Here is a 57,671-nt window from a genome sequence, read left to right as displayed (position 1 = left end):
GCAAAACTCCGATAGGCAGAGCAAGGTCGCCAAGGAGTTGTACGTTGAAAAGAGAGAAATTGGCACCGTCGAAAGCGACAACCAATTCCTGACTTGGAGACATGAAATGACTGACTTCACCCCAACCCCAAACGAAGTGGCAGGCAAAGTAGTGCTGGTGACCGGCGCGGCCAGCGGCATCGGTAAGGCGATCGCCGAGCTCCTTCACGCTCGCGGTGCGAAAGTCATCGCCGAGGACATCGACCCTGCGGTCAACGTGCTTGAGCGTCCTGGCCTGGTTCCCTTCGTCGCTGACATCACTGTGGACGGCTCTGCCGAGCAGGCAGTGGCCCTGGCGGTCGAGAAGTTCGGCAAGCTGGACGTCCTGGTCAATAACGCCGGTCGCATCCTGTACAAGCCCCTGGTCGAGATGACCCGCGAAGATTGGGAATGGCAGATGCAAACCAACGTGACGGGTGCGTTCCTCCACTCCCGAGAAGCAATGAAGGAGATGATGAAGAACAAGAGCGGCGCGATCGTGAACATTGCTTCCTACGCGTCCTACTTCGCCTTCCCCGGTATCGCGGCCTATACCGCGTCCAAGGGCGCGTTGGCGCAGTTGACGCGCACCCAGGCGCTGGAAGCGATCGAACATGGTATTCGGGTGAACGCTATTGGCGTGGGGGATGTGGTCACCAACCTTTTGAATCACTTCATGGAAGACGGTCGCGGCTTTTTGCAGGAGCACGGCAAATCCGCGCCTATCGGTCGGGCGGCAGCACCGCAAGAGATCGCTGAGATCGTGTCTTTCCTGGCCTCCGAGCGCGCCAGTTTCATTGTCGGTTCGGTCGTCATGGCCGATGGCGGTATGAGCGTCCCGGTAGGTTGATGCTCCGCCGTCAAACGCGTTGTGCTGCATTGCCGCACAACGCGCGCTCCTGCTATCAACCCATTCAACTATTTACGGTATTGAGTGGGCGTAACACCAACCTCACGTTTGAACACCTGAGAAAAATGGCTTGGGCTGCTATACCCTACCTCCAACCCTACATCAATCACACTCCGCTCCGTTTCGACAAGGAGCTGCCGGGCTCTTGCCATCCTCAACCTGATAAAGAACTGTGATGGCGAGTAACCAGCGGCCTTTTTGAACAGCCGGCTGAAGTGATACTCACTCATCCCAGCTATTTCGGCCAATTGCCCGAGGTGGAATTCCTCAGCCAGATTGGCCTCCATTGCCGACAGTACGCGGCGTAATTGGTAAGCGGGCAACGCGTTGCGGCGCACGATATCGTCCGCCGTGCTGTCCAGGTAAATGGCGATGCACTGGGCCAGCCCTTGAAGATAAAGAGGGCTAGCCCTTTGCCCCGTCAGCTCCAGCCGAACTTGTTCAAGTAGAACAGACAATCCATCGTCACGTCCGCCCGAAACTTCCCGTAGGCGAACCGCTTCTACAATGAGCCATTTCAGGGGATTGGTGTGACAGGGTGGGCTTCGAATTTCAAGCCTAAAGGCTTGGGCCCGTGAAGGTCCTCAACGTACCCGTACGGGGCACGTGAGGGAACCCGCTCTGGCGTCGGTCATGAAGGTAATGGTCGAAAAAAGCCGGAATGTCTGCATTCCGGCCTGCTATTCAACACTCGGGTTATAGAATCATCCCAGCGTGATACAAAACATTGTTGCGAGACTCTCCTCGCTGTCGTCAGAACACTCAGAATGGACTTGCGGTTGGACGCACGATCAATTCGCTGACGTCGACATCCGCAGGCTGCTCTACCGCATAGGCAATCGCTCGGGCAATGGCCGAAGCTGGAATCGCGATCTTGCGGAACTCGCGCATCTCTGCACGCCCGCCGTCATCGGAAATGCTTTCGGCCAGTTCGGATTCGGTAACGCCAGGTGCAATGACGGTGACCCGGATGTCACCCCCCACCTCTTGGCGCAGGCCCTCTGAAATTGCCCGTACGGCATATTTGGTGGCGCAGTACACCGCAGCGGTCGGGCTCACAGCATAGGCTCCAATGGAGGCAATATTGATAATCTGGCCGGCGTGCTGTTGTTGCATGAGCGGCAGCGTGGTGGCAATGCCGTGCAGCACGCCGCGAATGTTGACGTCAATCATTCGGTTCCACTCATCGACCTTGAGCGCTTCGAGCTTCGAGAGCGGCATGACTCCAGCGTTGTTGACGAGAACGTCGACGCGGCCATGCAATTCGACAGTGAAGTCAATGAAGGACTGCATGTCATCCAGGTTGGTGACATCCAGCCCCTTTACATCAGCGGTACCGCCTGCTGAGCGAATCTCCTTGGCCAGAGCTTCCAGGCGATCGGTGCGGCGGGCACCCAAAACCACGCGAGCGCCTTTGCTGGCGAGCAGGCGGGCTGTCGCTTCGCCGATACCACTGCTGGCGCCGGTAATTACGATGACTTTTTGTTGGATGCCGTGCATGTTCTCACTCCTGTTTCTGGCTTAAGAGGCCCCCGCCGATCGGCAGGTGGTGCAGCAAGAGTAAGCAGCCTGGGCTGGGCTGGGTTATGCAATTCCTGCGTTCAACATGCACGATCCTGCATGAGCGGCCTGCGGTGAACGGATAACCTTCATGGCCTCAACTGGAATGATGCACAGGAGCGCTTGGACGCGAAGCGATCTGCCAAACACCTAACGATGGCAGCGGTGAGCATTGGGTAGTTGGCCTATTAGCCTCTACCCAAACGGCTGCCGACCCACATATCCTCTTCAACAGGTTGAGCCTAACGGGAGGTAAAGGCGATGAGTGATCGAAACGAAGAGCTGACACGCCTTAGGGCCGAGCTAGCGTCAACCATGCAACGTATCGCTCCGACATACGGCGTATATCAGACGGCGATTGATAAGCTGCATTTCATACGCAGCGATACTCCAACCGATGTGATCCACACTGTGCATAAACCGGGGCTATGCATCATTGTTCAGGGCCGCAAACAGGTGCAGTTGTGGGAAGAGAGCTATACCTACGACCCCCTGAACTACCTGGTCGTCTCTGTAACTCTGCCTCTGGCGGGTCAAGTGACCGAGGCATCTTCAGAACGACCCTATTTCTGCATCCGCTTGGATATCGACCCGGCAGAAATCGCTCAGCTGATAGCAGACGTAAGTCCTGTCGGCGTTCCAAGCCAACAGCCCCACCGCGGGCTCTACCTGGACAAGATCGATACCCCGTTGCTAGATGCGATGTTGCGACTGGTACGTCTGCTGGATGTGCCATCAGACATCCCTGCGCTGGCACCGCTAGCCCTGAGAGAAATTTTTTACCGGCTGCTAAAAGGCCAGCAGGGCCAGCGCTTACATGAGATAGCGATAACCGATAGCCAGACCCACCGCGTCACTCGAGCCATTGAATGGCTGAACAGTAACTATGCGCAGCCGTTACACATCGATGAGCTCGCGAGCTACGTCAACTTGAGCAACTCCACGCTTCACCATCGATTCAAGGCGGTCACTGCAATGAGCCCTTTGCAGTATCAGAAACAACTTCGCCTGCAACACGCGCGCAGGTTGATGATCTCAGAGGGGCTTGATGTTTCCACGGCCGGGTTCAAGGTGGGTTATGAAAGCCCATCACAGTTCAGCAGAGAATACAGCCGTATGTTTGGGGCTCCACCAAGCCGGGACATCGCAAAACTCCGATCTCTGGGATGAGGTGCGGTTTAAAGCCTTCCCTGGGAACAATCTTGATGAAAAACCTTGGGGCTTGAATGACATTTTCACACAGCCTGAATCCGTGGCAGCACTGACTATGGCCTTGCCTGCGATTGTCCAAGCTTCTGATCATAGAGTTCGTGGCGGGGACGATCATGAAGCGATTCATCCTCTCAACATTGGACCGTCCACAGCTGATCGATCCGTGTCGTTGTCGCCCAGCACCGCTGGCGTTTTACCGTTGACGGTGTGGGTGCCAGCCAGTTGGCATGACAGCACGCTGCCCCCGCTGCTGGTGGCGTCGCCCAGGCAGATGGGACGGTTCATGCCTTGGGTCGCCCGACACTTGGGAGGCCATACTTGAAGGGGTCAGCACCACGGTTGCGCCGGTTCTTCGCTTTGCGTGCCTCATCTGGCGGGCTGATCATTTGCACGGTGAGGCTGCCGTCGCTGCCGGCGTACACCACGGCACTGGCACCGCCGTCGTGGTAGCTGGCGATGGTGGCCAGGTTGATTTCCACCAGCGCGCTGCTGACGCCGGTATTGCCCAGGCGTCGACCGATGTCATAGCCCTCGTCGACATTGCCCACATCCAGGCCTTGGCCATCGGTATTGAGGCTGTGCAACGCGTTGGTCAGGGCGATTTCTGCTTCAGCGTTGTTAGTGGTGTCGTAGAACACGCGCACCGGTTTTTGCCCTGCGGGCAGCGTGTCTAGGGCCTTGAGCCAACCTGCCTGCAAGGCCTTGGCCTGCAACGCGGGTTTGAGGCGCTTGCCGTGCTCGTCCTGCATGGAAACCTTGATCGGACGGTGCAGGTAGCCCAGCACTGGCGCTGCGTCGAACTCCTTCAACTGGTGCTCGGCCCAACGCACGGGCAGCCAGGGGGACGGTTCGAAATGGCCTGGGCCACGGTTGTCGATGGTTTTCCACAAGGTGGGCAGTTGCGATTGCCAGTAGGCGCTGGACATGGTGGTCGGGCCTAGCAAGATTTTAACGCCTTTGGCATGCTCGGCGGCTTCATACCAGTCCATGAATGCCTTGCTCCGGTCCCAATAAAACGCCCACAATTTCGCGAAGTCAGTTTTTTTGTCCTGATTGTCCTCGGCGTCATGGCTGACGAAGGGGCGAATGTAGCGGTCAACTCGCTCTGAACGCGTGACCAGCAGGCCAGTCGCGTTTTCGTAGATCGTCGGAACCACGTGGCCATTCTGCAATCCCGGTGTGCCGGGTTTGCGATAACCGTTTCGTGTCACGTCACCGTCTCGGCTCGCGATCAAAGCCTGTGGCACCTTCGGGTTATCGTCAAAAAACGTGAACAATCGCTCGATCATGCCTTGAGCATGGGTAGTGCTTTCATCGTCTTGCCACAGAAACTGGGTAACGCCCAAGGTTGCAGCATTACGGCCTGAATTGATTAGGCCCGATGCAGTGAAGTTGGCATCGTAGGGAGCAGGCGGGCCTAGCGCAAACACCGGGATTGGCCAGTACGCCACCGCTTCACCTGCCGAATTCTTGAATGCGATACGGAGTTTGATGTCTGCGGAGCTTTCTCTAACGTCTAAAGACGGGTCGTAGTTTTTCGCGTCCTGCGGGTAGATCGAAGCGAAGTTGTCGTTCTTCTTTTTTATGAACTGCCAGATTTTGGACTGGCCGTCTGTGTAAATTCCAAGTCCCACTCCCCGAATTTCCAGGGCGTAGGTCCGCGCTTGCGTGGCCTGCTGTTCAGCGTTTTTGGTCTCTATCTGGTTTCGATAATTGGCAAGCTCTGCCCTCTCACTTGCCAGGGCATTGCCCCACCAGTGAGTGCCAAAGATCACCAGCAGCGGGCCGACAATAGCGGCAATGCCCCAGGCCATGACGGGTTTCATGTCGCGAAGTACCATGTCGGTTTCCTGTGCTTTGACCGCTGGCGTTTTACCGTTGACGGTGTGGGTGCCAGCCAGTTGGCATGACAGCAAGCTGCCCCCGCTGCTGGTGGGGTCGCCCAGGCAGATGGGCGGTTCATGCCTTGGGTCGCCCGACACTTGGGAGGCCATACTTGAAGGGGTCAGCACCACGGTTGCGCTGGTTCTTCGCTTTGCGTGCCTCATCTGGCGGGCTGATCATCTGTACGGTGAGGCTACCGTCGCTGCCGGCGTACACCACGGCACTGGCACCGCCGTCGTGGTAGCTGGCGATGGTGGCCAGGTTGATTTCCACCAGCGCGCTGCTGACGCCGGTATTGCCCAGGCGTCGACCGATGTCATAGCCCTCGTCGACATTGCCAACATCCAGGCCTTGGCCATCGGTATTGAGGCTGTGCAAGGCGTTGGTCAGGGCGATTTCTGCTTCAGCGTTGTTAGTGGTGTCGTAGAACACGCGCACCGGTTTTTGCCCATCGGGCAGCGTGTCGAGGGCCTTGAGCCAACCTGCCTGCAAGGCCTTGGCCTGCAACGCGGGTTTGAGGCGCTTGCCGTGCTCGTCCTGCATGGAAACCTTGATCGGACGGTGCAGGTAGCCCAGCACTGGCGCTGCGTCGAACTCTTTCAGTTGGTGTTCGGCCCAACGCACGGGCAGCCAAGGGGACGGTTCGAAATGGCCTGGGCCACGGTTGTCGATGGTTTTCCACAAGGTGGGCAGTTGCGATTGCCAGTAGGCGCTGGACATGGTTCCCGGGGCTAGCGAGGATTTAACGCCTTTAGCGTGCTCGGCAGCTTCATACCAGTCTATAAACGCCCTGTCCCGGTCCCAGTAAAACGCCCACAGCTTGCCTAGGTCAGAGTTCTTGTTCTGGTTGTCCTCTGCGTCATGGGTGACAAATGGGCGAATGTAGCGATCCACTCGGTCCGAGCGCGTGACCAGCAGGCCAGTCATGCTTTCGTAGATCGTCGGAACCACGTGGCCATTTTGCAATCCCGGTGTGCCGGGTTTGCGATAGAGATTTCGCGTCACGTCACCGTCTTCGCTTGCGATCAAGGCTTGTGGCACCTTGGGGTTATCGTCAAAAAACGTGAACAGTCGCTCGATCATGCCTTGAGCATGCGTCGTGCTTTCGTTGTCTTGCCACAGGAACTGGGTAACGCCCAAGGTCGCAGCATTTCGGCCTGAATTGATCAGGCTCGCTGCGCTAGATGCGCTGTCGTAGGGGGCGGGCGGCCCCAGCGCAAACACCGGGATTGGCCAGTATGCAACTGCCTCACCTGCCGAATTTTTGAATGCGATTCGGACTTTGATATCCGCGGAGTTTTCCCTGGATGTTAATGACGGGTTGTAGTCCTTCGCGTCCTGCGAGTAGATCGAAGCGAAGTTGTCGTTCTTCTTTTTTATGAACTGCCAGATTCTGGACTGGCCGTCTGTGTAAATTCCTAGACCCACTCCCCGAATTTCCAGGGCGTAGGTCCGCGCTTGCGTGGCCTGCTGTTCAGCGTTTTTGGTCTCTATCTGTTTTCGATAATTGGCAAGCTCTGCCTTCTCACTTGCCAGGGCATTGCCCCACCAGTGAGTGCCAAAGATCATCATAAGCGGGCCGACAATCGCAGCAACGCCCCACGCTAGGACGGGTTTCATATCGCGAAGTACCATGTCGGATTCCTGTGCTTTGAGTTGGATAATCCAGATGAAGCAGAGCCAGAGCACAAGCTGCACTCCGGCGATCCGCTGATGAGGTTTGGGGTTGGGCGGTCTGAAACCCGTGACTACTCGACGTTCACAGTCAGCGCATGGCTGACCACGCCGTGACACCCGCATGCCAGCCGATGGCCTTGCAGCACCACCGGCTTACCGTTCATGCGTCGGCTTGGATGCCCCTCGACAAAGGCAAAAACCCCTTTGTGAAGCGGGCAACTGGCCTTGTCGCCTAGCACCGCTGGCGTTTTACCGTTGACGGTGTGGGTGCCAGCCAGTTGACATGACAGCACGCTGCCCCCGCTGCTGGTGGGGTCGCCCAGGCAGATGGGACGGTTCATGCCTTGGGTCGCCCGACACTTGGGAGGCCATACTTGAAGGGGTCAGCACCACGGTTGCGCTGGTTCTTCGCTTTGCGTGCCTCATCTGGCGGGCTGATCATCTGTACGGTGAGGCTACCGTCGCTGCCGGCGTACACCACGGCACTGGCACCGCCGTCGTGGTAGCTGGCGATGGTGGCCAGGTTGATTTCCACCAGCGCGCTGCTGACGCCGGTATTGCCCAGGCGTCGACCGATGTCATAGCCCTCGTCGACATTGCCCACATCCAGGCCTTGGCCATCGGTATTGAGGCTGTGCAACGCGTTGGTCAGGGCGATTTCTGCTTCAGCGTTGTTAGTGGTGTCGTAGAACACGCGCACCGGTTTTTGCCCAGCGGGTAGCGTGTCGAGGGCCTTGAGCCAACCTGCCTGCAAGGCCTTGGCCTGCAATGCGGGTTTGAGGCGCTTGCCGTGCTCATCCTGCATGGAAACCTTGATCGGACGGTGCAGGTAGCCCAGCACTGGCGCTGCGTCGAACTCTTTTAGTTGGTGTTCGGCCCAACGCACGGGCAGCCAGGAGGACGGTTCAAAATGGCCCGGGCCGCGGTTGTCGATGGTTTTCCACAAGTTAGGTAGTTGCGATTGCCAGTAGGCGCTGGACATGGTGCTCGGGTCTTCCGAGACTTCGGTGCCTTTGGCGAGCTCGTCGGCTTCATACCAGTCTGTGAATGCCCTGTCCCGATCCCAGTAAAACGCCCACAACTTGCCAAAGTCAGTTTTTTTGTCCTGATTGTCCTCGGCGTCACGGGTGACGAAGGGGCGAATGTAGCGATCCACTCGGTCCGAGCGTGTGACTAGCAGGCCAGTCGCATTTTCGTAGATCGTCGGTACCACGTGGCCATTTTGCAATCCCGGTGTGCCCGGTTTGCGATAAGGGTCACGCGCCACGTCACCGTCCTGGCTCGCGATCAAGGCCTGTGGCACCTTGGGATTATCGTCAAAAAACGTGAACAGTCGCTCGATCATGCCTTGAGCATGGGTAGTGTTTTCATCGTCTTGCCACAGAAACTGGGTAACGCCCAAGGTCGCCGCATTACGCCCTTCATTGATCAGGCCTGCTGCTTTGTACCCTTTTGCGTAGGGATCTGGCGGCCCAAGCGCAAACACCGGGATTGGCCAGTACGCAACTGCTTCACCTGCCGAATTTTTGAATGCGATACGGGCTTTGATGTCTGCGGAGTTTCTCCTGGAAGTTAATGATGGGTTGTAGTCTTTCGCGTCCTGCGGGTAGATCGAAGCGAAGTTGTCGTTCTTCTTTTTTATGAACTGCCAGATTCTGGACTGGCCGTCTGTGTAAATTCCTAGACCCACTCCCCGAATTTCCAGGGCGTAGGTCCGCGCTTGCGTGGCCTGCTGCTCGGCTTTTTTGGCCTCTACCTGTTTTCGATAATTGGCAAGCTCTGCCTTCTCACTTGCCAGGGCATTGCCCCACCAGTGAGTGCCAAAGATCATCAGCAGCGGGCAGACAATAGCGGCAATGCCCCAAGCCATGACGGGTTTCATGTCGCGAAGTACCATGCCGGTTTCCTGTGCTTTGAGTTGTATAATCCAGATAAAGCTGAGCCAGAGCACAATTAGCACTCCGGCGATCAGCTGATAAGGTTTCAGGTTGGGGCGTGACTTAGAGTAGGGGGAGTAGCCCTTCATCGGCCAACTCCTTTTACAGGTGCATCGACTACCAGGGACGGCGGTATTAGCGAGACCAACTCAGAAGACGGAAACACGCCCCGTTGATAATACTTACTACTGGCAGTTACCAATGCTTGAGCTTCCCTACTCAGTCGCGACCAAGCAGGTAATTCTTTGATTATCTCAAAGTCCCTTTTATCCAACTTCCAATCCGCAATCGCAACCAACACTTCTCGCATAGCTGGATCATCAAGGCTGTGCGCCTGGCCAATAGCAATGTCCATCGCCGTTACCCAGCGTTGGTTCTCCGGGCTGCGCAGAACGGCCGAGTGGTAGCTGTTAGGGTCCATTTCGTCCGGATCTGCGGGCATCCGGACCTGAATTTCATTAGGCGTCTCTTCGCGGAAAATGACGTAATGATCCTGGGTCTTCAGCATTGCATTACCCGATACGGGTTTTTGACGTATGGCTGCAGTTTGATCGCCGGGCTCTTTGCCGATGTTCCACTGGGCACGTTCTTCTTCCAGGTCGATTCGGGTAGGGTTGGTACGCACCTTGAACCATTTGAACTTGGCCTTCGGATTGCCCAGCGCGGAGCGGATGCTCACGTCATCAGGGCTGTCCAGGCCTGCCTGGGTGGGTGTGCCGGTTACTGCCTCGGCGCCAAACATCTGTGGCGCATGGGGCGGGTTCAGGGGTTCGGCATTGATCAGGCGTTCCTCACCTTTCGCGATTGGTGCTTGTGAGGCCACGGCGGCGGTTGACCAGCCGCCAGGGTAGCGGGGTTCTCCCTCGGCACGCAGCACCGTTTGTTGTATGGCTTCGCCGACCAGTACCGGCTCGCCGTTGCGATGACGCTTGGTCCACATGCGCTGGTAAAAGCGCAAGGACTGCAACGCCGCCATCGCCAGTTTACCGTCAGCCAAGGCATTGGGTACCCCATAGGTACCGATGCCCTGAACGTCGTCCAGGGCGACCGTGGTGTCGTCCGGGCAAAAGTACAGGTACACCTTGCCGCGGTTGTCACGTTCGGGGAAAACGGTCAGGTTACCCACCTTGTCCTTGCGCGAGCCCTGCGTGGGTGACCACTTGGGGCCCGTGCGCCCCCCATAGGTCTTGCTGTCCCTGAGCGCGGACAGCGGCGGCTGGGCATGGGGTGCCTGGGTGACTGCGGTGGCGATGTTGATCAATGTCGCGAGTGTATCGTGGCCTTTGGGTGTGGCCTTTGGCAGCACACTGTAAGGCGTGTCCACCATGATGACGGTGTCGGCACAGCGTTGGCCCTTGTCGATCAGCATCGCTTGAGCAAGCAGGGTAATCAAGGTGCCTTGACTGTGGCCCATGATGGTGATGGTTTCATCAGGCGATACACGGCGGATCTCACTGACCAACATGGCCAAACGCGTTGCTGCGAACACAAAGTAACGCCGGTGTGGCCCTTTTCCCATGTATTGGGTGTTGGATAGCGTGACTTGTGCAAGATGCCGGATAGCCTTGGCAAAGCCTTGGCCGTACATCTCCAGCAGGTTGTTGGTGGCATTGGCGAAGAACCCGCCGCCCTTGGCGAAGTGCCGGTCCAGGCGGTTTTCGAATACGTCCTGATATTGGTCGCGCAGTTTGGTCGGGTCGTTATTTTTATCGCGCTTTATCTCGCCAGGCTCGGCGCGATAGCCCCAATAAAACGGGATCATCAGGCTGCGGGTTTTGGGGTCGTCCGCGTCTCGCTGATAAAGGAACGTGTCTGGATCGTCGAGTGTGGCTTTGTGATCCTCACCGAGTTCCTGAATGGGGATTTTTTTTGCAGCATTGTAGTCAGCCCCATACCGCCCCGCCGTCAGATCAGGCCGATCCAAACGCTCATTCACCCCTTGGCACAACCCCGTCTCCACCGACTCGTACGAAGCCCCCGGGTCATTAACGCCGTGCAAGAAGATCACCACCCCTGGCAGGTCGGCAGGCACCTCCATTTTGCGTTCGGTACTGAAATTGGGTACCAGCCGGGTGACGCTTTCAGCCACAGCATATTGATCGCCACTCATTGGCTGCCTCCTTTGCTGCCGGTGCTGCGCAGGGCAGCCACTTGTGCCTGGTGCATCGCTTCGCGCTCGACGTGTTCGGTGAGCCCGCTGGCGTCGGTCACGCCTTGCACGGTGCTACCGTCTTCGAGTGTGATCTGGTAGGCGTGGTCAACGGCCATTCGCACGCTGTCGTCGGCGTGCCCCGGGTAGTGGAAAGCCAGGCGTTGCGCCGCCGGGTCGCGGGTGAATGCTGGCAACGGGGCGCTGTCGGTCTTGGGGCCGACCCAGTCATGCTCGCTGGCATGGACGATAACCTTGCCTTGGCTGCCGATTTCGACACCGCCGCCGATCTTGATATAGCTGCCATCATCGGCCACCAGGCGGATGGTTGGCGCGGTGATGACCGCCTCGCCTACGGCGACCGACAGGTGCAGGTTTTTTTGTGCGTTGACGGTGATGTCGTCTTCCTGGGCCTGGACCAGCACTTTGCCGCGGTTGGCAATGGCACTGATGCCCTCATCCTGGGCGAAGGCACTGATGCCCTTGCCGGCTTGCAGGCGCATGGCGGCGCCGCTGGTCAACTGCAGATGGTCCTGGGCCGTGGTGTCGTGGTTAGCACCGGCATAGTGGGTTTGCGAGCGCGGTGTGGCACTGCTGATACCCGCCTCAGCCGCAACGGCCATGACAGGCTTGCCCGGGCTGTCGCTGTCGGGCGCTGGCCACTGTTTCAGCGCCTGGCTCAAGGCGTCGATGCCCTCGCTGTTTACCGCTGCCCCGCCTCGCGCGGCGGCGGTTTGCCCGAGGCTTTTGAACAGCTCGCCGCACTCGGCCAGCAGCGTGAGCAGTTCTTCGCGGTCCAGCTGTGCCCCTGTGGCGTCCCGGCGGGCATAGGTGGTCAGCAACATGCCTTGGGCGGCGCGCAGCGCAATCGCGGCGTCGGTGCGCAATTCGGCACCGTTGCCACGGGCCTTGGCCTGGCCGTCAGTACGTGGCTCGGTGAGTTTGCCCAGATTGAGCGCTGTGGCCTGGTGCGTGGTACCGACGCGGGCACGCAAGGCACCCGGTGTGTCGTCGAACAACAGCTCGTTGAAACCGCGGCCCTTGTGCTCTTGGGTCTGGATGCCGGAAAGCGCGCGGTTGCCTGGCAGGCCCGAGGCTTTGCTGAAGCGCGGCGGTGTCTGCTCGGCGTTGTACAGCACCGAGGTGACCACGGGGCGGTCGATATCGCCGGCCAGGAAGGTGACCAGCACTTCCTGGCCGATACGTGGCAAGAACTGATGGCCAAAACCTCTGCCAGCGCTGGGCATCGCCACACGCACCCAGGTGGTACCCTGCGGCAGGCTGTCGCCGCGCTGCCAGTGGAACCGGACCTGGATCCGCGCCAGCTCGTCAGTGAAGACCTCTTCGCCCTCCGGCCCTACTACGATCGCGCTGAGCGGCCCGTTGATGGCGGGGCGCGGCACGGTGATCGGGTGGCGGTAAGGGATGCTCTGGCGAATACAGACAAACTGGTTGTCGTAACCTGCGGGCTCATCCGAGAAATAGTTGTTGCGCCCCTGGTGCGCGACCGACACCAGCAGGAACTGGCGAGCTTCTGCCGCTCCACCTTCGTGGTCGAAGTGCTGGGTCAGTTCGAAGCTGTAGCCCGGCCGCATGGCCCGGCAGTTGCTGCTGCCGGTAAAGGTCTTGGCCTGGGCTTCGATGATCTCCAGGTGGCGGCGGACCAGCGCCTCGCCCTCATCGCGCAAGCCGTGGCTGTAGGCACCTAAAAAGTCGTAGACCTCGTAGGGCGGGACGTCGCCCTGTTCATTGAGGCTGTCCATGTCGATGGACAACGAATTTCTTGGGTGCTTGTAATCGAAGGTCTGGATGGCCATTTTGCCCGGTTGCAAGGCCCGGTGGCTGCGCCACTGGGTGATCGAGTCACTGGTCTCGGTGACAAAGGCGCTGTGGTACCGGATCTGCGGTTGCTCAGGCAGCGCTTCCAGGCCCTGGGATCGATCCGTGATGATCAGGCTGTGCCCGTCCTTGCTGTGATCGAAGTAGAAGAACAGGCCGTCCTGCTCCAGCAAGCGCAACACGAAATTCAGGTCGGTTTCGCGGTACTGGGTGATGTAGCTGTGGGACTTGAGAGGCCTGAGCAGGCGAAACTCGAAGTGGCGCAACCCGCCGTAGTGCTCGAACACCGTGCGAATGACCGTTTCAATGGTCTGCTCTTGAAAGATCCGCGAATCAATGCGTCGCGACAGCATCCACAGCCAGGGGCTCAGTGTCGCGCTGTAACGCGCCAGGCCACCGTCGCTGCCCAGCAGGTTGAACCGGGTGATGTGGCCATGGATATGGCGTAGGCCGCCGTCGGCCAGCTCGATGTCCAAACAGGCAGGTTGGCCGATCAATGATTTGAGTTCGAGCCTGGCATCCTGGCTGATCAACGACAGCTCGAAGCTGAACAGCGTGGATAACCCTTCATTGCCGCTGAAATGCTCCAGCAGCAACGCCTGGTCACCTCGGATGGGGGTGGTGAGTTTGATCAGTCGGCGGTTTTGTGGTGCAAAGATCCTCGTCAATTCCATCAACGATATTACTCCCTGTAAAAACTAGCGGTGGAAAGTATCACAGGTGCCGGGAGGGCCAAACCCGTCGGGGCGGGTCAGTATTTGACAAACTGTGACGGTCGTTCCAAATGACAGGACTTTTCACTTTCCACCGACAGCTTCAGCGAAGTGGCTGGTGGGCGTTGAATGCGGCTCCCCGGCAAGACGGAATGTGACGACACAGGCCAGGCCATACGGGCGTTTCGGCCGTTCTGCCCAGACGATTGGCGCTGGGTCAGCGATGACGGTGCACAAGAGGGCATCTGCGTCCATACCCCATGTATTGGATGCCTTGGGCAGGGAGATCAGGATAAACAAAGAGGTGATCGAAATGGCAAGAGAACGGGCAGTTGCCAGGTTCGGTGACGCGCAACTCCCTAGTGACAAGGTGCGCAAGCATGTCCGGGGACGATCATGAAGCGATTCATCCTCTCAACATTTGACCGTCCACAGCTGATCGATCCGCGTCGTATAGGATTGGCTCATCATCTCCCTCCTCATTCCCCAGTCCGGTGTCGCCGGCACGCTGGCGGCCCGCATCGTTCCCCTGCCCCAGCGTTCGTTGATGTCATCCATCACTTGCATCAGCCGATCACACGTCACCGACTGTTTGAGTGCAAACAAGTCCTCAGAGAATTCTCCTGGTTGCCGCAGGTCCATCAGCAATACCTCGGCCTTGCTGTATCGAAACCCCGGCCTGAAGATCAGTCCGACCGCGTCGGTGGCCAGTCGGGTCATGAGCAGCGTGTCGCAGGTCGGGTACGGCAGTTCCACCAGTGCCCCTTGGGCATGACGAGGCTCGTCCGGGTTGAACATCCCCGTTCGGATGCTCACCCGCATGCGTTTGCACACCGAGCCCTGAGCCCGGAGCTTCTGCGCAGCTCGGCCAACATAGGTGGCCACGGCCTGCTTGATCGGCGCCAGTTCGTTCAGCCGCTTGCCGAACATACGGCTGCAGCAGATTTCCTGCTTCGCAGGTTCAGCCTCGTCCAGTTCCAGGCATGGCATGCCCGCCAGCTCACGAGCGGTCTTCTCCACCACCACGCTGAATTTCTGCCGCAGCGTCCAGGGGTCAGCCGTGGCCAGATCCATCGCAGTGTGAATGCCCATGGCCTCAAGGTGAGCAGTCATTCGCCGGCCAACGCCCCACACCTCTTTCACTTCGGTATTGCGCAGGACCCAATCGCGCTTGAACGGATCGGTAATGTCGACAACCCCACCAGTCTGCGTCTGTAAACGTTTGGCGGTGTGGTTGGCCAGCTTCGCAAGTGTCTTGGTGCTGGCGATCCCGACACCCACGGGGATACCGGTGCACTGGAAGATCCTGGATCGCAACTTGTGACCGAATTGGGTCAGGTTTTCCTGAATACCGGACAGGTCGGCGAAGCATTCGTCGATGCTGTAGATTTCGGTGGCAGGCACCATCGACTCGATCAGGGTCATGACGCGCTCGCTCATGTCGCCATATAAGGCATAGTTGCTGCTGAAGGCCATGATGCCGTGCCGCCGCAACTTGTCTTTCGCCTGGAAATACGGCTCGCCCATCTTCACGAATGGCTTTGCGTCGTAGGACCTGGCGATCACGCAGCCGTCGTTGTTGCTCAACACCACGATCGGGGTTTTGGCCAGGTCAGGCCGAAATACCCGCTCGCAGCTCGCATAGAACGAGTTGCAGTCGATCAGCGCAAATACCTGGTTACTGCGCATGGTCGCGCACGCTGTACCGCACGACACCCCAAATAACGAGCTCGTCGCCTTCCATGATGTATCGCGGTGGATACGCCGGGTTCTCGGACTTGAGAATCACCACTGCGTCACGGCGGTGCAAACGCTTGCAAACGGGCTCGCAGTTGACCGCAGCGATGACAATGTCCCCATGCTCCGCCTCACGCCCGCGGTCTACGATGACGATGTCACCCGAGTAGATCCCTGCCCCCTGCATGCTGTCGCCCTCAACTTTTACCAGATACACATGGGGCGCACGGAGGTCGAATATCTCATCAAGGGAGATATGGCCTTCCAGATGGTCCGCTGCAGGCGATGGGAATCCGGCCGGAACGTGAAACGAATAGAGCGGTAACGGTTCGGTTCCGCCGGTTGGCATACCCAGAAATGTGATGGTCATGGTGGAAGGCCCGATAAAACTGTATATATATACAGTAGATCCCGCATCGTGTGCCCGGTCAATCCTGGGCGCTGAAATTTCTGACGGGCGAGAGGTGAGCTATGTGTGGACGGTACTCGATCTACGAGTCGATGGACCACTACCTGCGGCAGCTATCGCTGGACCTGGTAGTGATCAATGGCTATGACCATGAGGCCATCAATCGCTACAACGTAGCGCCGTCGACGCGCGTTGAGATCATTCGCCAGGTCGGGGATGGATTGACGGTGGATCGCGTCAAGTGGGGCTGGTCGCCGTTCTGGGCGAAGGGGAAGCGCCCCGATCCGATCAATGCTCGAGCCGAAACAGTGGTGACGGGCACGTTTTTCAAAGGACTTTGGCCCGGGGGTAGAGCCTTGGCGCCGGCCAACGGCTGGTTCGAATGGATACCCGATCCAGCGGAGCCGAAGCGCAAGCAGCCGTACTACATTACCAGCGCTGATGGAGGGCCGCTCTACTTCGCAGCGCTCGCTGAAGTGCATCAGAGCATTTACCCGGATGAGCGCGATGGGTTCGTTATCATCACCGCAGCTGCGGACGAGGGCCTGATCGACATCCACGACCGAAAGCCCTTGGTGCTGACCCCTGAGCTTGCCCGGGAATGGATCGCCCCAAGCACATCACCAGAGCGGGCTTCGGCGATCGTGGAACAGGGCTGCAGGCCGGCAGCGGACTTTCGTTGGTTTCCAGTAGACAGGGCGGTGGGCAATGTCAGGAATGAGGGTGCATCGTTGGTTGCACCGATAAACAGCGAAGACCGGCAGGGTCAGCTAGAGTTTTGATATGTTCAAGCACCGTGAGATAACGATCATGCTAAAACAAGAAGCAGACGACGTGATTGAGCGTATCAGGGACGATCTGAAAAGGCATGGTGTGCTGATCGGCTACGATCCAGAGTTTACCGCTGCCGATTTCGGTTGCGACCTGGACCACCACGTCGCTCAGGTCAGAGAGGATCCGGAAAACCGCGTCGCGTGTATCGTGATACATGACGAAGGCTTATGGGCACAGCTCAGGCAGGGGTCCGTTTATCGCTGCGTCGTCAGTGAATGTAAAGGTAAGCTGTTCGGCATGCCGATTACCATTGACCCTCAAACGGATGCGTCGTACACCATTCAGTACAAGCCCTGAAATGTCTGCAGGGTAGTCTGCCAGCCAGGGTCACCATCTGCCTGCCAGGTAGGGCATCCCTCCGGCGAGCGTCGTCAAGACGATGCCGTCGAATACATCGCCAAAAGCGGCTTTATCTGAGAGCCATGCGTCGGCCTGCGCGGCCAGAAAGAAGACCGCGATGAATAAAACGGCGCCCGCGATGCGCCAATGCCGCACCTATGCGACAATACGCTCAATGTCTGGTCTCAAACCCCACATTTATCGCCCAACAGCTCGGGCATGGCGTGCAGATGCTCTTATCGACTTATGCGCGCTGGATTAACTCGTCCAACGACTGGCAGGAGCTGGACACGCTCCAGATTGGTCCGAAATTGGTCCGCAGCTGCGAAGAAGCCACGTAAGTTATTGATAGGTAAGCTCCTTGATCTCCACCGCTAACATCACCATGCAGTTCGGCTCCAAGCCCCTGTTCGAAAACGTCTCGGTCAAATTCAACAACGGCAACCGCTATGGCCTGATCGGCGCCAACGGTTGTGGCAAGTCGACCTTCATGAAGATCCTCGGCGGCGACCTGGAGCCTTCCGGTGGTCAGGTCATGCTCGAGCCGAACACCCGTCTGGGCAAGCTGCGTCAGGACCAGTTCGCCTACGAGGAATTCACCGTGATCGACACGGTGATCATGGGCCACGCCCAGCTGTGGAAGGTCAAGGCCGAGCGTGACCGTATCTACTCGCTGCCTGAAATGACCGAGGAAGACGGCATGGCCGTCGCCGAGCTGGAAACCGAGTTCGCCGAAATGGACGGCTACACCGCCGAATCGCGCGCCGGTGAACTGCTGCTGGGCCTGGGTATTCCGCTGGAGCAGCACTTTGGCCCGATGAGTGAAGTGGCCCCGGGCTGGAAACTGCGCGTGCTGCTGGCCCAGGCGCTGTTCTCGGACCCGGACGTGCTGCTGCTCGACGAACCGACCAACCACCTGGACATCAACACCATCCGCTGGCTGGAAACGATTCTGACGGCGCGTAACAGCACCATGATCATCATTTCCCACGACCGGCACTTCCTGAACAGCGTGTGCACTCACATGGCCGACCTGGACTACGGTGAGCTGCGCCTGTTCCCTGGCAACTACGACGAGTACATGACCGCGGCCACCCAGTCGCGCGAGCAGTTGCTGTCGGACAACGCCAAGAAAAAAGCCCAGATCGCTGAACTGCAGACTTTTGTCAGCCGCTTCTCGGCCAACGCCTCCAAGGCCAAGCAGGCGACTTCGCGTGCCAAGCAGATCGACAAGATCCAGCTGGCCGAGGTCAAGCCTTCGAGCCGGGTCAGCCCCTTCATCCGCTTCGAGCAGACCAAGAAGCTGCACCGCCAGGCTGTCGTCGTGGAAAAAATGGCCAAAGCCTTCGACGACAAGGTGCTGTTCAAGAATTTCGACATCACTGTCGAAGCCGGCGAGCGCGTAGCGATCATCGGCCCCAACGGTATCGGCAAGACCACCCTGCTGCGCACCCTGGTCGGGGAGATGACGCCGGATGCAGGCTCAGTGAAGTGGACCGATAGTGCCGAAGTAGGCTACTACGCCCAGGACCATGCGCACGATTTCGAAGACGACATGACCCTGTTCGACTGGATGGGCCAGTGGACCTCTGGTGAGCAGGTCATCCGTGGCACCTTGGGGCGCATGCTGTTCTCCAACGACGAGATCCTCAAGTCGGTCAAGGTGATTTCCGGTGGTGAACAGGGCCGCATGCTGTTCGGCAAGCTGATCCTGCAAAAGCCGAACGTGCTGGTGATGGACGAACCCACCAACCACCTGGACATGGAGTCGATCGAGGCGCTGAACCTGGCGCTGGAAAACTACCCGGGCACTTTGCTGTTCGTCAGCCATGACCGCGAATTCGTGTCGTCGTTGGCAACCCGCATCATCGAACTGTCGCCGGACGGTGTGGTGGACTTCAGCGGCACCTATGACGACTACCTGCGCAGCCAGGGTGTGCTGGTCTGAAGTCGCTAGCCGGTCTGGCCCTTCGAGGTGACCAGGCCGGCCTCTTTATATGGCGACCACGCTCCACAGGTACTACGCAGTAACTGTGGAGCGGTTTCCCTTTGAATAACTCGTTAGCCTGCTTTCATTTCCTTCGCGCAACGGCCATGATGGGGCCACGCCCACCGCCCGCCCGCGAACGAGCCCATGACCGCGCAACAGCCCGCCCCCGCCAGCAGCAATGCCTCCATCACCCTGCAGATCCTCTCGATCGTTTTCTACACCTTCATCGCGTTCCTTTGCATCGGCCTGCCGATTGCGGTGCTGCCCAGCTATGTACACGACCAACTGGGCTTCGGTGCGGTGGTTGCCGGGGTAACCATCGGCCTGCAGTACCTGGCTACCCTGCTCAGCCGGCCTTTCGCAGGCCGTGTGGCCGATACGCTGGGCGGCAAGCAAGCGATCCGCTACGGTTTGCTGGGCATCGCGGCCTGTGGGGTATTGACGCTGGCCTCGGCCTGGACCTTGAATGCGCCCTTGCTGAGCCTCGCGCTGCTGCTTGGCGGGCGCGTGTTGCTCGGGCTTGCACAGGGCCTGATTGGCGTTGCCACCCTGAGCTGGGGTATCAGCCAGGTGGGGCCTGAACACACGGCCAGGGTCATATCCTGGAACGGCATCGCGTCATATGGTGCCATCGCCATCGGTGCCCCCGTTGGCGTGCTCGCAGTCGATAGCCTGAATTTCAGCGTGCTGGGCCCAGCCTTGATGCTGCTCGCCGTGCTGGCACTGCTGGTGCTGCGCAAACGCCCGGACGTGGTGGTGGTGCGCGGTGAGCGTCTGCCGTTCTGGTCTGCGTTCAGCCGTGTGGCGCCCTGCGGCCTTGGGCTGACCCTGGCTTCGATCGGCTATGGCACCCTGACCACGTTCGTCACGCTTTATTATCTGGAACGTGGATGGGTTGGCGCCGCTTTGTGCCTGAGTGCCTTCGGTGTGTGTTTCATCATTTCGCGGCTGTTGTTCGTCAACGCCGTCAACCGCTTTGGCGGTTACAACGTGGCGGTTGCCTGCATGGCCACAGAAGTGCTCGGCCTGAGCCTGTTGTGGCTCGCGCCCTCCCCCCTCTGGGCACTGGTGGGGGCCGGCCTCACCGGTTTCGGCCTGTCGCTGGTGTACCCGGCCCTGGGCGTTGAGGCCATCAAGCAGGTGCCCAGCAGCAGCCGGGGTGCCGGGCTGGGGGCCTATGCGGTGTTCTTCGACATGGCATTGGCCATCGCCGGCCCGGTCATGGGCGCAGTGGCGGCACACCTTGGCTATGCGTCGATATTCTGCGTCGCGGCCCTGCTGGCCCTCACTGGGGTTGGCCTGACGTTGTTGCTGGCACGGCGCAGCCGTCGCGGCTGAGCCTTGCCTATGAAAAACGGCCGTCGCGCAAGCGACAGCCGTTTTTTATTACAGGTTGTTCATGCCGTGGCGAACAGCTCACTGGCAATCTGCGCCTGAGCAGCATCGATGGCCTTGCTGCGGTGCTCCGGGCCATAGGCCAGGCCATGGGCGCGAACGATCTCCAGGTCGGTGATGCCGATAAAGCCCAGGAACACCTTGAGGAAGTCTTCGTGGCCCGCGCCGGTCGGCTGGCCAGCATGCAGGCCGCCAGCGGTGGAAACCAGTACTACTTTCTTGTCACCGCACAGGCCTTCAGGGCCTGCCTCGGTATAGCGGAAGGTCTTGCCAGCCACTGCAACGCGGTCGATCCAGGCCTTGAGCTGGGTCGGCACGGTGAAGTTGTACATCGGCGCACCAATCACCACGGCGTCGGCGGCAAGAAACTCGTCCAGGGTTTCGGCGCTGAGCTTGGCTTCGAAGGCAAGGGCTGCATCACGAACGTCTTCCGGCGTGCCGGCTGCAACCAGGGTGGCAGCAGAGAAGTGGGCAATGGCGTCGGCGGCAAGGTCACGATAGACCACTTCGATGCTCGGGTCAGCGGCTTTCCAGGCCTGGACCACTTCCCGGCTCAGTTGGCGCGAGGCGGAATTCTCGCCCAGGATGCTCGAATCGATGTGCAACAGTTTCATGGGACTCTCCTGTGAATGAAGACCGCAGCATTGGGCGATCACGATGGAAAGAATCCTACCGGGCGGTCGAATAGCTGATAAGTCAGCAAAAATGCGTTAGTTTGTCCCACAGATAGAACAGTGGGACAGCCATCATGCAAGACCTCAACGATCTCTTCTACTTTGCTCGCGTGGTCGAAGCCGGTGGCTTCGCCGCCGCCGGACGCCAGCTGGGCATCCCCAAGTCGCGTCTGTCGCGGCGCATCGCCGAACTGGAAGAGCGGTTGGGTACGCGGTTGCTGCAGCGCACCACGCGCCAGCTGAAGCTCACCGCAGTGGGTGAACGCTATCTGCACCACTGCCAAGCCATGCTGCTGGAAGCCGAGGCCGCTGACGAGGCGGTGGCGAGCATGAGTAGTGAGCCGCGGGGGCGCTTGCGGGTGTCCTGCCCGGTAGCGTTGGCCCATGCGTTCCTGCCGGACGTGATCAGCCGATTTCTGGAGCTGTACCCTCAGGTGCAACTGGACATGGTGTTGCTCAATCGCCGTGTCGACCTGATTTCCGAAGGCATCGATGTTGCCCTGCGCGTGCGAGAGCTGGGCGATGAAGATCCGGCGCTGGTCACCCGACGGCTGCGCCAGGCGCAGATGCAACTGGTGGCCGCTCCCGGCTTTGCCGACCATGTCCGTGAACCGTCCGAGCTTGCCTCCTTACCGGTACTGGGCGCTGCTGAAGCAGACAGGCTGGTGCATTTCCGCCTGCTGGGGCCCAATGGTCGCCAGCAGGAAATCGCCCTGGAGCCACGGTTGGCCATCGATGATTTTGTCGTACGCAATGCCGCCGTACGTGCCGGGCTAGGATTTACTGCGTTGCCGAGCATGTTCTGCGAGCATGAGCTTGAGCGCGGGGAACTGGTGCGGCTACTGCCGGACTGGTCGCTGCCGGGCGGCTATCTGCAAGCGGTTTACCCGCATCGGCGTGGTTTGCTGCCTGCTGTACGGGTGTGGATCGATCATCTGGCAGCATCGTTCGAAGCGTGTGGAGACCGTTATGTCTAGACAAACCATGACCGAGGAACAGGTGGCGGCGTTCTGCCTGGCGCTGCCTGGCGCGCGGGAAGACTATAAGTGGGGCGGTATCCGGGTATTTTCGGTGGCCGGTAACAAGATGTTCGCAGTACTCGGCCTGGCGGGGGCTGGCTTGTCGTTCAAGGTGGCCGATGAGCTGTTTCTGGGCTACTGCGACAGGCCAGGTGTGCGCCCGGCACCGTATCTGGCACGGGCACGGTGGATCAGCATGGCGCCGCCCTACCCCCTGGGCCGGGAAGAATTGTGTGACCTGCTGCAGCGCTCGCACCAGTTGGTGGTGCGGCGGCTGGCGAAGCGGTTGCAGGTGGGCTTGCTGATGTGAGCGGCACGCGAAGGGCAATACAACGCCCTCAACCCAGAGACAGAACACGCCCACCCAGAAACAGGTGATCAGCCCAGAACACCTGGTGCAGCAATACAATCGCCCAGAACACCATCTGGTATGAGGCCTTGCGAGTCTTGTGCCTGTAAAGCTGCTGGGCGATCAGCGCCCCTGGCCAGCCACCCAGCAGCTCACTGGCATGCAGTACCTTCTCTGGCGTGCGCCAGGCCTGGGTACGGGCCTGCTGCTTATCCTGCCAATACAGCAGTACTGTCACCAGGCTTACAGCAGGATAAATCGCCAACGCCAACCATGACTGCCCGCTCCAGGCCATCTGCGCCGCGCCCGCCATCGGCAGCAGGCACAATACCCCCAGCATCAGCAGCTTGAGGCGTACATTGCGTACGCCCTCCTCCTGGCGCGCAGCACGCCGCTGTGACGTTTGCCCCCGCGCCCTGTCAGCCATGCGCCGTCGACCAGTCAACCCAGCCGAACTGCCAAGTGGCAAGGATCAGCAAGCCAAAGGCGATGCGGTACCAGGCGAAAGCGGCGTAACTGTGGTTGGCGATGAACTTGAGCAGGCCGCGCACTGCGATCATGGCGAAGATGAAGGAAGTCACGAAGCCAATCGCGAACACTGGCAGATCGCTCGGCTGGAACAGGTCACGGTATTTGTAACCCGAGTACACTGCCGCACCGACCATGGTCGGCATTGCCAGGAAAAACGAAAACTCGGTGGCTGCCTTGCGCGACAGGCCGAACAGCAGGCCGCCGATGATGGTCGAGCCGGAGCGCGAGGTGCCGGGGATCATGGCCAGACACTGCACGAACCCGATCTTCAAGGCATGCGACCAGCGCATGTCATCGACGTGGTCGACCGCCACGCTGTGGGTGCGGCGCTCGGCCCAGAGCATGATCACACCGCCGATCACCAGCGCCGTCGCCACGGTGATCGGGTTGAACAGATACTCGTGGATCAGGTCGGCGAAGAGCACGCCCAGCACCACCGCCGGCATGAACGCCAGCAGCAGGTTGGCGGTGAACCGGCGCGCCGCCGGCTGGCTTTTCAGGCCGAACACCACATCGAGGATCTTGCGCCGAAACTCCCATACTACCGCCAGGATGGCCGCCAACTGAATGATGATGTTGAAGGCCATGGCCCGTTCGCCACCAAAACCGATCAGGTCAGCAACGATGATCTGGTGACCCGTGCTGGAGATCGGCAAAAATTCTGTCAGTCCTTCGACCACGCCCAAGATGATTGCCTGAAAGGCAGTCCAAAAATCCATCATTCCCCCGGTTGGAGCGCTGCTGCTTGCAGGCCCCTTGTTCTTGATTTGCTTGTGATTGCCGCATGCGGCGCGGTCTTTTTACAGCGTCAGTTGGGACCAGTGCCAGTAGAAAAGTTCACGTGGCCTAAAGGTTTCATCTCGCGCGGCCGAAATCCTAGCAGAGCGGCTTTGCAAAGGCTTGCCCGGCATGCGGCAGCACAGCCATTAACTAGCACTTAGCCATTAGTCGGGTTTGGCCAAGCGCCAAAGCATGCTTGGATGCACCTTCATAAAAAGAACAATGCGGGAGTGCCGTTCATGAAGACCTTGAGGTCGATGTCGATCAGCCGCCGTTTGTGGCTGATACTGCTGGTTGCGGTGGCAATGCTGGTGATCCTCGGCCTGCTGATGCTGCGTCAGATCCATGGCGACCTGTACCAGGCCAAGGCGGAGAAAACCCGCCATGTGGTGCAGACCGCTGCGGGCGTGCTGGCGTATTACCAGGGCCTGGAGGCCGCCGGCACGCTCAGCCGCGATGCTGCCCAGCAACAGGCCCTGCAGGTGGTGCGCGCGCTGCGCTACGACCAGAACGACTACTTCTGGATCAACGATCTGGGGCCGAAAATGATCATGCACCCGGCCAACCCCAAGCTCGACGGCCAGGACCTCTCCGCCATTCGCGACCCTGACGGTTTCGCCGTATTCAACGAAATGGCTGCCCTCGCCCGCAGCCAAGGTGCAGGCCCGGTCAATTACCGCTGGCCCAAGCCCGGTGCCAACGAACCGGTGGCCAAGACTTCTTATATTCAGCTGTTCAAGCCATGGGGCTGGATCATCGGCTCTGGCGTGTACATCGATGATGTGCAGGCTGAATTCGCCCGTCAGTTGCGCCATGCCTCGCTGGTGGGCCTGGGCATCGCCCTGCTGATGGCTCTGTTGGTCATGCTCATCGCCCGTAGCATCGCCCGCCCGTTGCAGGAAGCGGTACAGGCGATGGGCAACATCGCCAGCGGCGAAAGCGATCTCACCCGACGCCTGGATACCCATGGCCGTGACGAAATCACCCACCTGGGCGAGCACTTCAACCGTTTCAACGGCAAGTTGCAGCGTGTGGTAGGCCAACTGCAGGGCGCGGCGCACTCATTGGCGCAGTCCGCCGGGCATGTCGGTGACAATGCCGGTGCCGCGCAACAACGCAGCGCACAGCAATCGATGCAGATGGACCAGGTAGCAACAGCGGTCAATGAGGTGACTTACGCGGTGCAGGACGTGGCCAAGACTGCGGAGCAGGCTGCAGGCGAAATGCGCGCAGCGCAGCAGCAGGTGGAGCACGGGCAGCAAGCGATCCATGGCAGCCTGCAGCAGATCGACCGGCTTTCGGCGACTATCGACCAAGCGGTACACGTGATACGTGACCTGGCCGGGCACAGCACGAAAATCGGCGGGGTGCTGGAGGTGATACGCTCCATCGCCGAACAGACCAACCTGCTAGCCCTCAATGCGGCCATCGAAGCGGCCCGCGCCGGCGAGCAGGGCCGTGGCTTCGCGGTGGTGGCCGATGAAGTTCGGCTGCTGGCTCAACGCAGCGCCCAGTCGACGGCAGAGATTCACACCATGATCGAGCACCTGCAAGGGCAATCGGACGCCGCGGTCAAGGCCATCGACACCAGCAGCGAAGCTTCGCGCCAGACAGTGGAGCAAGCCCGGGAGGCCGGCTCCAGCCTGGACGCCATCAGCCAGGCGCTGCACAACCTTACGGTGCTCAACGCCACCATTGCCAGCGCCACCTTGCAGCAGTCGCATGTAGTAGAGGAGATCAATCGGAACGTGCTGGATACGGCCGGGTTGTCGCAGCAGACCGCCGTTGCGGCCCAGCAGTCCAGTGATGCAGGCGTGGCATTGGGCCAATTGAGTGAGGAGCTGGAGCAGTTGTTGCGCCAGTTCCGCGTTTAGCGGCGTCACGATCACGCCAGGACCCTCAAGGTAGAGCTTCTCAAGCGCCAACCTGACATTTTTGCCAGTAGACCTGGTACGGCCAGCTGAACACTGTGAAACCTCCATTGACCTGGAGGTTTCACTATGGATACCCGTTACCTTTGCGGTGCGCTGCTCGTGGCCCTATCCCCTGCCTGGGCCGATCCGCAGCCAATAACCCACCTTGACCCGATACAAACGCTGCAGCGTATCAACCGCAACTACAACACGGTGACCGATGCCTGCCGGGAGCCAGATACACTGGCACCGCGGGGCCACTACTACTGCAGTGGCGTAACATTGCGCATGGTCGACGATGGCAATTTCAATCCATGGGACTACAGCCCCTTTGCTGTCAAGACGGGCGCCACATCATTCAGCTGGATCCGCCGCGACTTGAGCACCAGCCGCCTCATACGCCCCGCCGGATACATCCTGCGTACGCCCATGGACGCGCGGGAGTTGGGCCTGCCAGTCATGGAGAAGGGGTTCGTGTGTATCTATAGCTTCGACGGCTTCACAGGCCCCGAACGCAAATGGTACGGATGCGGCCGTTATGGCTACCCCCTGCCAGCAAACCATCTGAAAAATTCGGCAACCTCCCCGCCTAACCGCAACGCAGCACTTGCCTATGGCAACTGCGATACGCGAGGTGTCGATACCGCGCAGCAATGGCGCAAAAACTACCGCTACGCACGTAACGACATGAATAGAATCCAGGTGACTCAATGCTCCTGGAATGCCGAGCAGCCGTCGGACTGGAACGCGATGATCGGTGTTCACGAAAACCCCAGGACCATCGGCAAGGACACGTTTGCCCGCAAGGAATTGTTCAACGAGTTCTTGCTGAGCAACGTGGAACCGGCACAACAGCAATCACCAGACGATGGCAGTGCACGCCTGCCCTACATCGACGCGGTGGTCTGGGATGTCAACAGCACCTACGTCGCCAACACTCGCGGCGATGTCAAGAAGCCCAAACCTACCAAAGGGCTGGAACCTGCGCGCAGCTTCCAGCGCAAGCTCTACGCCCAGGGCTACGCTGTTCCGATCCTTCGTCTGAACTTCAACAAACCCGCTGCTCAACGGTTTGGTTTCGTCGAACAAGACCAGGTCGTGCCATTGGGCGCCAAACAGGCCAGCGCGGATGGTTACATTGAGTCGGCGCAATGGCTACTGCGCCTGGACCCTGGCAGCGGTCGCCAGGAGTGGACGCTCAAGGTGGTGCCCACTTCAGCCGGCACGCAGGCTCAAAGCACGCTTCAGCAGGCCATTTACGACGAACTGCAAGCCCTGCGAGGCCAAGATCCACAATGGCGGGAAAATGAACGCAGCCCCGGCAGCATGCGCCAGCAACTCGAGTGTCTGGTGAGCAATTACCCCGAGAAGAAGCAATGGAACCTGGAACCCTTCCGCCCCACCGTAAGTGCCGACGACGCGGCAAAGGCGCACTGTAATCCGGTGCTGCCTGTGACCTCGGAACTGATTGAACGCTCATCGTGGAACACGTTTACCGACAGGAGCAGCGGCAAGGTGCAGTGGGGGCTGCAGGTCATTCCCACTCGGGCCGGACGCTCGGCCCCCAACGAGGCTCTCTACCAGGAACTGGTGCGTCTGCGTGGCGACGATATCGAGTGGAAGGAACGCGCGGCAGGCAGTATGCGCGCGCAATTGGCTTGTCTGCAGAACAATTTCCGCAGCAAGGCACAGTGGCATCTTGAGCCCCACCGTCCTGCAGTGAGTGCTGAAAAAACCAAGGCCCATGGGTGCAACCCAACATGATCTGCAACGATGCATAGTCTTGCGCTGGGCTGCACGTGGTGGGTGTCACAGGTAGGGAACTGCCGGATACGGGTTGCAGCCCTGCGCTAATGACTGATCGTGGCTAACGTCAGGTCTTGACGGTTCCAGGTTGTAGACCGGTTTGTAGCGCACTTCTTGGCCTTTGGAGACATGGGTCAGGTGACATACCAACTGGCGCCGCATGCCGCCTCCATATTTGGCACCACTCCAACGCGGGTCGGCACCATACTTGCGCACCAGCTCGGCATACATGGCGTCCGTCTGATCGCTCTTGATCCTGCGCCCACAATCAGTAGGCGTAACCGAAAGCGTCCACACGCCTTTACCCAGTTTCGGGTCATCACGCTGGATCCACTTGGCTGTCTGAATAAAGCCGTCGCACGATTTCGCCGAGACCTTCACCGGCCTTGGCAGGTCCTTGTGCTGAGCTGTCGCCTCGCAGGCAAACCGGGCTTTGCTGTCGGCGTTCTTGGGGAAATCCATTTTCACGGTGGGCACCCACCTGCCGGTTTTCTGGTAATAGTCGAACTGATTCTTCATGGCATCCTTCCTGCCGCGCGCCTCGCTGTAAAAGAATGCCGCCACCGGGGCCTTATCGGCACCCCAGGTAACCACCCTCAACTCCGTCTGCACCTGTCGGCCTTCGGTTCTGCCGGCGATCGATTTGCGCGCTTTGATAAATTGCTCAAACGCATCCCGGCGTTCGGTGCGGGACATGCTGCCGCGCATGCTGAAGGCACACTGGCGTTTGTGGCGCACTTGGCGGTCTGAACTACCGCCCAAAGCCTCGTAGTGCTGTTTCCAGCCATTGAGGTCGTTGATACCGAGTGCCTGGCAACTTTTTTCAACGTTTGATGTTTGCCTGTTATCGCCACAGCCGCGTTCAGCCCGATAATCCGTCCACGCATCAATGGGGTAAGCACAATAAACATCAAGTTTGGATAGTGGTCGTTCAACAAACTGGCGCGGCGTAAAAATAATGCCGTTGTTAGCGTTCAGCCCGGGGTCCTCGTAACCGATTCGATCACTGCGCATCCAGGACACCGAAACACCCCCGGAAGTCTGCGAGGCCGGGCTAGGGTTCCACACGTCATAACGCTGTGGCTGCCTTGCGCCGGCTTCATCCCATCGATGCGTCGCTCGCATCATCACACCGGAGCAGTCAACCGCAGGGTCGTTACCGCAAGCGGACGGCGTATTGTTGTACCACCGGGTAATTTCCGACACTACAGACTCACAACTAGCAGCCTGTACGGACACTGTAAAAGTGATGAGCGGAATAAATAACACGGGCGCGACTTTACCTGCCAATATATTCATGACATTGCCTCTGTTAAGTTGTGCAATTAATACAACTGCGTGAAAGAGGCTAAAGTTATGAGCTCATGGCGGCAACTGACAAAATTACTAGTTTTTGATTTGGCCGGATTTAATGCCAACATTTGCGCTGGCACTCGACGGCGTTCGCGGTACAATCGCGCCCCCGATTGTTCCAAGGATCGCCGATGTCCGGCCTCGAACTCATCGCCGCCATCCTCGGCACCGCCGCCGTGTGGCTCACCGTCAAACAGAATGCCTGGTGCTGGCCGGTGGGCCTGGTCATGGTGCTCATTTATGGCTGGTTGTTCTTCGATGTGAAGCTGTACTCGGGCATGCTGCTGCAAGGAGCCTACGCGGTGTTGCAACTGTACGGCTGGTGGCAATGGAAACGCCCGGGCCGCGCCGAGGATGCTCGTGTGGTGTCGCACCTGCCCGGCCATGCGGTGCTCATCGGGCTGGCGCTCGGCCTGTTGCTCAGCGTTGCACTCGGCGCAGCCATGGCCTACTGGACCGATGCTGTCCTGCCCTGGCTGGATGCCACGCTGACCGGCTTCAGCCTGGTCGCGCAAGTGTGGATGGCGCAGAAACGCGTGCAATGCTGGCCGCTTTGGGTGGTGGTCGACGTGGTCTATGTCGGCCAGTACCTGCACCAGCAGCTGTATTTCACGGCCGGCTTCTTCGCCTTGCTGACCCTCATCGCCGTGCGTGGCTGGCTGGAGTGGCGCCATGACCCTGCGCTGCGGGCAAACGAGGTGCAGCCATGAAGGTCCTGGTACTGTGCGGCCCTGAGTCCACCGGCAAAAGCTGGCTAAGCGGCGAAATCCAGGCGCACTTTGGCGGTGTGGTGGTCAGCGAGTACGTGCGGTATTTCATCGACCAGCAATGCCGCGACACCTGCTATGCCGATATCACCCCCATCGCCCGCGGCCAGTTGGCCTGGGAGGACCAGGCCCGGGAGATGGCGCCGCCGTTGCTGATCCTCGATACCCACCTGCTCAGCAATATGCTTTGGAGCCAAGCGCTGTTCCAGGATTGCCCACCCTGGCTTGAACAGGCCTTGCTTGCACGCCACTACGACCTGCATCTGCTGCTCAGTCCGCAAGGGGTTGGCTGGGTTGCCGATGGCCAGCGCAGCCAGCCCGACCTGGCTGACCGCCAGGCATTCTTCGATGACAGCCTGCAATGGCTGCAGCGCCATCAGCAAAGGCTGGAAATCATTGACGGCCACTGGTCCCAGCGTAGCGCCTCAGCATTACGTGCCGTGCAACACCTGCTGCTGGGCACAACTGCGCACTGCCCCACCGAGTGTTAAACCGGTGATACACCTCGCTGGGCCTTGCCCCCCGTATTTGCGCACTTCCCCACCAATTGCGGGGGGAGTGTCAAACGGATGAGACATTGTTAAAAAAAGCGCTGCAGGCAACGTGCATAGAGGGCAAAACGGCAAGCGCCGGCGAATGTGTCTCAGCGCTGATACAACAACTTCCGGTCGCTCCCAGCTAATTTCTGCAACCCACTGAATTTATAGCCTTTTCCAAAAGCGGCACGCCTCCTGCTCTCCTCCTCGCAACGCTGAACTAGGCCAGCGCACGAAGAAGGAATCGCCGTCGTGAGCACACTGGATAAAGGCATTACCCGCCTCCTGTTTGTCGGTTGCGTATTGGGAGCAGGCATGGCGCTGCCGGTCCAGGCAGACAACGGGATCATCGTGATCACCCGCGATGTACAGCCTCGAATGGCGATACGTGCGCCACTGGCGCCCGACCCCAACCCCACTACCGCCAACGCCAACCCGTCCGCGTACGTGCTCAAACAGAGCACAGAATTGAGCGATGGCGACTTCGCCAACATCACCAGTGGCACGGGAATTTCTTCGCTGATTACCCAGCAGACCGACAATCTGGGCGGCAACATCAGCAACCAGAACCAGCTACCAAACATGGCAGCTGGTCGTGGCACAGGCTCCGGCAACGGAATTTCAAACATGGTCAACTCAAGCGTTCAGCGTGGCCTTGCCCCCCTGCAGATCCTTACCGGAGGCAAATGAGATGAGGCAGACGTTGTCTATCATGGCCACGTTGTTCAGTGTGTCGGCCCTCGCCCAATCCCCAGTCCCCGTACTCAACAATGCCACCATCGACAGCTCCGGCGCGCAATACCAAGGCAACTTCAGCGTAAACCAGGCCGCAGGCGACCGGCAGCAACAGGCCAATGCCCGGGCTTTTGCGATTGGCCACGGGGCTGATGCAACCACGCAGATTCGCCAACGCCAGCAGTCGATCGTCGATCCCAATATGGGAGCCACCGCCAGCATTCAGGGCGACGCCTTCAGCCATGGCAGCGGCGCTCTGGGGGTCAACCAGAGCGCAGGCGCCAGCACCCAACAGGCCAATGCCCTGCGCATCAGCATCAGTACACAACCGCAAAGCATCGATGACAGCGTCCTGTTGCAGCAGAACGTGGCGCTGATCAACAGCTCCGATCCAACTGATACCTCACCCGGCTATCGCCAGGTCACTACCGGTGACCAGGCATTCACCGGTAGTCGCGGGGTCATCCAGCTGAATCAGAGCGCCGGGGTGGGCAACCAGACGGCAAACACCCTGAGCGTACGGGTCGCAAACTGACCCAAACAGGTGAGAACAACACTTAACCTAAAAAGACGGAGAAACACCATGAAACCCTCGATGGCAATCAAGCCTCTGGTTTTCGCAATTGCTGCGGTCATGGCTGTTGCTGCACAAGCGGATCAGAACGACAGGCGTGGCAACGGCCACAACCACAACTACACACCACCGGCAAAAGCCGTGTACACCAGTGCCACTGCTGAAGCGACCGACATGCAGAGAAGCACTAACAACAGCATCCGCAACGAAGGCACCATCAACGAAGCCGAGATGAGCAGCTCCGGTACTGGCGCAAGTGGCAACGTGGGCGTCAACGTGGCAGCCGGTAACGGCAACCAGCAGGACAACGCCGCAGCAATCGCCAACACGTCATCTGACAATGCCGACATCGACAACAGCTTCGTCTTCGGCACTGCCACCGCAACCGCCGATGTTGTCCAGCGCAGCAACAATAACACCGTCAACAACTGGTCGACCCAAAGCTCCGCGGTCATGAGCGGCTCGGCTGATGGCAGCAGCGGCAACATTGGTATCAACGTGGCTGGCGGCGACCTGAACCAGCAGAAAAATACCATGGCTATTGCCAACAACAGCGCCGCTATCGGTAACTCGACCGCCAAAGCTTCAGCCGATCAGAGTGGCCCTGGCCTGGTAGTCAACAACCGCGCCGACCGCACCTATACCGTGGACACATTGACCTTCACCACCAGCAAGAGCGGTTCGTCCTCGCGTAGTGGCTCGTTCGATGCAAGCGTCGACAAGAGCTCCAGCTCGAGCTTCAGTGTGGCTGGCTCCAACAGCAGCAGCGCCAGCGGTTCGAAGAGCAGCAGCTCCAGCGGCTCGAGCAGCATGAGCGCCAGCGGCTCCAACAGCAGCAGCGCCAGTGGCACCAACAGTATGGCCGCCAGCGGCTCCAGCGGTTGGGATGCCAGCGGTTCGGCCAGCAGGGACCACAGCTCTTCGTCTAGTGCTTCGCTCAATGCATCGCTCGATGCAAGCGCTAACGGCAGCTCCTCCTCGTCCGAAACGTTTGGTCGCTTCGAGCGCTCTCGCAGCGCGGAGTTCGACGCCTCACTCAATGCCTCGCTTGATGCATCGGTCGATACCTCGCATGAGTCGGCCAGCAACTCGTCGTTCGACAAGTCCTACAACTCGTCCTTCGACAAGGCGTATGACTCTTCGTATGACCGTACCCGTGACTCGTCCTATGACAAGTCTCGCGATACCGCCTACGAGAAGGCACACGACTCGGCATGGGAAAAAGCAAGCGCTTCAGCCTACGAGAAAGCTGGCGAAAAAGCGTCGGAATCTTCGGACAGCATCTCGAAGAGCTTCAGCGAGTCTAGCGAGTTTGCACTGAGCAACACCGTGTCGTTCCAAGTGCTGACCCCGACCGGCTGGGCCAACCCTGTGACCAACACCGCGACCCTGAGTGGTTCGGTCAATGGTGGCAGCGGCAACCTGGGCGTCAACGTGGCAGCAGGTGTGGGCAACCAGCAAAGCAACTCGCTGGCCATCTCCAACACCTCGATGTAACAACTGCGGCCTGGAGGCCCCCTTCGGGGGGCCTCTTTCTAACAAGAGAAAACAGGGGGCGTCGAACATGCGCATGATCGCCTTGGCAGTGTTGCTGGGCATGGCCGGTGTCAGCGAAGCAGCCCAGATGCCATTGTCCGTGCTACCGGGTGGCGCGGTGATCTACAAACCCATCCAGAGCATCCGCGAACGCAAGTTCGCTGACCTGGTACAGCAGAAAACCGACTTCAGTTGCGGTGCGGCCTCACTGGCAACCATCCTGCGTCAGGCCTATTGGCTGGACGTCGACGAACAGCACGTAATAGAAGGCATGCTGGCACACGCTGACCAGGACCTGGTCCGCACCCAAGGCTTCTCGATGCTCGACATGAAGCGCTACGTGGAAAGCCTGGGCATGCGCGCTCGCGGCTATCGGGTAGCCCCGGACACCTTGCACAGTATCCGCATACCGGTGGTCGTGCTAATGGACATCCGCGGCTACAAGCACTTCGTAGTAATGCAGAAAGTCGACAAGGGCTGGGTATACATCGGCGACCCGGTATTAGGACACAAGCGCTTCAAGATCGATGACTTCGTCAAAGGCTGGAACGGCATCATATTCGCCGTCATCGGCCAAGGGTACGACAAGAGCAATATCCTGCTTGATCCGCCGCTGCCGCTGAGCGCCAAGAACCGTGTCAGCAACTTCACCCCGGTGCAGGACGCCGAGCTGATGGACTTCGGATTCATCCAAAGCGACTTCTTCTAACGACAATGGGCAAGAAGCTCCGGGAGCATCCCATGAAGACTTCAATCTGGCTGGCCGCCATTTGCCTGGCCGCCAGCCTTCCGACCCAGGCAGAAACGTTCAAACCGATCGAGTTGAAAGATCAGGAACTGGCCAACCTGCGCGGGCGCTACGTAATGCCTGGGCGCATCGTCAGCTTTGGCATCGTCATGACCAGCACCTGGCAGAACGCCAACGGTGAAGTGATCGGTGCAACCTCCAGCATGCAGATCCAGCAGTCGACCATCAAACCGCAGTTCTATGTATCGATGATCAATGAGAAAGGTACAGGCAGGCCGCAATCGAGCAGCGCCGGCACCGGTACCGTCACCGGCGGCGGTGGCCTGAACAGCACTGAAGGCGTAACCCAGGTCGTGCGTGCTGCCGGCGATTACAACACCGCCCATAACAATGTCGACATCAATGTCACCAAGGCCAACGAAGCGTCAGCGACACAACCCCATGGCCAGGCCCTGGCCGCAGGTACCACGCTGGTCGGCGCCAATGGCGCAGGCTCGCTGAGCGTTACCTCCAGTGGCCGCGGCGTGCAGCTGAGCATCATCGCCAGCAACAACCAGGGCAACACCGTGCAGCGCTTGGGCCAGGGCGGCCTCATGCAGAACACTACCCTGCTCGGCGCCAGCAACCGCGTCAGCAACCTGACGTCGCTCAATGTGGTGCTGCGTGACGCGCCCACAGCCGGATCGATGGCCCCAAACCTTGATCAGCTCAAAGGCCTTCGCAATCTTGGATACTGATCTACGCTCAGTCTCATCGTATGTAGTCAGAAGGGACGGCTAACCCATGCACCGTTTGTTGACGTTCAGAGTTATCGTTTGTTTGACAACCTTGGCCCCGGCCACTCTGCTACAGGCGGCAACCGACCCACAGGTCGAAACTCTCAAACAGGAACTGATGGCGCTCAAAGAGCGTTATGAAGCCCAACAGAACGCACTGATGGTACTGGAACAACGCCTGCGCCAGGTGGAGGAAGCGCCGAGAGCTCCAGCGCCCAAGCGCCTGACAAAGTCGCCCGCCGAGGGCGTCAAGGGTGGACAGACCGTGGCATCGGGCGCACCTGGGACCACCGGCAGTTCCTATGGCCAATCGCTGCAGGAAGATTCGGAGCCTGCGCAAAGTGTCTCCAACCTGTACGACGAAGCCAGTGGATTCTTCGGCGGCGGCAAGTTCAGTGTCGAAACCGGGCTGACCTACACCCACTACGACACGCGCGCCCTGACCCTCAACGGCTTCCTCGCCCTCGATTCGATCTTCCTCGGCAACATCAACATCGACCGCATCAAGGCAGACAACTGGACGCTGGACCTGACGGCTCGCTACAACGTCGATCAGCGCTGGCAGTTCGACATCAACGTACCCATTGTCTACCGCGAATCGACCTACTCTTCCGGCGGCGCAGGTGGAGCGGCCGGTGTCAGCTCCGATGGTACCGTTACCCGCGACCCCGCCCTGGGTGATATCAACGTCGGCGTGGCCTACAAGTTCCTGGATGAGTCGGAGAACTGGCCCGACGCAGTCGCCACACTGCGCATCAAGGCGCCCACTGGCGACGACCCCTATGGCATCAAACTCATCCCGGTTGCCGGGAATGACAACCTCGCTGTCCCTGAGGACCTACCGACCGGCAACGGTGTCTGGGCGATCACGCCCGGTATCTCGCTGGTCAAGACCTTCGACCCGGCAGTGCTGTTCGCCAGCCTGTCCTACACCTACAACATGGAGGACTCGTTCAGCGACATCAGCCCCACGGTCAACACCAAGGTGCCTGGTGACGTGAAACTCGGGGACTCCTGGCAGATCGGCGGCGGCATTGCGTTCGCCTTGAACGAGAAAATGAGCATGTCGTTCTCAGTCACCGATCAGTTCTCGAGCAAGAGCAAGATCAAACCGGACGGTGGTGACTGGCAGTCAATCACCAACAGCGACTACAACGCGGCGAACTTCAACATCGGCATGACCTTCGCGGCCTCCAACAACCTGACCATCGTCCCGAACCTTGCCATCGGCCTGACCGACGATGCCCCGGACTTTTCCTTCAGCCTGAAGTTCCCTTACTACTTCTGATGTCGGTGTAACCGGGCTCCCGGCGGGCCCGGCTTTTTTGGTGACCAACCTTGTAGTCAGCCGCTTTCATGACCCCGCCCTGCTATGATGGCGCACACATTTGTGACGTTTTAACGGCAATCAAGGAAAGTTTTCGTGAAAAACCTGCACGGCCATACGCATACCCGGCTCGTAGCCCTTGCGACCCTGGTAATGGTGATACCCCTGGCTGCGCGTACCCTGCTGGGTTGGTCCAACCCGCTGGGCTATCTATCGGACCTTGCCTTGGGCAGCCTGCTGGTGCTGCTGTTGCACCGCAGGCCCTGGTGGCTGGCAACGCCCGTGCTGCTGGCGTGGGCTGCATTATGGGTCGCCTCGGCAGAGTTGGTCAGTGCAGTGGGACGGTTGCCCACCAGTGCCGACCTGGGTTACCTGTTCGATACACAGTTCATGGAAAACTCCACCGACGGCGGACTTGCCAACACCTGGTTGCCTTGGGTCCTGGGCGCTGGCCTGTTGGTTTGGGCGCGCTCTGCCTGGCGCAGCCGCACAACGCCTGACGCACCACTGGGGCCCAAGGCGCTGGCCATACCGCTGACGCTGTTTGGTTTGCACTGGGGCGCTCAGCATCTGGCGCCGTCTGAAGCCGAACAGTGGCGCCAGTACAACCTTCCCCACCAGCTCCTTTCCGTCGGCGTCGGTACGTTGCAGCACAAGGCACTGAGCTGGGCCGGGCAAACGCAACCGATCACGCCCCTGCCCAGTGCCGGCCTTACCCAGTCCGACCTGAACGGCCAGAAGTTGGCAAGCGGCCGTGCCCGCAACCTGCTGGTGATCACCCTCGAAGGCATCCCAGGCGCCTATGTGCGGCCCAACCGTCAGGCCCTGCACAGCCGTTTTGACGAAAACCTGATGCCTAACCTCAGCCGCTGGGCGGAGCGTGGCATGAACACGCCAGACTACGTATTGCATACTCACCAGACGATTCGTGGCCTGTATGCGATGCTTTGCGGTGACTACGACAAGCTTGCCAACGGTACGCCAAAAGGTATGGAGCTGCTCACCCAGCACCAGCGCAACCAGGCTTGCCTGCCAGCCCAGCTGCGCCAAGCCGGCTTCACCACGCATTACCTGCAAGGTGCTGGCCTGCGCTTCATGGCCAAGGACCGCATCATGCCGCACATCGGTTTCGACTCGGTGCACGGCCTGGAATGGTTCAGCAACGAGAATTACCTGCAATTCCCCTGGGGCAAGGATGACCGCGCGTTTTTCGAGGGTGCGCTGGACTACGTAGGCCAGCTCAGGCAACAAGACCGCCCCTGGATGCTTACCCTGCTCACCGTGGGTACCCACCAACCGTATTCGGCGCCCGCTCAATACCTGGAGCGGCATGACACAGCCAAGCAGGCTGCGGTGGCTTATCTGGATGACGCAATCGGTGCTTTCCTCGACAACCTCGAACGCCAAGGCGTGCTGGAAGACACTCTGGTGGTAGTCACCTCCGACGAGTCCCACGGTATCGACGGGGTGCGTCTTGCCTCCTCTTGGGGCTTCAACCTGACCTTGGCCCCGGAGCAGGCGCAGCTACCACATATCAAACATGGCACCTACGGCCATATCGATCTGGCAACGTCCTTGCTCGATTATTTCGCCTTGCCAATACCCGCCGCCTTGGGCGGCCGCTCGCTTTACCGCAATTACGATACTGGTCGCGAGATGATTTCCTACACCAACGCGATGTTGCGCTACCACGATGGCCAGGGCGTGTTCACTGAGTGCGACTTCCAGCAGCGTTGCCGCCGCTATGCCAGCGAGGGCTTCATTGCCGAAAAGGCCAAGTACCTCGGCGCTGGCGACAGCCGACTCGGCGCTCAACTCGGCGCCCTCGCCGGCGTGCTCGACCAGTCCTTGCTGCAAACGCCGCTCAACCTGCGCTATCAGTTCGGCGGCCCCTCGCCCATCCAGCTGCAAGCGCGAATTCGCGATGACTGGGCCGATAACCTGATTGGCGCGCAGTACATGGAGATGCCTGGGGGTTCACGCACGCGGGTAAGGGTCAAGGTACGCGCACTCGACCCACAGCATGCCGCCTACATTCAACTCAAGGCCAAGGAACGGGAGCAGGATGTGCCACTGGGGCTGCCCGCAGAAATTCGCGTGACGGCCGCTGAACCGCTGGAGATGGAGTTCGGCTTCGACAACCCGACGCAGCGCAAGGCGTTTTCATTCCACCTGCTGGGCTATGGCGCAGGGGAAGTCGAAGTCAGCGATTTCAGTGTGATCACGGCGCTGCCAGGGGAAGATGAGACGGTCGAAGATGGTTCGCAGGGGCATATCGCCCAGTCGAGCTGATCGGCTCTCTGTCGCAGGCGGCTCCCAAGGTAGGCGCCGCTGCAAAAAGTTCAGCGGATCTGGTGCTTGTGCAATAGCCGATAAAACGTAGGGCGTGATATTCCGAGCACCTTTGCGGCAAAGCTCAGGTTGTTGCTGTGCCTGTTGAGCACATCACACAAAGCCTGACGTTCTGCCCGGTGCTTGTAGTCTTCCAGGGTACCCAACGGCAGATCTTCCTGTTCCAGCACATGCAGGCCAAGGTCTTGGGCCTCGATCTGTCGCCCTTCTGCCAGCACCAGCCCCCGACGCACCCGGTTGGCCAGCTCCCGCACATTGCCCGGCCAATTATGGCGGCCCATTGCAGCCAAAGCGTGATCACTGAATGTGCGCGGCCTGCGGCCTGTTTCCAGGCTATAGAAATGAGAAAAGTGGTTGGCCAGCATCGACAGGTCACCATGCCGGTCTCGCAGAGGCGCCGTCACCACCTGCAAGACATTTAGCCGGTAGTACAGGTCTTCGCGAAAGCGGCCTTGTTCGATGGCACGCTCCAGGTCCACGTGCGTCGCCGCCAGCACCCGCACATCGACCGGTATCGGCTGGCTTCCACCTACCCGTTCGATGTGCTTTTCCTGCAGAAACCGCAGCAAGTTAGCCTGTAACTCCAACGGCAGGTCGCCAATTTCGTCGAGGAACAAGGTGCCGCCATGGGCCGCTTCGATGCGGCCGACCTTGCGCTGGTGGGCGCCAGTAAAAGCTCCTTTCTCATGCCCGAACAGCTCCGACTGGATCAGGTGCTCGGGTATCGCACCGCAATTGATTGCGATAAACGGCTTTTCGCAGCGCTGCGATTGCCGATGCAGAGTACGAGCGACCAGCTCCTTGCCTGTACCGCTTTCCCCGCGAATCAGCACGGGTGATTCGGTTGGGGCCAGCTTGCCCAGCAGTTTGCGCAATTCGAGAATCGGTCGACTGTCGCCGAGCAACTCGTCCTTGAGGCCATCGATCGGCACCGCCCCCTTGCCTCGCAAGCGAGCCATGCCAAACGCGCGTCCCAACGTCACCAGCACCCGAGAGACATCGAAGGGCAAGGTATGGAAATCGAAGAACCACTCACAAACGAAGTCACCCACGTTCTGCATTCGCAGTTGTTCGGCGTTGAGTACCGCGATCCATTCAGTGTTGCTGCGCTTGATCATGTCCTTGACCGCATCGGGGTGTCGCAAATGCGAATCCTGCAAGCGCAACAGGCCGATATCGCAACGGTGCTCCAGCGCCAGGTCAAGGCTGCAACTGTGGACATCCCAACCGGCATTCTCAAGGCCCGGCAGCAAGCGGTGGCAATCGTCGCAGGGGTCGACGATGAGCAAGCGACGAAGGGATGCGGTTTCGTGCATGACCGTTCCTTGGCGCCAGATTATGGTTTTTTACGAGAAAACAGTAAGTTGCGGCGCCCATTTAACAGTAGCAACGAACTTGACGCTGCCCACTACCGTCTGTCCGCCCATTTCAGACGGTTCTCGGGCATTCGGGAATTTTTCATAATAAACGGCGTCACAGGCGGCGCAGGAAACAAAAACGTGTGCGTCGTAAAAAATTTTACTGCCACTGTGTGACTTCACCCCTAACTTGGAGCATCAGTACAAATAACCCCGCGCTGCGATTCGCCACAACCTGAAGCGATGGTGCAGTTACGCGGACTTGAATTTCGATGTTTGGGACCATAGAGAGACCGAACCATGAATGCCCCGCTCCGTGTCAACGAAGCACTGCTGATTGCCGACCACGCCTTCGAACCCTTCCAGTGCGTCGCCTGGGATGCACCCAATGGTACTGGTGAGCTGAGCCTGGCAGTGATCGACCGGACCAGCACCCGTATCGGCAGCAAGCAAGTGTCTTCGCGTATTTATTCCGACCCGGCCCAGTGGGCCAGCCTGATCGAGGAAGTGCGCGCCGAACTGTGCCAGAAAGGTTATGCCCTGCAACCCTGGTCGATGCCGAAGTAATATCAGAGTTTGCCTGCAAGTGCGTGTTCGGCACGCACTTGTGCAACTTCCCCGTGCCTCTCAGGCAACTTGCACAACTGCGACAAAGTGTCGCCCCGCCCTCGCGCAGTGCATCACTCTTTTAGCCTGAATTGCTCGATATGCTGATAGTGTGCTTGTAATTGCATGGCCAGTTGCCGTGCACGCCCCAGACGAACCGGCGCCATTTCCATGTCCACCAATAGTGTGGCACAGGGCATCGGCTGCAGATCATTTGAGCGCTGCAGACGTCCATCGGTGAATACCAGACAGCGCTGCTGCTCTTGCGGATGGGCTTTTTGCCGTGCCTGCAGCCAGCGTCTGCCCTGCTCCAGGGCTGCGATCAACGGCGTACCGCCGCCAGCACCCAATGCGTTCAACCAGGGTTGCAGTGACGCCGAGGCTTTCAGGCCGTGACGCTGCCACTGCGGTGCACCGCCGCTGGCGGTCAGCAAGGCTAGCCGGGCGCGCTGGCGATAAGCCTGGTCGAACAACTCTGCCAGCAGCCCTTTACTCTGTGCCAGTGCCTGGTGCCGGCGGGTGGAGGCCGAAGCATCGACGATCACCAGCCACAGCTGGGCAGCACTGCCTTGGCGCTGTTGCCAGCAAAGGTCCTTGGGCAGGCGTGGCCGCCCTTTGAGCAAAGTCGAAAGCCAGGCTACTCGGCCTTTCCCCGCCGCGCGCATGCGACCACGGCTGGCACCACTCAGCTTACCGACCCGGGGCAAGGCATCCGCCACTTTAGTGCCTGGCGGGCGGATGCTCAGGGCTTTTTTGCCCAGTTCGGTACCTCACGCCGGGCGCTGCTTGCCACAGGCTGCGCAGGCAGCGCGCCCCAGTCACCCTGCCCGCCCTGGCTATGTCCATCGCGCCCGCCTGCCACGGGGGGCGTGGAGGGTGGTGCCACCTCTGGCGGTACGCGGCGCCGATGGCGCAATGCAAATTCCGCGACCGCATCGACATCAAGCTCCTCGATCGCCTCGCCACCGCGCCAGGCACAATGGGCGCGGGCGGCACGTAGCCAGACCAGGTCTGCACGCAGGCCGTCGACCCCAGCGGCGAAACAGCGCTCGGTGATCCAGGCCAAGGCCTGATCGTCCAGCGCTATCGCTGCCAGCCCCTGACGCGCCGCGTGACAGCGTTCGCGCAACTGCGCCTGGGCAGCAGCCCACTGTTCACAGAACGCCAGGGGGTCGGTATCGAATGCCAAGCGACGACGAATGATCTGCTGGCGCGCTTCCGGCTCTGGCAGCCCGTCTAGCACCACGTTCAGGCCAAAACGGTCAAGCAACTGCGGACGCAACTCGCCTTCTTCGGGGTTCATGGTGCCGATCAGAACGAAACGGGCACTATGGCGGTGGGAAATGCCGTCACGCTCTATACGGTTGGTGCCGCTGGCAGCCACATCGAGCAAGAGATCGACCAAGGTGTCGGGTAGCAGGTTGACTTCATCGACGTACAGCACGCCGCCATCAGCCTGGGCCAGCACCCCTGGCGAAAATTGCGCCTTGCCCTGCCCCAGTGCCGCATCGAGGTCGAGCGTGCCGACCAGCCGTTCCTCACTGGCGCCCAGCGGCAGGGTGACGAACGGCCCCTCACCGAGCAGGTCGGCCAAGCCGCGAGCCAGGGTACTTTTGGCCATGCCTCGCGGGCCCTCGATCAGCACGCCGCCGATTTTCGGGTCGATTGCGGTCAGGCACAGCGCCAGCTTCAGGTCGTCTGCACCGACCACGGCCGCCAGGGGAAATTGCACGGGTTCACTCATTTCAAGCTTGTTCCTCGCCGTCGAGCAACTGCTCCTCAAGGGCTTCGCGGTAGTCACCAGGCGCTTCCCAGAGCCCGCGCTGCTGGGCCTCCAGCAATCGCTCGGTGAGGTCTCGCAAAGCCTCGGGGTTATGCTCACGCATGAAGTCGCGGGTCGCCGGGTCGAGCACATAGGCATCGGCCAGCGACTGATAATGATGGTCATCGATCAGGTGTGTGGTGGCATCGAAAGCGAACAGGTTGTCGACCGTCGCCGCCAGTTCGAAGGCGCCCTTGTAGCCATGCCGCTTGGCCCCGTCGATCCATTTAGGGTTGAGGGCACGTGCGCGAATGACCCTGTTCAGTTCCTCTTTGAGGGTGCGGATACGCGGCCGGTCGACCTGGCTGTGGTCGCCGTGATAGCTGGCCACCACCGCACCGGACAAGGTTTCGGACGCCGCCAGCATGCCACCTTGGAACTGGTAATAGTCGTTGGAGTCGAGCAGGTCGTGCTCATGGTTGTCCTGGTTCTGCAGCACCGCCTGGACCTGGCCCAGCCGCCTGGCGAACTGAACACGCGCCGGAGTGCCTTCGTCACTGCCACCGTAAGCGTAGCCGCCATGGTTGAGGTAAACCTCGGCCAGATCAGCCCGGCTATGCCATAGGCGGCCATCGATTGCATTCTGCACCCCGGCCCCGTAGGCGCCGGGCTTGGCGCCGAACACCCGCCAACCGGCCTGGCGTGCAGCCTGTTCGGCCTCCAAACCTTCAGCCTGCAATGCCGCTCGCTCGGCGCGTACTCGCGCCGCCAGGGGGTTGAGGTCTTCCGGTTCGTCCAGCGCAGCTACCGCCTGCACCGCCGCATCGAACAGGCGGATCAGGTTGCCGAAAGCGTCGCGGAAGAAACCCGAGACACGCAAGGTCACATCCACCCGAGGACGATCGAGCAGGCTCAGCGGCAGGATCTCGAAATCGTCGACACGCTGGCTACCGGTAGCCCACACCGGGCGCACGCCCATCAGCGCCATGGCCTGGGCAATGTCGTCACCGCCGGTGCGCATGGTTGCCGTACCCCACACCGAAAGGCCAAGCTGGCGCAGGTGGTCGCCGTGGTCCTGCAAATGGCGTTCGAGAATCAGGTTCGCTGAGGCGAAACCCAGGCGCCACGCAGTCGTGGTTGGCAGGTTGCGCACATCCACTGTATAGAAGTTGCGGCCCGTTGGCAGCACATCCAGGCGGCCGCGGCTGGGTGCTCCGCTGGGGCCGGCTGGTACGAAGCGCCCCGCCAAAGCTGCGAGAAGGCCATTGATCTCGGCCGCCCCGCAGGCGTCCAGATCTGGAGCTACCTGTTCCTGTAATGCCTGCACCACCTGACGTACCGGCTGCCATTGCATCTCGTCGGGCAATTGCAGAGTACCGCTCAAAGCTTGCTCGATCACCTGCAGTGCCAGCAACTCAAGGCGTTCCCGGCTGTCGCCAAAGGTACGCCACGGAGCGTCGCTGACGGCCTGCAGTCGCTCCGGACGCGGCCCCGCCCAGTTTTGCCCCAGGTCACAGTCCAAAGGGTCGAAGCCCAGCAACAAAGCCTTGGCGAGCGTGCGCAACAAGCTGGCGTTACCACCCCGACCATCACCGCGCTCGACCCGAAGCAAAGCAAGCAAGGTGTCGATGCGCAGGCGGGCTTGCGGAGACTGGCCAAATACGTGCAGGCCATCACGAATCTGTGACTCCTTGAGGTCGCACAGGTAGGTATCCAGGCGTGGCAGCCACACGGCGGCGTCGTCCAGTTGCCCTTCCAGCTGCAGCTCGCGGTCGATGTGGTTGGCCTTGACCAGCTCGAGGATGTCGCGCTGCAGTTCACGGGCGCGGCGCGGGTCGAGCATCTGCGCTTCGTAGAACTCGTCAGCCAGTTGTTCAAGATGGCGCAACGGGCCATAGGTTTCGGCTCGGGTCAGCGGTGGCATCAGGTGGTCGATGATCACTGCCTGCGTGCGGCGCTTGGCCTGAGCCCCCTCGCCCGGGTCGTTTACGATAAACGGGTAGATGTTCGGCAGCGGGCCGAGTAATGCATCCGGCCAGCACTGGTCAGACAGGCCGACGCCTTTGCCGGGCAGCCACTCCAGATTGCCATGTTTGCCCACATGGATGACCGCATCGGCGGCAAAGGCGTGGCGCAGCCAGAAATGGAATGCCAGGTAGCCATGCGGCGGAACCAAGTCCGGGTCGTGGTATACGGCACTCGGGTCGACCTGGTAACCGCGTGCCGGCTGGATGCCGACGAACGTCATGCCATAGCGCAGCCCGGCCACCATCAGGCGGCCGCTGCGGAACATCGGGTCCTGCTCGGGCGCCCCCCAGCGCTCCAGCACAGCCTGGCGGTTGGCTTCGGGCAGGCGCTCGAAAGCGGCCTGATAATCCGCCAGGCTCAGGCTCTGGGCGCAGGGGCGCTGGTCGAGGTGATCGAGATCGTTGGTGACGCCGCCGAGCAACTGGTGAATCAGTTGGGTGCCGCTGTCCGGCAGTTCGCCCAGCGGGTAGCCTTCAGCCTGCAGCGCCTTGAGAATATTAAGCGCCGCCGCAGGGGTATCGAGCCCAACACCATTGCCGATGCGCCCGTCCCGGGTCGGGTAGTTGGCCAGCACCAGCGCAACGCGCTTTTGCCCATTGGGCAGGCGCGCCAGCTCCACCCAGCGTCTGGCCAGCTCGGCAACAAAATCCATACGCTCCGGATGGGCGCGATAGCACACCACGTCAGACTGGCTGCGCTCGCTGCGCCAGGCCATGTCCTTGAAGCTCACCGGCCGGGTAATGATGCGCCCGTCCAGCTCGGGCAAGGCAATGTGCATGGCCAGATCGCGAGCGCCCAGGCCCTGCTCGCTGGCTTGCCAACCGGGTTGGTTGTCCTGCGCACAGATAGCCTGCAGCACCGGTATGTCGCGGCGAAACGGCCGCAGGTTGGGACGCTCCGGGCTGGACATGGCAAAACCCGTGGTATTGATCAGGACCTCGGCGCCCACTTCGTCCAGCCAGTTTTCGACCTGTTCCAGGCAGGCGCTTTCCTTGAGGCTGGCAACGGCGATCGGCAGCGGATTGAGGCCTGCCGCCTGCAGGCGCTGGCAAAACACGTCGATGAACGCGGTATTGGCTGCCTGCAGGTGCGAACGGTAGAACAGTAGCGGCGCTACCGGGCGCTCAGGTCTCCACTGGCCGAACCAGTCCTGGAGCGTCGCATTGGGGATGCATGGGTGATACACCGACGTGCGTGGCAACGGTTGCGGTGCATCCCAGGCGTAATCGCGGCCCAGCCACTGACTGGCCAGGTAATTGAACAGGTTGACAGCGTTGGCCTTGCCGCCTTGACGCAGGTAATGCCAAAGGTGCTCGGCTGGCTCCCCAGTGACGGTGCCAAGCCCGGTCAGCTCCGGATCGGGGCGGTCGTCACCGGGCACCAGGATCAATTGCACGCCGCGTGAAGCCAGGTCGACCAGCTGTTCCACCCCATAGCGCCAGTAGCCGACGCCACCGTGCAAAGACACCAGGACAACCTTGGCGTGGCGCAGCACCTCGTCGACATACAGGTCGACGGAGGCATGGTTCTGCACCTGCATGGGGTTGGCCAGGCGCAGGCTGGGGTAGTCGTCTGGCAGTTGCTCGGCGGTTTCGGCGAGCAATGCCAAGTGCGAGTCGCCGCTGCAGAGGATCACCAGCTCGGCGGGTGTCTGGCCGAGGTCGGCGATGCTGTCGTCCGGCACGAAGCCGCCGGGCTGGGTCCGCAGCAAGTGCATGGGTCAGGCGCCCAGAGCCTGGCGCAGACGCGCTTGCAGATGCGCGGCATCAAGGTCCTGGCCGATCAGCACAAGGCGGGTGATGCGTGGTTCGTCGGCACGCCAGGCGCGGTCGAAGTGCTTGTCGAAACGGGTGCCTACACCCTGCACCAGCAAGCGCATGGGCTTACCGGGAATGGCCGCGAAGCCCTTGGCACGGAGGATGCCGAACTCCACCACCAGTTGGGTCAGGGCATCGAGCAGCAGCGCTTCGTCGGCCTCTGGAAGGTCGATGGAGATGGAGTCGAAGGCATCATGATCGTGGTCGTCGTGGTCTTCACCGTCGTGATGCGAATCATGGTGAGTGCGGCGGCTATCGATGTGCGCCTCGGACTCTGCCCCAACGCCCAGCAGCACGTTCAGCGGCAGGCGGCCGCTGCTAGCCTCGACCACCTTGACCGCAGGCGGCAATTCTTCGGCCACTTCGGCGCGTACTTGCGCCAGGCCTTCGGCCCCGATCAGGTCGGCTTTGTTCAATACCACCAGATCGGCACTGGCCAGTTGATCGGCGAACAGTTCGTGCAGCGGCGACTCATGGTCCAGGTTGGGGTCAAGCTTGCGTTGGGCGTCGACCTGGTCTGGGTAGGCGGCGAATGTACCGGCGGCTACAGCTGGGCTGTCGACCACGGTAATAACCGCGTCGACGGTGCAGGCGTTACGGATTTCAGGCCACTGGAAGGCTTGCACAAGGGGCTTTGGCAGTGCGAGGCCGCTGGTTTCAATGAGGATATGGTCGAGGTCGCCACGGCGGGCCACCAGTTCACGCATGACCGGGAAGAATTCTTCTTGCACGGTGCAGCATAGGCAGCCGTTGGCCAGTTCGTAGACGCGGCCGCTGGCCTCTTCTTCGGTGCAGCCGATGCTGCACTGTTTGAGGATTTCACCGTCGATGCCGAGCTCGCCGAACTCATTGACGATGACTGCGATGCGTCTGCCTTGGGCGTTGTCGAGCATGTGCCGGAGCAAGGTGGTCTTGCCCGAGCCGAGGAAGCCGGTGACGATGGTGACGGGGAGCTTGGCCAGTGTTTTCATGTCGCGTTGCCCTTGGCAGGATGGCGCGGGCATGCGGGACGAAAGCCGCGGCCAGGCCGGCCGGGCTCGTTCGCCACCGGATCACCCCGCCCGGTTGATAGTCGAAAACGTTGCGAGGCAGGTCTCCTGGCTTGCACCGTTGCGGCCCTTTCAATCACGGGGCTGGCGGGATGACGCCTTCCCGCGCCTGGGCGCAGTGGCTATGTCGATCCGTTACCGGTGCTTACAGTTGCGGGGGCAGCCGCGGCTTGTACCGCGTTCCCGTCTTAGCTTCGGCCTGGCCGAAGAACCTCGAAGCGGCAAGGCTACGCGGGGGGTGGCGGGTGGTCAACTGTTGGCGTGCACCACCCACGCCCTCTCCAATTAACCCTGCTGTTGCTCTTGCTCTTGCTGTTGCTCTTGCTCTTGCTCTTGGTGTTGCTGTTGCTGTTGCTGTTGCTTTTCTAGCGCGCAAGTACAGGCACCACAGATTGCGACGTCAGGAGGCCGAGCGCAGGTGGATATGCCCGCCTGAATAAAAGCCCTCGCATGAGCTTTTGGCTTCTGGCTAGCGGCTAGCGGCTAGCGGCTAGCGGCTAGCGGCTAGCGTGAATATCCATTGGCCGTGGCGGCGCTGAATCACCTTTCCGCCCTTACGGCGGGTCCCTTTTTGTCTTGGCAAAAAGGAACCAAAAACCGCCCGCTCCCATCATCCGGCCCCTACGCTTCGCTTCGGGGTTCCCTCGCTCCGGCCTTGCTCCCAGGAGGACCGCGCTCACGGCCCATCCATGGGCCGAAGCGCTTGACGGGCATCCATGCCCGTCACCTCCCTCCGCAAGACCTGCGCTCGGCCTCCTGAAGTCGCAATCTGCGGTGTCTGAACTATCGCGTTCTGAAAAGCAAAAGCAAAAGCAAAAGCAAAACAACGGCAACGGCAACGGCAACGGCAACGGCAACGGCAACCAAACAATGACCTGCGATAAGGCCTGCGATTGACGCAAACCCTGCCCCGTGCTCTCCTTGCACCTTGCGTTCAGGTGCCCCCTCTGGGGGTGAAACGGGAAACCGGTGCGTCGCAGGCCCTCGATCAGGGCCGGACAATGCCGGTGCTGCCCCCGCAACGGTAAGCGAGCGAAGCGTCTAGACCACTGTGCCACGTCGTACGGCATGGGAAGGTGACGCTTTACCAGGAGCCCTGCTCCTCCTCGCAAGCCCGGAGACCGGCCTGGCGTTCATGAACACCCCGCGGTGGGCGGGCGCTGTCGCATTTCCCTGGGCCACTCAAGCCCGGGGTCGCCGCGCTTGCCTGTTGCTCAATCAGCACAATGCCCTAAAAGCAGAGGAACGCGTCATGCCCGTCACCAGCGCCAAACACGGTATCGCCACCCCCGTCACCCTCAGCCAGCGCGTGGTCATCGCCACCGCTGCCAGTCTGCTGGGCCTGTGCCTGATCTACTTTGCCGGCTTCTCACACATCGAAGCCGTGCACAACGCTGCCCACGACACCCGCCACAGCGCCGCATTCCCTTGCCACTGAGACCGCCCCATGATCAAGCGCATTGCCCGCACCGCCGGGTTCAGCGGTCTGCTCGCAGCCTTGTTGTTGACCCTGCTGCAAAGCTTCTGGGTCGCACCGCTGATTCTTGAGGCGGAAACCTATGAATCGGCAGCCCCGAGCGCCGAGCATCACAGCCACGATACCCAGGCAACCGTTGGGCATGAACATGCTGCGGCGCACGAACACAGTGCAGATGCGTGGTCGCCGGAGCACGGTTGGCAGCGCATCCTCTCCACCACCGGTGGCAACCTGGTCGTAGCCGTCGGTTTCGCTCTGATCCTTGCCGCGCTGTACAGCCTGCGTGAGCCCAATCGCGTCACCACCGGCGCATTATGGGGCTTGGCAGGGTTCGCCGTGTTCTGCCTGGCACCCACCTTGGGCCTGCCGCCAGAGCTGCCAGGCACCGCGGCCGCAGACCTCGGCCAGCGCCAAAACTGGTGGATTGGCACCGCCGCCGCCACCGCGTTGGGGCTTGCATTGCTGGTGTTCGCTCGTCATTGGCTGCTCAAGGCCCTCGGGGCCGTACTACTGGTAGTGCCGCATCTGATCGGTGCTCCGCAACCCGAAGTTCATCAAAGCCTGGCCCCAGAAGCACTGGAAACCCAATTCAAGATCGCTTCGTGGGTAACCAACGCTGCCTTCTGGCTGGCTCTGGGCCTGCTCAGCGCCTGGCTGTACCGCCGCTCCAGCCAGGCTTGATGGCAAGCCAATCCCCACTGCCGGCGCTGTACGCCGGCTTTGGTTGCCGCCGGGGTTGCCCGGTGGAGGTCCTCGACGAGCTGCTGCACCAGGCACTCTATAGCCACGGGCTGACGCTAGCGGCGTTGCGAGGCATCGCCAGCATCACGTCGAAAGCCGACGAACCGGGCCTGCAACAGCTCGCCGAACGTCACAACCTGCCACTGCTGGTGTTCGATGCCTCACAACTGCAGGCATACGAGCCGCAACTGAGCCACCGCTCTGCGGTAGCATTCGCCCACAGCGGTTGCTGGGGCGTCGCGGAGAGCGCAGCCCTGGCCCTGGCCCATCATGAACGCGGCAACGCCGCGCTTGTGGTAACGCGGCAAACGCTAGGCGCCGCTACCCTCGCCCTCGCCTGCGGCGGATAATTGCTACATCCATTCACCTGCAAGGATTTTCCATGACGGTCTACTTCATCGGCGCCGGCCCTGGCGACCCGGAATTGATCACAGTCAAAGGGCAGCGACTGATCCGTCAGTGCCCAGTGATCATCTACGCCGGCTCCCTGGTGCCCGCGGCAGTGCTCGAAGGGCACCAGGCCCAGACCCTGATAAACAGCGCCGAACTGCACCTGGAACAAATCATGGACGCCATGCACGCGGCCCATGAAAAAGGCCAGGATGTCGCCCGTGTTCACAGTGGCGATCCAAGCTTGTACGGCGCCATCGGCGAGCAGATCCGCCATCTGCGTGAGCTGGGCATCGACTACCAGATCATTCCGGGTGTAACCGCTACCGCCGCCAGTGCAGCGTTACTGGGCTGCGAGCTGACGCTGCCTGAGGTGGCGCAGACGGTCATTCTAACCCGCTACGGGGACAGCTCGCCCATGCCGGCAGGCGAGCAACTTCGCGACCTGGCACGTCATGGCTGCACCTTGGCGATCCACCTCGGCGTGAAACACCTGGCTCGAATCGTCGATGAACTTCTCCCCCACTATGGCGCAGACTGCCCGGTGGCCGTGGTTCACCGGGCCACTTGGCCCGATCAGGACTGGGCACGGGGCACGCTCGACGACATCGTCGGGAAGGCAGCCGCCAAGGGTTTTCGTCGCACTGCACTGATCCTCGTCGGGCACGTGCTGGGCGATGCTCCGTTCGCTGAATCAGCCCTTTACCGCGCCGGGCATGCGCACCTCTATCGCCCGGGCAGTTGAACATTGCCAAGCTGATACAGGCCATAGCAGACTCCAGGCTTCATCCCGCGGACCGGAGTCGCGCCCATGCTGGAACTACGCCCCAATTGCGAATGCTGCAATACTGATCTGCCGGGCGATAGCCCTGACGCGCTGATCTGCTCATTCGAATGCACGTTCTGCAAAAGCTGTGCAGAAACCCGCTTCCATGGCCGCTGCCCCAACTGCTCAGGTCAATTGGTCACACGCCCCACCCGGGTAGGCACGGCCTTGGGCAACAACCCGCCTGCCACTGGGCGCGTGCTCAAGCCTCACGCCCCCTGCGCTTAAGAGACTGCAGCCCCAAGCATCGCCGAAAATGACCCGGCGATGCTTGTTCTCAGGCGATTTTGTAGGACTTTTCAACAATATCACCCGCCTTACTCAACAGATCTATACTCGCCATTACCAAGGAACCGGAATGGACGTATGGTGCTGCGCTGCAGAAAGACCTTGCAGACGTATTCCTGATTTAGCCTTAGGAAACGGACCACATTCCGACAGGAGTTAGCCTCATGACAACCGTGCTGATCGTTGACGATCACTCTACCGTTCGATTCGCGCTGCGCATGCTGCTTGAGCGCGAGCGCTTCAAAATTGTGGGTGAAGTCGACAACGGTAGCGAAGTGGCGCAGGTAGCACGCAACCTGCAACCCGATGTGGTAGTACTGGACATCGGGCTTCCTGGCCTGGACGGCATGGAAGTCATCAAGCGCCTGCAGCAGCTTGAACATGCCCCCAAGATCATGGTCTTGACCGGACAGGCATCGGAATTGTACGTACGCCGCTGCCTGGATGCAGGTATAGGCGCATTTGTCACCAAAGATGAAGATCTCGATGCCGTCGTCTTTGCGATGAAAGCCTTGGTCAAGGGCTACTCGACCTTCCCGCAGATGTCGGTGAACAGCAACACTCTGGACAGCGAGCAAGGGCGCCTGGGCAGCCTGTCGAATCGGGAGATGGAAGTGCTTCGGCGTCTGGCCCGTGGCGAGAACAACAAGAACATAGGCCATCGCATGAACCTCAGCGCCAAGACCATCAGCACCTACCGTGGCCGCATCATGGACAAGCTCAAGACAGAATCATTGGTAGAAATGGTTGATCTGGCCAAACGCAATAAGGTCAATTAGGCGCGTGATCGGCATGAAGTGCGTTCTGGTTGCACTGTTGCTGGCCATTGGCATGGCTGGCTCGGCGCTCGCCGCACCGGCAGATGTCGAAACGCGGCGGTTGTTGGCACGTGCTGTCAGCACCGCTTCGCCACTGCAACTCGATAGTCAGGACCGCCAATGGTTGCAACAGCGCAAAGTTCTGTTGCTGGGCAGCTCGCGCCCCGATTATCCACCGTTCGAGATCAACATCAGCCCGACCGACTATGAGGGCCTGAGCGCAGACTATGCCGGGCTTATCGCCGAACTTCTGGGGATACCGGTCGAGATCAGGCGCTTTCCCAGCCGCCATGCGGCGATCGCAGCCTTGCGCGACGGACAAATCGATTTGCTTGGCAGCTCCAACGGTTTCGAAGCGGCCGATGCCCAGCTGAGCCTGAGCCAGCCCTATGCTGACGATCTGCCAGTTATCGTTACCCGCGAAGGGCGCACCCTGAAAAACGACACAGACCTCACAGGCTTGCGCTTGGGCATGGTCGATCACTACCTGCCAAGCGAAACAGTCCGTTCGCTCTACCCCAAAGCACAGCTGAGCCTTTATCGCTCAACGCTGGCAGGGTTGGCGGCGGTGGAAACGGGAGAGGTGGACGCATACCTGGGCGACGCCATAAGCACCGATTTTCTTATTGGCAAAAGTTACCAGGGTACGGTGAAGATCGACCATTTCTGCCGTGGGCCAGCAGGCACCTTTTCCTTCGCCCTCGCCAATGACAACCCGCGCCTGCGTCGCCTGATCGACATGGCCCTGGCAAGGATCACAGAAAGCGAGCGTTTGAACATCCTGCGCCGTTGGACCAGTGGCAACACCAGCCTGTTGCTCGAACGCCATCTGTCAGCACTTACCGCTGAAGAACAAGCGTGGATAGACCAGAATCCCACTGTGAGTGTACTGGTCGACGCCGCACTTGCGCCGCTGACCTTCAACGATGCCCAGCAGCAGCCCAGCGGGATTACCATCGACCTGCTCAAGCAGATCACCCTACGCACCGGGCTGACATTCAAACTCATTGAGCGCAACGCCGTGCAGACCATGATCGAGCAAGTGGCACGTGGCGAGGCGCAAATGATCGGGGCTCTGGGTTATGGTGCGCAGCGCCAGACGCAACTGCGCTACACCCGCCCCTACCTCGTCAGCCCGAGGGTTCTGGTCACACGCAGCCAGGCGCCCTGGCCGCCACAGTCCAGAGGACTGGAAGGCCAACGTATCGCCCTGCTGCGTGGTTCACCCCTGCGAGCAGAAGTGCAACGCCAGCACCCCAAGGCGGTATTGGTGGAAGTGAACAACCCGCTAGGCTTGATGGAAGCAGTCGCCAACGGCAATGCTGACGTCGCCTACAGCAGCCATATCAACGCGAAGTACTACATTACTCATGTTTTCAAAGACCAGCTACGCATAGCCACTGTGCTGGGTGATGACCCGGCTACTGCGGCATTCGCCGTCGCCCCTGACCAGCCCCAGTTGCAGGCCATTCTCGACAAAGCCCTGTTGAGCATTCCTCCTGAAGAACTCGACCAACTGATCAATCGCTGGCGTATCAGCACGATGGTCAGCGACAGCCCATGGCGCAACTACCGTACACTGGCATTGCAGGTGCTGGTGCTCTCTGCGCTGCTGCTGGCCGGCGTGGTGTTCTGGAACAGCTACCTGCGCAAGCTGATAAATCAGCGTACCGACGCGCAGCGCGCATTACAGGCACAATTGGCCCTAAGCCGCGGCCTGCTGGAACAGTTGCGCCAGGCCAAGGACGATGCCGAACGGGCTAGCCATACCAAAAGCACCTTCCTCGCGACCATGAGCCACGAGATCCGCACCCCAATGAATGCGGTGATTGGCTTGCTCGAGCTGGCGCTGGAAGATAGCCGCAAGGGCCGCTGCGATACTCAAGCCCTGCAGACCGCGCATGATTCGGCCGTTGACCTGTTGGGGCTAATTGGCGACATCCTCGATATTTCCCGCATCGAATCCGGTCACATGACCCTGCAGCCAGAGGCCACCGACTTGGTCGAACTGGTCCGCAGCGCCCTGAGGGTTTTCGACGGCAATGCGCGAGTCAAGGGTCTGCGCCTGCACTGCTTGCTACCGGAAGGGCCCGTTTGGGTGTTGGCAGATGCCCTGAGGATCAAGCAAATCCTCTCCAACCTGTTGAGCAATGCGATCAAATTCACAGATCGGGGAGAGGTTCACGTTAGCCTGTCAGTCGAGCCGGTAACCGCCGGCAGCAGCGTGCAAGTCCAGTTGTGCGTGCGCGACACAGGTATCGGCATTGGCTCGGCAGACCAGGCTCGTCTGTTCAGCGCCTTTGCCCAGGCTGACGGCCCGCGGGCGCGGCAGGGCGCTGGGCTGGGTCTGGTGATCAGCCGCACCCTTGCCAATCTGATGGGCGGCGCCCTTAACCTGCAAAGCGTCGAAGGCGTAGGCACCAAGGTATCGGTCGAGCTGCAACTGCCGACGTGCCATGCACCGACGCCTGTCGAGCACGCCGCACCTAGCCAGGGCGGTGAAAGCGGCCCTCTGAACATTCTGGTGGTGGATGATTACCCGGCTAACCTGCTGCTGCTGGAGAAACAGCTGAATACCTTGGGCCATCGGGTGACGTTGGCCGAAAATGGCCAAGCGGCGCTGGCCCTCTGGCAGGCTGAACGCTTCGACCTGGTAATCACCGACTGCAGCATGCCGATAATGGACGGCCACCAATTGGCACGCAGCATTCGCATGCAGGAGCATGAAATGGCTTTGCCTGCCTGCACGATCCTCGGGATCACCGCCAACGCCCAGACTCAAGAACATGAACGTTGCCTTGCCAGCGGCATGGACGACTGCCTGTTCAAACCGGTCGGCCTCAGTGCCCTCAAAGCCCATTTGCCGCAGGGTCAAGCCACGTCGATTACACCGCAACCGAAGACCAGCGGTCTTAACTTGAACGAGTTGCACCACCTGACCCAGAACGATGATCAGCTTGTCCGCCGCCTGCTTCAACAGCTTTCGCAAAGCGCAAGCGAAGACCTGGCGGCGCTGCGCGGCCTGGGCAGTCAACCTGACAGCGATGCGGTGCGCGCCGTCGTACACCGAATCAAAGGTGGCGCCAAGATGCTCAAGGTGCGCGGCGTGGTCAAGGATTGCGAAGCCATCGAACAGGCCCAGGCGCGAGGTGTGCCAACCGACGTCCTGCGCCTGCAACTGGAAACCAGCCTGCAGACCCTGCAGCGCGAACTGTCCGACGCGCTCAGTGCAATTGCAACGTCGAATTGATCTGGCTGATTGCGTCGACCACATGGCGTGACCCCTGCTGGATCTCCATGATCACGGTCCCGGCCTCGTTAGCCAGGGCAACACCTCGTCCCGTGCGTGTCAGGCTCGATTGCATGCTGGCCACTGCCGTGAGCGAAAGATCATGGTTCTGCCGTACCACATCGACGATCTCCAAGGTCGCCTTGCTGGTCCGTGCGGCCAAGCTGCGCACTTCGTCAGCGACCACGGCGAAACCACGACCATGCTCACCGGCACGTGCCGCCTCGATCGCGGCATTTAAAGCCAGCAAGTTGGTCTGATCGGCGATGCCGCGAATGGTCAGGACAATCTGCCCGATCACGTCCGATTGTTTGCTGACGGCATCAATGCTACGCGCCGCATCATTGAGTTCCTCGGAAATCTGCTCGATGACTTGCACGGTTTGCTGTACCACCTCGGTACCCTTGCGTGCGCATGCATCAGTCTGTACCGAACTGGCATGGGCCGCTTCAGCGGCGCTTTGCTGCGTGCTGACCTGTGCGGTGATGTCGCTGGCGAATTTGACCACCTTGTACAACCGCCCTTTGCTGTCGAAGATCGGGTTGTATGAGGCCTCCAGATAGACTGTCTGGCCCAGCTTGTTGACGCGTTCGAAACGATGGGAATGATACTCACCACGGTTCAGCGAAGCCCAGAACTCGCGGTATGCGGAGGACTCCCGTTCATGCGCCAGGCAGAACAGGCCATGGTGGCGCCCCACCACCTCTTCCAGGCGGTAGCCCATTGTCGTCAGGAAGTTTTCGTTGGCCTTGATCACCCGCCCCTGCGGCGTGAACTCCACCACCGCCATGGAACGACCGATGGCCTTGAGCAGGCTTTCGCTCTCGTGTTCATCCTTGATCCGCTGACTGATATCGGAAGCCACCTTGATCACACTGATGACCTGCTGACGCTCATCGAGCACCGGCATGTAGCTGGCCTCTAGCCAGACTTCACGGCCGGCCTTGTCGATACGCTCGAACGTGCCGCTGATAGGCTTGCCCTCGCCCAACTCGCGCCACAGCTGCTGGTACTCGGCGCTTTTGCTGTAGGCAGGGTCGCAAAACAATCGATGGTGCTTGCCCCGCAACTCATCGACGCTGTAGCCCATTGCCAGGCAAAACTGCGCGTTGGCATCGATAATGGTGCCATCAGGGCCAAACTCGATCATCGCCATCGAGCGGCTGATCGCCGCGAGCTTTGCCTGGGTTTCTGCCAAAGCCTGGCGAGCGCGCTGAATCTCGAGCAAATCTGACTTGCGGTGGAAATCGAACATGGCGCCAGGGTCCTTTATGCGCAGGTTTTTCTGAGCATAGATCGGCGCCGAAAGCGTGCAAGCAAACTGCTATCACTTAGTGATTAGTGTATTCGTTCAGCCCACTATTGCCCCGTGCCTGCCCGCTCAGGAACTTTCCCGCACCATCAGTTCAAACCCCAGATCCTGCTGCTCGGTAGCCACTCTCTTGCCATCGAGCAATGCCAGCAGTGCCTGTGCCGCGCCCCGACCAACGGCGGCCCGCGGTGTGCGAATGGAGGTCAGACGCGGGACCATGTGCGCCGAAGCCGGCAGGTCATTGAACCCAACCATGGCCACTCTGCCCGGAACCTCGATACCCTGGCGCAAGGCCTGCAGCACAGCACCTTGGGCGAGGTCATCGTTGCAGAAAAAAATGCCATCCACATCCGGTGCCTGCGCCAGCAACTGGCTGAACAGTTCGCTGCCCAGTGCAATGGACGAAGGCTGCGGCGACAGCACCTCCAGTTCGGTTGCGTGCATGCCGGCTTCAGCCAGCGCCTGGCGGAACCCTTCGGCACGCTGCATCACCCGTGGGTCAAGTTGCGCGGCGATGAACGCCAGGCGCCGGCGGCCTCGCTCCAGCAGGTGCCGGGCAGCAGCCCGACCAGCCTGCTGCTGGGAAAAACCTACCGACAACATGCCAGGCGCGCCACCCAGTTCCATCATGTGCACGCAGGGCACACCGCTGGCAACCAGCATCTGCCGAGAAGCCTCGCTACGCTCGAAACCGGTTAGCAGGATGCCGCACGGCTGGTACGCCAGGTAATTGCGGATCAGATTTTCTTCTTCGTCGATATCGTAGTGATAGTTGCCGATCAGTACCTCGAGCCCGCGGGGGCGCATCACCTCGTGAATGGCCTCCAGAGTGTCGATGAACAGCTGATTGGACAACGACGGAATCAGCACAACCACCGACTGGCTACGCGCAGAAGCCAACGCCCGGGCAGCGGGGTTGGCGATATAGCCAAGGCTCGCTGCTGCGGCCACCACTTTTTCCACCAGCGCCGGAGCCACGGTGCTGACACCGCGCAAGGCGCGGGAGGCGGTAATGGGGGAAACCCCGGAAAGCCTGGCCACTTCTGCCAGAGTGGGTCGACCGGTAGTGCGGGAGCCTGATCGCGACATGAGTGTTGTAATTTTACTACTTGCCAAGGAAGGGGAACGGCCACTAAGGTAGCGCTGTCTCAGGACGCAGGCAACGTAATCTTTGGTGGTGGCCACTACACGCCTTCTGCCAAGCGTCCATACTGCGTAACGATAAGATCAACAACACCGGGGAGTTAGTGTTTCGTCAGCAACGAGACAGCGCTATCTCACCCCGCAGGAGGTACTGATGAATTCTTCCCTGTCCGCCATCGTGGTGATGGGCGTGGCCGGTTGCGGCAAAAGCTGCGTCGGCGCTGCCATTGCCGCCAAAAGCGGTGGCCGCCTGATCGAAGGCGACGCGTTCCACCCTGCCGAAAACATCCGCAAGATGAGCGCGGGCACACCACTGAACGACGACGACCGCGCCGGCTGGCTGGTGCGCCTGGGCCAAGAGTTGCAAGCCACGGTCCAGGCGGGCGAA

At 60.3% G+C, this 57,671-nt stretch carries 49 protein-coding genes, 2 pseudogenes and 2 riboswitches (1 of these 53 only partly in view); of the genes and pseudogenes, 28 read left to right on the top strand and 23 right to left on the bottom strand.

Going from position 1 to position 57,671, the window contains the following annotated elements:
- Positions 1–106: 106 nt before the first annotated feature.
- Positions 107–868, top strand: a complete 762-nt coding sequence (locus tag ACW4TB_RS08185) for an SDR family NAD(P)-dependent oxidoreductase (protein WP_012314585.1) — start codon at positions 107–109, stop codon at positions 866–868.
- A 68-nt stretch (positions 869–936) separates the two neighbouring features.
- On the opposite strand, the gene ACW4TB_RS08180 is transcribed toward ACW4TB_RS08185, so the two are convergent.
- Both ACW4TB_RS08180 and ACW4TB_RS08175 read right to left on the bottom strand, forming a co-directional pair.
- The gene (locus ACW4TB_RS08180) at positions 937–1,386 is read right to left on the bottom strand and encodes a helix-turn-helix domain-containing protein (RefSeq protein ID WP_455842942.1); all 450 of its coding nucleotides are present in this window, start codon (positions 1,384–1,386) and stop codon (positions 937–939) included.
- Between the two features lie 304 nt (positions 1,387–1,690).
- Positions 1,691–2,428: an SDR family oxidoreductase gene (locus tag ACW4TB_RS08175; RefSeq protein ID WP_012314587.1), complete on the bottom strand. Its 738-nt coding sequence runs from the start codon at positions 2,426–2,428 to the stop codon at positions 1,691–1,693.
- A 375-nt stretch (positions 2,429–2,803) separates the two neighbouring features.
- Between ACW4TB_RS08175 and ACW4TB_RS08170 the strand changes: the two genes are divergently transcribed.
- On the top strand, positions 2,804–3,658 hold the full coding sequence (locus ACW4TB_RS08170; RefSeq protein ID WP_455842941.1) for an AraC family transcriptional regulator N-terminal domain-containing protein: 855 nt from the start codon (positions 2,804–2,806) through the stop codon (positions 3,656–3,658).
- A 165-nt stretch (positions 3,659–3,823) separates the two neighbouring features.
- Here the strand turns inward: ACW4TB_RS08170 and ACW4TB_RS08165 are convergent, their stop codons facing one another.
- The 9 genes from ACW4TB_RS08165 to ACW4TB_RS08125 all read right to left on the bottom strand — a co-directional run bounded on the left by ACW4TB_RS08165 (position 3,824) and on the right by ACW4TB_RS08125 (position 16,006).
- Complete coding sequence (locus ACW4TB_RS08165; RefSeq protein WP_455842940.1) at positions 3,824–3,985, bottom strand: hypothetical protein; 162 nt, start codon at positions 3,983–3,985, stop codon at positions 3,824–3,826.
- A complete protein-coding gene (locus tag ACW4TB_RS08160; RefSeq protein ID WP_455828317.1) occupies positions 3,982–5,541 on the bottom strand; it encodes a type VI lipase adapter Tla3 domain-containing protein in 1,560 nt (519 codons plus the stop codon). The genes ACW4TB_RS08165 and ACW4TB_RS08160 overlap by 4 nt, the downstream gene beginning before the upstream one ends.
- A 118-nt stretch (positions 5,542–5,659) precedes the next feature.
- The gene (locus ACW4TB_RS08155) at positions 5,660–7,219 is read right to left on the bottom strand and encodes a type VI lipase adapter Tla3 domain-containing protein (RefSeq protein WP_455828312.1); all 1,560 of its coding nucleotides are present in this window, start codon (positions 7,217–7,219) and stop codon (positions 5,660–5,662) included.
- A 113-nt stretch (positions 7,220–7,332) separates the two neighbouring features.
- Positions 7,333–7,602 (bottom strand): PAAR domain-containing protein, encoded by a 270-nt coding sequence (locus ACW4TB_RS08150; RefSeq protein ID WP_012314591.1) that lies wholly within the window; start codon positions 7,600–7,602, stop codon positions 7,333–7,335.
- A complete protein-coding gene (locus ACW4TB_RS08145) occupies positions 7,599–9,158 on the bottom strand; it encodes a type VI lipase adapter Tla3 domain-containing protein (RefSeq protein ID WP_455842939.1) in 1,560 nt (519 codons plus the stop codon). Before ACW4TB_RS08145 ends, ACW4TB_RS08150 begins: the two co-directional genes overlap by 4 nt.
- A gap of 125 nt (positions 9,159–9,283) precedes the next feature.
- Entirely contained in the window at positions 9,284–11,308 is a 2,025-nt protein-coding gene (locus ACW4TB_RS08140) for a T6SS effector phospholipase Tle3 domain-containing protein (RefSeq protein ID WP_279931255.1), read from the bottom strand.
- Positions 11,305–13,860: a type VI secretion system Vgr family protein gene (locus tag ACW4TB_RS08135; RefSeq protein WP_279931253.1), complete on the bottom strand. Its 2,556-nt coding sequence runs from the start codon at positions 13,858–13,860 to the stop codon at positions 11,305–11,307. The genes ACW4TB_RS08140 and ACW4TB_RS08135 overlap by 4 nt, the downstream gene beginning before the upstream one ends.
- Before the next feature lie 453 nt (positions 13,861–14,313).
- A complete protein-coding gene (locus tag ACW4TB_RS08130) occupies positions 14,314–15,588 on the bottom strand; it encodes a Y-family DNA polymerase (protein ID WP_012314595.1) in 1,275 nt (424 codons plus the stop codon).
- Positions 15,578–16,006: a LexA family protein gene (locus ACW4TB_RS08125; RefSeq protein WP_042111991.1), complete on the bottom strand. Its 429-nt coding sequence runs from the start codon at positions 16,004–16,006 to the stop codon at positions 15,578–15,580. The genes ACW4TB_RS08130 and ACW4TB_RS08125 overlap by 11 nt, the downstream gene beginning before the upstream one ends.
- A 101-nt stretch (positions 16,007–16,107) precedes the next feature.
- Between ACW4TB_RS08125 and ACW4TB_RS08120 the strand changes: the two genes are divergently transcribed.
- From ACW4TB_RS08120 to ACW4TB_RS08105, 4 genes are all read left to right on the top strand, one after another.
- Positions 16,108–16,827, top strand: coding sequence for an SOS response-associated peptidase family protein (locus ACW4TB_RS08120; RefSeq protein WP_279931249.1), 720 nt, complete (start codon positions 16,108–16,110; stop codon positions 16,825–16,827).
- A 1-nt stretch (position 16,828) separates the two neighbouring features.
- Entirely contained in the window at positions 16,829–17,176 is a 348-nt protein-coding gene (locus ACW4TB_RS08115) for a hypothetical protein (protein WP_012314598.1), read from the top strand.
- Between the two features lie 403 nt (positions 17,177–17,579).
- On the top strand, positions 17,580–19,166 hold the full coding sequence (locus ACW4TB_RS08110) for an ABC-F family ATPase (protein ID WP_012314600.1): 1,587 nt from the start codon (positions 17,580–17,582) through the stop codon (positions 19,164–19,166).
- Positions 19,167–19,352: 186 nt separating this feature from the next.
- A complete protein-coding gene (locus tag ACW4TB_RS08105) occupies positions 19,353–20,546 on the top strand; it encodes an MFS transporter (RefSeq protein ID WP_012314601.1) in 1,194 nt (397 codons plus the stop codon).
- Positions 20,547–20,605: 59 nt separating this feature from the next.
- On the opposite strand, the gene ACW4TB_RS08100 is transcribed toward ACW4TB_RS08105, so the two are convergent.
- Positions 20,606–21,217 (bottom strand): FMN-dependent NADH-azoreductase, encoded by a 612-nt coding sequence (locus tag ACW4TB_RS08100; RefSeq protein WP_012314602.1) that lies wholly within the window; start codon positions 21,215–21,217, stop codon positions 20,606–20,608.
- 134 nt (positions 21,218–21,351) lie between these two features.
- Here ACW4TB_RS08100 and ACW4TB_RS08095 point away from each other — a divergent pair, with 134 nt between their 5' ends.
- Positions 21,352–22,254: a LysR substrate-binding domain-containing protein gene (locus ACW4TB_RS08095; RefSeq protein WP_012314603.1), complete on the top strand. Its 903-nt coding sequence runs from the start codon at positions 21,352–21,354 to the stop codon at positions 22,252–22,254.
- Entirely contained in the window at positions 22,247–22,606 is a 360-nt protein-coding gene (locus tag ACW4TB_RS08090) for an MmcQ/YjbR family DNA-binding protein (protein ID WP_279931244.1), read from the top strand. The genes ACW4TB_RS08095 and ACW4TB_RS08090 overlap by 8 nt, the downstream gene beginning before the upstream one ends.
- A 28-nt stretch (positions 22,607–22,634) precedes the next feature.
- Here the strand turns inward: ACW4TB_RS08090 and ACW4TB_RS08085 are convergent, their stop codons facing one another.
- Entirely contained in the window at positions 22,635–23,072 is a 438-nt protein-coding gene (locus ACW4TB_RS08085; protein ID WP_012314605.1) for a DUF1294 domain-containing protein, read from the bottom strand.
- Entirely contained in the window at positions 23,065–23,895 is an 831-nt protein-coding gene (locus tag ACW4TB_RS08080) for an undecaprenyl-diphosphate phosphatase (RefSeq protein WP_012314606.1), read from the bottom strand. Before ACW4TB_RS08080 ends, ACW4TB_RS08085 begins: the two co-directional genes overlap by 8 nt.
- A 300-nt stretch (positions 23,896–24,195) precedes the next feature.
- Between ACW4TB_RS08080 and ACW4TB_RS08075 the strand changes: the two genes are divergently transcribed.
- Together ACW4TB_RS08075 and ACW4TB_RS08070 are read left to right on the top strand one after the other, a co-directional pair.
- On the top strand, positions 24,196–25,830 hold the full coding sequence (locus tag ACW4TB_RS08075) for a methyl-accepting chemotaxis protein (protein WP_012314607.1): 1,635 nt from the start codon (positions 24,196–24,198) through the stop codon (positions 25,828–25,830).
- A 327-nt stretch (positions 25,831–26,157) separates the two neighbouring features.
- Complete coding sequence (locus ACW4TB_RS08070; RefSeq protein ID WP_254465836.1) at positions 26,158–27,633, top strand: DUF2599 domain-containing protein; 1,476 nt, start codon at positions 26,158–26,160, stop codon at positions 27,631–27,633.
- Positions 27,634–27,678: 45 nt separating this feature from the next.
- Here ACW4TB_RS08070 and ACW4TB_RS08065 read toward each other — a convergent pair whose 3' ends face one another.
- Positions 27,679–28,974, bottom strand: coding sequence for a DUF2599 domain-containing protein (locus tag ACW4TB_RS08065; protein WP_012314609.1), 1,296 nt, complete (start codon positions 28,972–28,974; stop codon positions 27,679–27,681).
- Positions 28,975–29,159: 185 nt separating this feature from the next.
- On the opposite strand from ACW4TB_RS08065, the gene pnuC reads away from it, so the two are divergent.
- The 9 genes from pnuC to ACW4TB_RS08020 all read left to right on the top strand — a co-directional run bounded on the left by pnuC (position 29,160) and on the right by ACW4TB_RS08020 (position 38,319).
- Complete coding sequence (gene pnuC, locus ACW4TB_RS08060; RefSeq protein WP_012314610.1) at positions 29,160–29,738, top strand: nicotinamide riboside transporter PnuC; 579 nt, start codon at positions 29,160–29,162, stop codon at positions 29,736–29,738.
- Complete coding sequence (locus ACW4TB_RS08055) at positions 29,735–30,286, top strand: AAA family ATPase (protein ID WP_012314611.1); 552 nt, start codon at positions 29,735–29,737, stop codon at positions 30,284–30,286. The genes pnuC and ACW4TB_RS08055 overlap by 4 nt, the downstream gene beginning before the upstream one ends.
- 297 nt (positions 30,287–30,583) lie before the next feature.
- Positions 30,584–31,021, top strand: coding sequence for a hypothetical protein (locus ACW4TB_RS08050; protein ID WP_042111495.1), 438 nt, complete (start codon positions 30,584–30,586; stop codon positions 31,019–31,021).
- A 1-nt stretch (position 31,022) separates the two neighbouring features.
- A complete protein-coding gene (locus ACW4TB_RS08045; RefSeq protein WP_012314613.1) occupies positions 31,023–31,601 on the top strand; it encodes a hypothetical protein in 579 nt (192 codons plus the stop codon).
- A gap of 48 nt (positions 31,602–31,649) precedes the next feature.
- Positions 31,650–33,137 (top strand): hypothetical protein, encoded by a 1,488-nt coding sequence (locus tag ACW4TB_RS08040; RefSeq protein WP_012314614.1) that lies wholly within the window; start codon positions 31,650–31,652, stop codon positions 33,135–33,137.
- Positions 33,138–33,204: 67 nt separating this feature from the next.
- Positions 33,205–33,885: a C39 family peptidase gene (locus ACW4TB_RS08035; RefSeq protein WP_012314615.1), complete on the top strand. Its 681-nt coding sequence runs from the start codon at positions 33,205–33,207 to the stop codon at positions 33,883–33,885.
- Positions 33,886–33,917: 32 nt separating this feature from the next.
- Complete coding sequence (locus tag ACW4TB_RS08030; protein ID WP_254465839.1) at positions 33,918–34,661, top strand: hypothetical protein; 744 nt, start codon at positions 33,918–33,920, stop codon at positions 34,659–34,661.
- Positions 34,662–34,707: 46 nt separating this feature from the next.
- Positions 34,708–35,988 carry a transporter gene (locus ACW4TB_RS08025; RefSeq protein ID WP_012314617.1) on the top strand — a complete coding sequence of 427 codons (1,281 nt, stop codon included), beginning with the start codon at positions 34,708–34,710 and terminating at the stop codon, positions 35,986–35,988.
- 135 nt (positions 35,989–36,123) lie between these two features.
- Entirely contained in the window at positions 36,124–38,319 is a 2,196-nt protein-coding gene (locus tag ACW4TB_RS08020) for an LTA synthase family protein (protein ID WP_012314618.1), read from the top strand.
- Between the two features lie 50 nt (positions 38,320–38,369).
- On the opposite strand, the gene ACW4TB_RS08015 is transcribed toward ACW4TB_RS08020, so the two are convergent.
- A complete protein-coding gene (locus ACW4TB_RS08015; protein WP_012314619.1) occupies positions 38,370–39,695 on the bottom strand; it encodes a sigma-54 dependent transcriptional regulator in 1,326 nt (441 codons plus the stop codon).
- Between the two features lie 342 nt (positions 39,696–40,037).
- Between ACW4TB_RS08015 and ACW4TB_RS08010 the strand changes: the two genes are divergently transcribed.
- Positions 40,038–40,304, top strand: coding sequence for a hypothetical protein (locus tag ACW4TB_RS08010; protein WP_012314620.1), 267 nt, complete (start codon positions 40,038–40,040; stop codon positions 40,302–40,304).
- A 113-nt stretch (positions 40,305–40,417) separates the two neighbouring features.
- Here ACW4TB_RS08010 and ACW4TB_RS08005 read toward each other — a convergent pair whose 3' ends face one another.
- Genes ACW4TB_RS08005 through cobW form a run of 4 tightly spaced genes read right to left on the bottom strand, consistent with a single transcriptional unit; the run spans position 40,418 to position 46,921 of the window.
- Complete coding sequence (locus tag ACW4TB_RS08005; RefSeq protein ID WP_455842938.1) at positions 40,418–41,062, bottom strand: vWA domain-containing protein; 645 nt, start codon at positions 41,060–41,062, stop codon at positions 40,418–40,420.
- A 23-nt stretch (positions 41,063–41,085) separates the two neighbouring features.
- On the bottom strand, positions 41,086–42,087 hold the full coding sequence (locus ACW4TB_RS08000; protein ID WP_279931230.1) for an ATP-binding protein: 1,002 nt from the start codon (positions 42,085–42,087) through the stop codon (positions 41,086–41,088).
- A 1-nt stretch (position 42,088) separates the two neighbouring features.
- Complete coding sequence (cobN, locus tag ACW4TB_RS07995; RefSeq protein ID WP_279931228.1) at positions 42,089–45,850, bottom strand: cobaltochelatase subunit CobN; 3,762 nt, start codon at positions 45,848–45,850, stop codon at positions 42,089–42,091.
- Positions 45,851–45,853: 3 nt separating this feature from the next.
- Complete coding sequence (cobW, locus tag ACW4TB_RS07990) at positions 45,854–46,921, bottom strand: cobalamin biosynthesis protein CobW (protein ID WP_279931226.1); 1,068 nt, start codon at positions 46,919–46,921, stop codon at positions 45,854–45,856.
- Between the two features lie 99 nt (positions 46,922–47,020).
- A riboswitch (cobalamin riboswitch) is annotated at positions 47,021–47,230 on the bottom strand.
- Positions 47,231–47,918: 688 nt separating this feature from the next.
- Positions 47,919–48,143: riboswitch (cobalamin riboswitch) on the top strand.
- 108 nt (positions 48,144–48,251) lie between these two features.
- Here cobW and ACW4TB_RS07985 point away from each other — a divergent pair.
- The 7 genes from ACW4TB_RS07985 (at position 48,252) to ACW4TB_RS07955 (ending at position 54,789) form a co-directional block, all read left to right on the top strand.
- A complete protein-coding gene (locus ACW4TB_RS07985) occupies positions 48,252–48,437 on the top strand; it encodes a CbtB domain-containing protein (RefSeq protein WP_241803538.1) in 186 nt (61 codons plus the stop codon).
- A 9-nt stretch (positions 48,438–48,446) separates the two neighbouring features.
- The gene (locus tag ACW4TB_RS07980; protein ID WP_279931221.1) at positions 48,447–49,157 is read left to right on the top strand and encodes a CbtA family protein; all 711 of its coding nucleotides are present in this window, start codon (positions 48,447–48,449) and stop codon (positions 49,155–49,157) included.
- The gene (locus ACW4TB_RS07975; protein WP_455842937.1) at positions 49,157–49,567 is read left to right on the top strand and encodes a cobalamin biosynthesis protein; all 411 of its coding nucleotides are present in this window, start codon (positions 49,157–49,159) and stop codon (positions 49,565–49,567) included. The genes ACW4TB_RS07980 and ACW4TB_RS07975 overlap by 1 nt, the downstream gene beginning before the upstream one ends.
- 32 nt (positions 49,568–49,599) lie before the next feature.
- Entirely contained in the window at positions 49,600–50,352 is a 753-nt protein-coding gene (cobM, locus tag ACW4TB_RS07970) for a precorrin-4 C(11)-methyltransferase (protein WP_279931219.1), read from the top strand.
- A gap of 66 nt (positions 50,353–50,418) precedes the next feature.
- Entirely contained in the window at positions 50,419–50,661 is a 243-nt protein-coding gene (locus ACW4TB_RS07965) for a DUF1272 domain-containing protein (protein WP_012314630.1), read from the top strand.
- 224 nt (positions 50,662–50,885) lie between these two features.
- On the top strand, positions 50,886–51,500 hold the full coding sequence (locus ACW4TB_RS07960) for a response regulator transcription factor (protein ID WP_012314631.1): 615 nt from the start codon (positions 50,886–50,888) through the stop codon (positions 51,498–51,500).
- Positions 51,501–51,513: 13 nt separating this feature from the next.
- Positions 51,514–54,789, top strand: a complete 3,276-nt coding sequence (locus ACW4TB_RS07955; protein WP_254465844.1) for a transporter substrate-binding domain-containing protein — start codon at positions 51,514–51,516, stop codon at positions 54,787–54,789.
- Here the strand turns inward: ACW4TB_RS07955 and ACW4TB_RS07950 are convergent.
- The 3 genes and pseudogenes from ACW4TB_RS07950 to gntR all read right to left on the bottom strand — a co-directional run.
- Positions 54,764–55,195, bottom strand: a pseudogene (locus tag ACW4TB_RS07950) (methyl-accepting chemotaxis protein); the annotation flags it as partial. The gene ACW4TB_RS07955 and the pseudogene ACW4TB_RS07950 overlap by 26 nt on opposite strands.
- A 105-nt stretch (positions 55,196–55,300) precedes the next feature.
- Positions 55,301–56,083: pseudogene (locus ACW4TB_RS07945) on the bottom strand (PAS domain-containing protein); the annotation flags it as partial.
- 126 nt (positions 56,084–56,209) lie between these two features.
- Complete coding sequence (gene gntR, locus ACW4TB_RS07940; RefSeq protein WP_012314634.1) at positions 56,210–57,229, bottom strand: HTH-type transcriptional regulator GntR; 1,020 nt, start codon at positions 57,227–57,229, stop codon at positions 56,210–56,212.
- A gap of 208 nt (positions 57,230–57,437) precedes the next feature.
- Between gntR and ACW4TB_RS07935 the strand changes: the two genes are divergently transcribed.
- A protein-coding gene (locus ACW4TB_RS07935; protein ID WP_012314635.1) for a gluconokinase crosses the window boundary here: on the top strand, positions 57,438–57,671 show its beginning. The gene runs 306 nt beyond the window's last position; only the first 234 of its 540 coding nucleotides appear in the window; the start codon lies at positions 57,438–57,440; its stop codon lies beyond the right edge, outside the window.

Source organism: Lelliottia jeotgali (genome assembly GCF_977070485.1).
The sequence above is the reverse complement of the archived record's forward strand: the minus strand, read 5'-3'. Positions and strand labels throughout refer to the sequence as shown.

Bases quoted from the DNA above. Each gene is read 5' to 3' on its own strand.
- ACW4TB_RS08185 (WP_012314585.1), top strand. From the start codon at position 107: ATGACTGACTTCACCCCAACCCCAAACGAAGTGGCAGGCAAAGTAGTG.
- ACW4TB_RS08175 (WP_012314587.1), bottom strand. From the start codon at position 2,428: ATGCACGGCATCCAACAAAAAGTCATCGTAATTACCGGCGCCAGCAGT.
- ACW4TB_RS08170 (WP_455842941.1), top strand. From the start codon at position 2,804: ATGCAACGTATCGCTCCGACATACGGCGTATATCAGACGGCGATTGAT.
- ACW4TB_RS08165 (WP_455842940.1), bottom strand. From the start codon at position 3,985: ATGAACCGTCCCATCTGCCTGGGCGACGCCACCAGCAGCGGGGGCAGC.
- ACW4TB_RS08160 (WP_455828317.1), bottom strand. From the start codon at position 5,541: ATGGTACTTCGCGACATGAAACCCGTCATGGCCTGGGGCATTGCCGCT.
- ACW4TB_RS08155 (WP_455828312.1), bottom strand. From the start codon at position 7,219: ATGGTACTTCGCGATATGAAACCCGTCCTAGCGTGGGGCGTTGCTGCG.
- ACW4TB_RS08150 (WP_012314591.1), bottom strand. From the start codon at position 7,602: ATGAACCGTCCCATCTGCCTGGGCGACCCCACCAGCAGCGGGGGCAGC.
- ACW4TB_RS08145 (WP_455842939.1), bottom strand. From the start codon at position 9,158: ATGGTACTTCGCGACATGAAACCCGTCATGGCTTGGGGCATTGCCGCT.
- ACW4TB_RS08140 (WP_279931255.1), bottom strand. From the start codon at position 11,308: ATGAGTGGCGATCAATATGCTGTGGCTGAAAGCGTCACCCGGCTGGTA.
- ACW4TB_RS08135 (WP_279931253.1), bottom strand. From the start codon at position 13,860: ATGGAATTGACGAGGATCTTTGCACCACAAAACCGCCGACTGATCAAA.
- ACW4TB_RS08130 (WP_012314595.1), bottom strand. From the start codon at position 15,588: ATGCGCAGTAACCAGGTATTTGCGCTGATCGACTGCAACTCGTTCTAT.
- ACW4TB_RS08125 (WP_042111991.1), bottom strand. From the start codon at position 16,006: ATGACCATCACATTTCTGGGTATGCCAACCGGCGGAACCGAACCGTTA.
- ACW4TB_RS08120 (WP_279931249.1), top strand. From the start codon at position 16,108: ATGTGTGGACGGTACTCGATCTACGAGTCGATGGACCACTACCTGCGG.
- ACW4TB_RS08115 (WP_012314598.1), top strand. From the start codon at position 16,829: ATGTTCAAGCACCGTGAGATAACGATCATGCTAAAACAAGAAGCAGAC.
- ACW4TB_RS08105 (WP_012314601.1), top strand. From the start codon at position 19,353: ATGACCGCGCAACAGCCCGCCCCCGCCAGCAGCAATGCCTCCATCACC.
- ACW4TB_RS08100 (WP_012314602.1), bottom strand. From the start codon at position 21,217: ATGAAACTGTTGCACATCGATTCGAGCATCCTGGGCGAGAATTCCGCC.
- ACW4TB_RS08095 (WP_012314603.1), top strand. From the start codon at position 21,352: ATGCAAGACCTCAACGATCTCTTCTACTTTGCTCGCGTGGTCGAAGCC.
- ACW4TB_RS08090 (WP_279931244.1), top strand. From the start codon at position 22,247: ATGTCTAGACAAACCATGACCGAGGAACAGGTGGCGGCGTTCTGCCTG.
- ACW4TB_RS08085 (WP_012314605.1), bottom strand. From the start codon at position 23,072: ATGGCTGACAGGGCGCGGGGGCAAACGTCACAGCGGCGTGCTGCGCGC.
- ACW4TB_RS08080 (WP_012314606.1), bottom strand. From the start codon at position 23,895: ATGGATTTTTGGACTGCCTTTCAGGCAATCATCTTGGGCGTGGTCGAA.
- ACW4TB_RS08075 (WP_012314607.1), top strand. From the start codon at position 24,196: ATGAAGACCTTGAGGTCGATGTCGATCAGCCGCCGTTTGTGGCTGATA.
- ACW4TB_RS08070 (WP_254465836.1), top strand. From the start codon at position 26,158: ATGGTCGACGATGGCAATTTCAATCCATGGGACTACAGCCCCTTTGCT.
- ACW4TB_RS08065 (WP_012314609.1), bottom strand. From the start codon at position 28,974: ATGAATATATTGGCAGGTAAAGTCGCGCCCGTGTTATTTATTCCGCTC.
- pnuC (WP_012314610.1), top strand. From the start codon at position 29,160: ATGTCCGGCCTCGAACTCATCGCCGCCATCCTCGGCACCGCCGCCGTG.
- ACW4TB_RS08055 (WP_012314611.1), top strand. From the start codon at position 29,735: ATGAAGGTCCTGGTACTGTGCGGCCCTGAGTCCACCGGCAAAAGCTGG.
- ACW4TB_RS08045 (WP_012314613.1), top strand. From the start codon at position 31,023: ATGAGGCAGACGTTGTCTATCATGGCCACGTTGTTCAGTGTGTCGGCC.
- ACW4TB_RS08040 (WP_012314614.1), top strand. From the start codon at position 31,650: ATGAAACCCTCGATGGCAATCAAGCCTCTGGTTTTCGCAATTGCTGCG.
- ACW4TB_RS08035 (WP_012314615.1), top strand. From the start codon at position 33,205: ATGCGCATGATCGCCTTGGCAGTGTTGCTGGGCATGGCCGGTGTCAGC.
- ACW4TB_RS08030 (WP_254465839.1), top strand. From the start codon at position 33,918: ATGAAGACTTCAATCTGGCTGGCCGCCATTTGCCTGGCCGCCAGCCTT.
- ACW4TB_RS08025 (WP_012314617.1), top strand. From the start codon at position 34,708: ATGCACCGTTTGTTGACGTTCAGAGTTATCGTTTGTTTGACAACCTTG.
- ACW4TB_RS08015 (WP_012314619.1), bottom strand. From the start codon at position 39,695: ATGCACGAAACCGCATCCCTTCGTCGCTTGCTCATCGTCGACCCCTGC.
- ACW4TB_RS08010 (WP_012314620.1), top strand. From the start codon at position 40,038: ATGAATGCCCCGCTCCGTGTCAACGAAGCACTGCTGATTGCCGACCAC.
- ACW4TB_RS08000 (WP_279931230.1), bottom strand. From the start codon at position 42,087: ATGAGTGAACCCGTGCAATTTCCCCTGGCGGCCGTGGTCGGTGCAGAC.
- cobN (WP_279931228.1), bottom strand. From the start codon at position 45,850: ATGCACTTGCTGCGGACCCAGCCCGGCGGCTTCGTGCCGGACGACAGC.
- cobW (WP_279931226.1), bottom strand. From the start codon at position 46,921: ATGAAAACACTGGCCAAGCTCCCCGTCACCATCGTCACCGGCTTCCTC.
- ACW4TB_RS07985 (WP_241803538.1), top strand. From the start codon at position 48,252: ATGCCCGTCACCAGCGCCAAACACGGTATCGCCACCCCCGTCACCCTC.
- ACW4TB_RS07980 (WP_279931221.1), top strand. From the start codon at position 48,447: ATGATCAAGCGCATTGCCCGCACCGCCGGGTTCAGCGGTCTGCTCGCA.
- ACW4TB_RS07975 (WP_455842937.1), top strand. From the start codon at position 49,157: ATGGCAAGCCAATCCCCACTGCCGGCGCTGTACGCCGGCTTTGGTTGC.
- cobM (WP_279931219.1), top strand. From the start codon at position 49,600: ATGACGGTCTACTTCATCGGCGCCGGCCCTGGCGACCCGGAATTGATC.
- ACW4TB_RS07965 (WP_012314630.1), top strand. From the start codon at position 50,419: ATGCTGGAACTACGCCCCAATTGCGAATGCTGCAATACTGATCTGCCG.
- ACW4TB_RS07960 (WP_012314631.1), top strand. From the start codon at position 50,886: ATGACAACCGTGCTGATCGTTGACGATCACTCTACCGTTCGATTCGCG.
- ACW4TB_RS07955 (WP_254465844.1), top strand. From the start codon at position 51,514: ATGAAGTGCGTTCTGGTTGCACTGTTGCTGGCCATTGGCATGGCTGGC.
- gntR (WP_012314634.1), bottom strand. From the start codon at position 57,229: ATGTCGCGATCAGGCTCCCGCACTACCGGTCGACCCACTCTGGCAGAA.